This is a genomic window from Shinella sp. HZN7, assembly GCF_001652565.1.
Taxonomy (GTDB): Bacteria; Pseudomonadota; Alphaproteobacteria; order Rhizobiales; family Rhizobiaceae; genus Shinella; species Shinella granuli.
In genome coordinates, this window is sequence record NZ_CP015736.1 from 339,154 (window position 1) to 396,824 (window position 57,671).

At 64.5% G+C, this 57,671-nt stretch carries 50 protein-coding genes (1 of these 50 running past the window's edge); 37 read left to right on the plus strand and 13 right to left on the minus strand.

Annotated elements, in window-relative coordinates; genetic code table 11:
- The first annotated feature begins 55 nt into the window (after positions 1-55).
- From shn_RS01670 to shn_RS01765, 20 genes are all read left to right on the plus strand, one after another.
- Entirely contained in the window at positions 56-1,018 is a 963-nt protein-coding gene (locus tag shn_RS01670) for a flagellin (protein WP_064328889.1), read from the plus strand.
- A gap of 313 nt (positions 1,019-1,331) precedes the next feature.
- Positions 1,332-1,985: a hypothetical protein gene (locus shn_RS01675; protein WP_064328890.1), complete on the plus strand. Its 654-nt coding sequence runs from the start codon at positions 1,332-1,334 to the stop codon at positions 1,983-1,985.
- On the plus strand, positions 1,982-3,196 hold the full coding sequence (locus tag shn_RS01680; RefSeq protein WP_064328891.1) for a MotB family protein: 1,215 nt from the start codon (positions 1,982-1,984) through the stop codon (positions 3,194-3,196). The genes shn_RS01675 and shn_RS01680 overlap by 4 nt, the downstream gene beginning before the upstream one ends.
- Positions 3,197-3,227: 31 nt before the next feature.
- Entirely contained in the window at positions 3,228-4,526 is a 1,299-nt protein-coding gene (gene motC / locus shn_RS01685; RefSeq protein WP_064332391.1) for a chemotaxis protein MotC, read from the plus strand.
- A complete protein-coding gene (locus shn_RS01690; RefSeq protein WP_145925846.1) occupies positions 4,523-5,944 on the plus strand; it encodes a flagellar hook-length control protein FliK in 1,422 nt (473 codons plus the stop codon). The genes motC and shn_RS01690 overlap by 4 nt, the downstream gene beginning before the upstream one ends.
- On the plus strand, positions 5,868-6,446 hold the full coding sequence (locus shn_RS01695) for a transglycosylase SLT domain-containing protein (protein WP_064328893.1): 579 nt from the start codon (positions 5,868-5,870) through the stop codon (positions 6,444-6,446). The genes shn_RS01690 and shn_RS01695 overlap by 77 nt, the downstream gene beginning before the upstream one ends.
- A 281-nt stretch (positions 6,447-6,727) precedes the next feature.
- Positions 6,728-7,402, plus strand: a complete 675-nt coding sequence (gene rem / locus shn_RS01700) for a transcriptional activator Rem (RefSeq protein ID WP_064328894.1) — start codon at positions 6,728-6,730, stop codon at positions 7,400-7,402.
- 100 nt (positions 7,403-7,502) lie between these two features.
- Positions 7,503-8,729 carry a flagellar hook protein FlgE gene (locus shn_RS01705; protein ID WP_064328895.1) on the plus strand — a complete coding sequence of 409 codons (1,227 nt, stop codon included), beginning with the start codon at positions 7,503-7,505 and terminating at the stop codon, positions 8,727-8,729.
- 44 nt (positions 8,730-8,773) lie between these two features.
- On the plus strand, positions 8,774-10,186 hold the full coding sequence (flgK, locus tag shn_RS01710) for a flagellar hook-associated protein FlgK (protein ID WP_064328896.1): 1,413 nt from the start codon (positions 8,774-8,776) through the stop codon (positions 10,184-10,186).
- Between the two features lie 3 nt (positions 10,187-10,189).
- Entirely contained in the window at positions 10,190-11,230 is a 1,041-nt protein-coding gene (locus tag shn_RS01715) for a flagellar hook-associated family protein (RefSeq protein ID WP_064328897.1), read from the plus strand.
- A 38-nt stretch (positions 11,231-11,268) separates the two neighbouring features.
- Positions 11,269-11,622 (plus strand): flagellar biosynthesis regulator FlaF, encoded by a 354-nt coding sequence (gene flaF / locus shn_RS01720; protein WP_064328898.1) that lies wholly within the window; start codon positions 11,269-11,271, stop codon positions 11,620-11,622.
- Positions 11,619-12,065, plus strand: coding sequence for a flagellar biosynthesis repressor FlbT (gene flbT / locus shn_RS01725; protein ID WP_024270944.1), 447 nt, complete (start codon positions 11,619-11,621; stop codon positions 12,063-12,065). The genes flaF and flbT overlap by 4 nt, the downstream gene beginning before the upstream one ends.
- Complete coding sequence (gene flgD / locus shn_RS01730; RefSeq protein WP_064328899.1) at positions 12,059-12,508, plus strand: flagellar hook assembly protein FlgD; 450 nt, start codon at positions 12,059-12,061, stop codon at positions 12,506-12,508. The genes flbT and flgD overlap by 7 nt, the downstream gene beginning before the upstream one ends.
- Positions 12,505-12,771, plus strand: a complete 267-nt coding sequence (fliQ, locus tag shn_RS01735) for a flagellar biosynthesis protein FliQ (RefSeq protein WP_064328900.1) — start codon at positions 12,505-12,507, stop codon at positions 12,769-12,771. Before flgD ends, fliQ begins: the two co-directional genes overlap by 4 nt.
- Before the next feature lie 200 nt (positions 12,772-12,971).
- Positions 12,972-15,059 carry a flagellar biosynthesis protein FlhA gene (gene flhA / locus shn_RS01740; RefSeq protein ID WP_064328901.1) on the plus strand — a complete coding sequence of 696 codons (2,088 nt, stop codon included), beginning with the start codon at positions 12,972-12,974 and terminating at the stop codon, positions 15,057-15,059.
- Positions 15,056-15,808: a flagellar biosynthetic protein FliR gene (gene fliR, locus shn_RS01745; protein ID WP_064328902.1), complete on the plus strand. Its 753-nt coding sequence runs from the start codon at positions 15,056-15,058 to the stop codon at positions 15,806-15,808. Before flhA ends, fliR begins: the two co-directional genes overlap by 4 nt.
- Positions 15,809-15,810: 2 nt before the next feature.
- Positions 15,811-16,209 (plus strand): hypothetical protein, encoded by a 399-nt coding sequence (locus shn_RS01750; RefSeq protein ID WP_064328903.1) that lies wholly within the window; start codon positions 15,811-15,813, stop codon positions 16,207-16,209.
- Between the two features lie 284 nt (positions 16,210-16,493).
- Complete coding sequence (locus shn_RS01755) at positions 16,494-17,051, plus strand: rod-binding protein (protein ID WP_064328904.1); 558 nt, start codon at positions 16,494-16,496, stop codon at positions 17,049-17,051.
- Positions 17,052-17,066: 15 nt separating this feature from the next.
- Positions 17,067-17,435 (plus strand): hypothetical protein, encoded by a 369-nt coding sequence (locus tag shn_RS01760; RefSeq protein WP_064328905.1) that lies wholly within the window; start codon positions 17,067-17,069, stop codon positions 17,433-17,435.
- A complete protein-coding gene (locus tag shn_RS01765) occupies positions 17,432-17,962 on the plus strand; it encodes a hypothetical protein (protein ID WP_064328906.1) in 531 nt (176 codons plus the stop codon). The genes shn_RS01760 and shn_RS01765 overlap by 4 nt, the downstream gene beginning before the upstream one ends.
- 42 nt (positions 17,963-18,004) lie before the next feature.
- Here the strand turns inward: shn_RS01765 and shn_RS01770 are convergent, their stop codons facing one another.
- On the minus strand, positions 18,005-18,808 hold the full coding sequence (locus shn_RS01770; protein WP_064328907.1) for a WecB/TagA/CpsF family glycosyltransferase: 804 nt from the start codon (positions 18,806-18,808) through the stop codon (positions 18,005-18,007).
- A 525-nt stretch (positions 18,809-19,333) separates the two neighbouring features.
- Here shn_RS01770 and folD point away from each other — a divergent pair.
- On the plus strand, positions 19,334-20,233 hold the full coding sequence (gene folD / locus shn_RS01775) for a bifunctional methylenetetrahydrofolate dehydrogenase/methenyltetrahydrofolate cyclohydrolase FolD (protein ID WP_064328908.1): 900 nt from the start codon (positions 19,334-19,336) through the stop codon (positions 20,231-20,233).
- 75 nt (positions 20,234-20,308) lie between these two features.
- Here folD and shn_RS01780 read toward each other — a convergent pair whose 3' ends face one another.
- The gene (locus shn_RS01780) at positions 20,309-21,337 is read right to left on the minus strand and encodes a substrate-binding domain-containing protein (RefSeq protein WP_064328909.1); all 1,029 of its coding nucleotides are present in this window, start codon (positions 21,335-21,337) and stop codon (positions 20,309-20,311) included.
- A gap of 329 nt (positions 21,338-21,666) precedes the next feature.
- Here shn_RS01780 and shn_RS01785 point away from each other — a divergent pair, with 329 nt between their 5' ends.
- From shn_RS01785 to shn_RS01810, 6 genes are all read left to right on the plus strand, one after another.
- A complete protein-coding gene (locus shn_RS01785) occupies positions 21,667-23,007 on the plus strand; it encodes an ABC transporter substrate-binding protein (protein ID WP_371328595.1) in 1,341 nt (446 codons plus the stop codon).
- 188 nt (positions 23,008-23,195) lie between these two features.
- Entirely contained in the window at positions 23,196-24,206 is a 1,011-nt protein-coding gene (locus tag shn_RS01790; RefSeq protein WP_064328910.1) for a carbohydrate ABC transporter permease, read from the plus strand.
- Between the two features lies 1 nt (position 24,207).
- Positions 24,208-25,353, plus strand: a complete 1,146-nt coding sequence (locus shn_RS01795; RefSeq protein WP_064328911.1) for a carbohydrate ABC transporter permease — start codon at positions 24,208-24,210, stop codon at positions 25,351-25,353.
- Between the two features lie 26 nt (positions 25,354-25,379).
- On the plus strand, positions 25,380-27,032 hold the full coding sequence (locus tag shn_RS01800; protein WP_064328912.1) for an alpha-glucosidase: 1,653 nt from the start codon (positions 25,380-25,382) through the stop codon (positions 27,030-27,032).
- Positions 27,033-27,053: 21 nt separating this feature from the next.
- The gene (locus tag shn_RS01805; RefSeq protein ID WP_064328913.1) at positions 27,054-28,145 is read left to right on the plus strand and encodes an ABC transporter ATP-binding protein; all 1,092 of its coding nucleotides are present in this window, start codon (positions 27,054-27,056) and stop codon (positions 28,143-28,145) included.
- Between the two features lie 106 nt (positions 28,146-28,251).
- Positions 28,252-28,665 (plus strand): hypothetical protein, encoded by a 414-nt coding sequence (locus tag shn_RS01810; protein WP_084437704.1) that lies wholly within the window; start codon positions 28,252-28,254, stop codon positions 28,663-28,665.
- A 178-nt stretch (positions 28,666-28,843) separates the two neighbouring features.
- Here the strand turns inward: shn_RS01810 and edd are convergent, their stop codons facing one another.
- The 5 genes from edd to shn_RS01835 all read right to left on the minus strand — a co-directional run bounded on the left by edd (position 28,844) and on the right by shn_RS01835 (position 35,881).
- The gene (edd, locus tag shn_RS01815; protein ID WP_064328915.1) at positions 28,844-30,664 is read right to left on the minus strand and encodes a phosphogluconate dehydratase; all 1,821 of its coding nucleotides are present in this window, start codon (positions 30,662-30,664) and stop codon (positions 28,844-28,846) included.
- 120 nt (positions 30,665-30,784) lie between these two features.
- Complete coding sequence (gene pgl, locus shn_RS01820; protein WP_064328916.1) at positions 30,785-31,483, minus strand: 6-phosphogluconolactonase; 699 nt, start codon at positions 31,481-31,483, stop codon at positions 30,785-30,787.
- A 9-nt stretch (positions 31,484-31,492) separates the two neighbouring features.
- Positions 31,493-32,965: a glucose-6-phosphate dehydrogenase gene (zwf, locus tag shn_RS01825; protein ID WP_064328917.1), complete on the minus strand. Its 1,473-nt coding sequence runs from the start codon at positions 32,963-32,965 to the stop codon at positions 31,493-31,495.
- Between the two features lie 96 nt (positions 32,966-33,061).
- Positions 33,062-34,345, minus strand: a complete 1,284-nt coding sequence (locus shn_RS01830) for an FAD-binding oxidoreductase (RefSeq protein WP_064328918.1) — start codon at positions 34,343-34,345, stop codon at positions 33,062-33,064.
- 96 nt (positions 34,346-34,441) lie between these two features.
- Positions 34,442-35,881 carry a glutamine synthetase family protein gene (locus shn_RS01835; RefSeq protein WP_084437706.1) on the minus strand — a complete coding sequence of 480 codons (1,440 nt, stop codon included), beginning with the start codon at positions 35,879-35,881 and terminating at the stop codon, positions 34,442-34,444.
- Positions 35,882-36,050: 169 nt separating this feature from the next.
- Here shn_RS01835 and shn_RS01840 point away from each other — a divergent pair, with 169 nt between their 5' ends.
- The 3 genes from shn_RS01840 to shn_RS01845 all read left to right on the plus strand — a co-directional run bounded on the left by shn_RS01840 (position 36,051) and on the right by shn_RS01845 (position 40,292).
- Complete coding sequence (locus shn_RS01840; protein ID WP_064328919.1) at positions 36,051-37,232, plus strand: NAD(P)/FAD-dependent oxidoreductase; 1,182 nt, start codon at positions 36,051-36,053, stop codon at positions 37,230-37,232.
- A 159-nt stretch (positions 37,233-37,391) separates the two neighbouring features.
- On the plus strand, positions 37,392-37,529 hold the full coding sequence (locus shn_RS36270; RefSeq protein WP_162853151.1) for a hypothetical protein: 138 nt from the start codon (positions 37,392-37,394) through the stop codon (positions 37,527-37,529).
- A gap of 240 nt (positions 37,530-37,769) precedes the next feature.
- Positions 37,770-40,292: a methyl-accepting chemotaxis protein gene (locus shn_RS01845; RefSeq protein ID WP_064328920.1), complete on the plus strand. Its 2,523-nt coding sequence runs from the start codon at positions 37,770-37,772 to the stop codon at positions 40,290-40,292.
- Positions 40,293-40,334: 42 nt separating this feature from the next.
- Here the strand turns inward: shn_RS01845 and shn_RS36275 are convergent, their stop codons facing one another.
- Complete coding sequence (locus shn_RS36275; RefSeq protein ID WP_168168886.1) at positions 40,335-40,481, minus strand: hypothetical protein; 147 nt, start codon at positions 40,479-40,481, stop codon at positions 40,335-40,337.
- A gap of 157 nt (positions 40,482-40,638) precedes the next feature.
- On the opposite strand from shn_RS36275, the gene shn_RS01850 reads away from it, so the two are divergent.
- Positions 40,639-41,511, plus strand: a complete 873-nt coding sequence (locus tag shn_RS01850) for a LysR family transcriptional regulator (RefSeq protein ID WP_064328921.1) — start codon at positions 40,639-40,641, stop codon at positions 41,509-41,511.
- A 54-nt stretch (positions 41,512-41,565) separates the two neighbouring features.
- On the opposite strand, the gene shn_RS01855 is transcribed toward shn_RS01850, so the two are convergent.
- Together shn_RS01855 and aceA are read right to left on the minus strand one after the other, a co-directional pair.
- The gene (locus shn_RS01855; RefSeq protein WP_023516665.1) at positions 41,566-41,805 is read right to left on the minus strand and encodes a hypothetical protein; all 240 of its coding nucleotides are present in this window, start codon (positions 41,803-41,805) and stop codon (positions 41,566-41,568) included.
- 102 nt (positions 41,806-41,907) lie between these two features.
- Positions 41,908-43,197 carry an isocitrate lyase gene (gene aceA / locus shn_RS01860; RefSeq protein WP_064328922.1) on the minus strand — a complete coding sequence of 430 codons (1,290 nt, stop codon included), beginning with the start codon at positions 43,195-43,197 and terminating at the stop codon, positions 41,908-41,910.
- A 219-nt stretch (positions 43,198-43,416) separates the two neighbouring features.
- Here aceA and shn_RS01865 point away from each other — a divergent pair, with 219 nt between their 5' ends.
- The 5 genes from shn_RS01865 to shn_RS01885 all read left to right on the plus strand — a co-directional run bounded on the left by shn_RS01865 (position 43,417) and on the right by shn_RS01885 (position 49,077).
- The gene (locus shn_RS01865; protein ID WP_064328923.1) at positions 43,417-44,838 is read left to right on the plus strand and encodes a short-chain fatty acyl-CoA regulator family protein; all 1,422 of its coding nucleotides are present in this window, start codon (positions 43,417-43,419) and stop codon (positions 44,836-44,838) included.
- Positions 44,839-45,007: 169 nt separating this feature from the next.
- Positions 45,008-46,117, plus strand: a complete 1,110-nt coding sequence (locus shn_RS01870; RefSeq protein WP_206362205.1) for a polyamine ABC transporter substrate-binding protein — start codon at positions 45,008-45,010, stop codon at positions 46,115-46,117.
- Positions 46,118-46,195: 78 nt separating this feature from the next.
- Entirely contained in the window at positions 46,196-47,338 is a 1,143-nt protein-coding gene (locus tag shn_RS01875; protein WP_064328925.1) for an ABC transporter ATP-binding protein, read from the plus strand.
- A gap of 4 nt (positions 47,339-47,342) precedes the next feature.
- Complete coding sequence (locus shn_RS01880) at positions 47,343-48,254, plus strand: ABC transporter permease subunit (RefSeq protein ID WP_064328926.1); 912 nt, start codon at positions 47,343-47,345, stop codon at positions 48,252-48,254.
- A 4-nt stretch (positions 48,255-48,258) separates the two neighbouring features.
- Positions 48,259-49,077, plus strand: coding sequence for an ABC transporter permease subunit (locus shn_RS01885; RefSeq protein ID WP_064328927.1), 819 nt, complete (start codon positions 48,259-48,261; stop codon positions 49,075-49,077).
- Positions 49,078-49,089: 12 nt separating this feature from the next.
- Here shn_RS01885 and shn_RS01890 read toward each other — a convergent pair whose 3' ends face one another.
- Positions 49,090-50,931: an AsmA-like C-terminal region-containing protein gene (locus shn_RS01890; RefSeq protein ID WP_064328928.1), complete on the minus strand. Its 1,842-nt coding sequence runs from the start codon at positions 50,929-50,931 to the stop codon at positions 49,090-49,092.
- A gap of 182 nt (positions 50,932-51,113) precedes the next feature.
- On the opposite strand from shn_RS01890, the gene shn_RS01895 reads away from it, so the two are divergent.
- On the plus strand, positions 51,114-53,066 hold the full coding sequence (locus tag shn_RS01895; protein ID WP_064328929.1) for an acetoacetate--CoA ligase: 1,953 nt from the start codon (positions 51,114-51,116) through the stop codon (positions 53,064-53,066).
- 246 nt (positions 53,067-53,312) lie between these two features.
- On the opposite strand, the gene shn_RS01900 is transcribed toward shn_RS01895, so the two are convergent.
- On the minus strand, positions 53,313-54,950 hold the full coding sequence (locus shn_RS01900) for an iron ABC transporter permease (protein ID WP_064328930.1): 1,638 nt from the start codon (positions 54,948-54,950) through the stop codon (positions 53,313-53,315).
- Between the two features lie 214 nt (positions 54,951-55,164).
- A protein-coding gene (locus shn_RS01905; protein WP_064328931.1) for a PAS domain-containing sensor histidine kinase crosses the window boundary here: on the minus strand, positions 55,165-57,671 show its 3' portion. 1,186 nt of this gene lie beyond the right edge of the window; the window shows 2,507 of its 3,693 coding nt (coding positions 1,187-3,693); its start codon lies beyond the right edge, outside the window; its stop codon occupies positions 55,165-55,167.

Consider the following 57,671-nt stretch of genomic DNA (forward strand, 5'->3'; position numbering starts at 1 on the left):
TCCCCGCCTCACTCCGGCATGTCCCCCGACAATTCCTTTTTCAGGGCAAGTGCCAATGACCAGCATATTGACCAACTCCGCCGCCATGGCGGCGCTGCAGACCCTTCGTTCCATCGACAACGGACTTGAAACCACGCAGGGGCGCGTCTCGTCCGGCATGCGCGTCGAGACCGCCGCCGACAATGCCGCCTACTGGTCGATCGCGACCACCATGCGCTCCGACAACCGCGCCATCTCGACCGTCGCCGACGCCCTCGGCCTCGGCGCGGCCAAGGTCGACACCGCCTACACGGCGCTCGAGAACGTCATCGAGGTGATGAGCGAGATCAAGGCGAAGCTGGTGGCCGCCCGCGAGCCGGGCGTCGACAAGAACAAGATCAACGACGAATTGAAGGAATTGAAGAACCAGCTCGTCTCGGCCGCCCAGTCGGCATCCTTCTCCGGCGAGAACTGGCTCTATAATTCCGGCGCGGACGCGCTCGGCGTCAAGTCCGTCGTTGCCTCCTTCGTGCGAACCGCAAGCGGCAACGTCAAGGTCGCCACGCTCGATTTCGACACCGCCAATTCCGTGCTGATCGATATCCAGGAGCCCGATCGCGGCTACCTCACCAGGGCCATCGACGCCGATGAACTGGTGGACGAGCCGACGGGCGTCGCCCGGGAATATTATCTGATCGCATCGAACCCGGTGACCAGTGGTGAGCCCATCGAGATCGACGGAAGTACGGACTATGAGGCTCTCGACGACATGATCAGCGTCGTCGACAACATCCTCAAGGACCTGACGAACGCCGCATCCACGCTCGGCGCCATCACCAGCCGCATCGAGATGCAGGAGAGCTTTGTCGCCAGCCTCAACGACGTGATCGACAAGGGCATCGGTCGTCTCGTCGATGCGGACATGAACGAGGAATCGACCCGCCTGAAGGCGCTGCAGACCCAGCAGCAGCTCGGCATCCAGTCGCTGTCGATCGCCAATTCGAGTGCCGAAAACATCCTCCAGCTCTTCCGTCAGTAAGGGCAGGCAGGTTCTCTTCCGCCCCGGCCGTTGGTCATCGGCCGAGGCGGGCGGTTGGGCCGCGTTATTTGCCCTGGCGCGGCCCAACACCTTTCATCTTCATCCTCGCACAAGTTTGACCCCCTAGGCTCGGTGGCACGATCAGGAAGATTGTGTGCCTTTCGCCTCACGGAAGGTGCGGTGTCCGAGGAGACGGGTCAGCGGTGGTGTCAGGTTCCAGTGTTTTCGAGAGCGAGCGTTGCAGCGGTCCGCGGGGTTCCCGCCGGACTTTTCATGCGTTCGTCCGGCACGCGGCGAAGCGGGAGGACGCGCGATGAGCGTGCAGCTCGCCCGTTACCTCAAGGATTTCGGCGCCCCCCCGCGCCCCAAGATACCTGCCTTCCAGCCGCCGTCCTTTGGCGAGGAGGGGGGCGGCGCTGCGGCCCAGGCCTTTGTCATGCCGCCGGCCGAACCGCCGGTGGACCTGGTTGCCGAGCGTGCCGAGGCCTTTGCGGATGGCAAGGCGGAGGCCGAGATGGAGCTTCGCAGCAAGCACGAGGCCGAGATCGCGGCCCTGAAGGAGGCGCACGAGGCCGAACTCGACAGCCTGAAGGCGCGCTACGAGAGGGACTATGCCAGCGCCCTTGCCGAGCGGTTTTCCACGTTGACGGGCGAGGTGGCCGAGCGTGTCGCTGCCGACACGGCCGAGGTTCTGGCACCGGTGATGAACGATGTGCTGGCGCGGGGCGCGGTTGCCGACCTTGCCCGCATGATCGCCGAGGGCCTGCAGGGCGACGAAGGCCTGACGATAACGGTGAAGGGGCCGGCAAACCTCTTCCAGCAACTGGAAACGCATTTCGACGAACCCGCGCCGGTCTTCCGGCATGTCGAGATGCAGGATGTCGATTTGACGGTGGAGTTCGGCGAAACCGTCCTGGTAACGCGGATGGCGGCCTGGGCTGACACCGTACGCAAGGTGCTTGCATGAGCGAAGGCGAAAATCACCACCACGGCAAGAACGAGATCATCATCGTCAAGCGCCATGGCGACCACGAGGGCGACCACCATTCGGCCGCCTGGAAGATCGCCTATGCCGACTTCATGACCGCGATGATGGCCTTCTTCCTCGTGATGTGGCTCGTCAATGCCGCCAACGAGAAGACCCAGGCCTCCGTCGCCTCCTATTTCAACCCGATCAAGCTGACCGACGACAAGCCGGCCGACAAGTCGGTGAAGAAGCCGGCCAACAGCGCCGAAGGCGAGGCGACGCAGGACAAGTCCAAGGAACAGGGCCAGCAGCAGGCGAGCGGCAACGGCGCGGAAAGCGGCAAGGACGAGAAGACGACGGCCGGAGAGGAAGCGAAGTATTCCGAGGCCAACTTCTTCGAGAATCCCTATTCCGTGCTGTCGGAAATCGCGCAGGAAGTCGGCCAGCAGGCAAATGTCAGCGCCAAGGGCGAGGGCGGCGCGGCGACCTCCGGTCCGGCGACCGGCGCCAATGGCGGCGAAGCCTATCGCGATCCGTTCGATCCCGATTTCTGGACCCAGCAGGTCGATATCTCGCAGGCGACGGACGCCGGCAGCGAGAGCCAGCAGATGGCGGTCGCCAGCGACGACACCGTGAAGGAGGCTCTCGCCAGGGAAGAGGCGGAAAAGGCCGCGGCCGCGAAGGCCGAAGCGGAAAAGGTCGTCGCCGAAGCCGCCAAGGCGAGGGAAGACGAGAAGAAATCCGCCGAGGAAAAGAAGGCGGACGAATTGAAGAAGCAGTTGGCCGATGAGATCGGCACGCTCGGCAAGCTGGCCGAGGGACTGAGCGTGACGCCGGCCGAAGGCGGCCTGCTCGTCAGCCTCACCGACCAGCTCGACACGCCGATGTTCAATGTCGGCTCGGCCGTGCCCAAGCGCGAAATGGTGCTGGCGATGGAGAAGATCGGCAAGGTCCTCGAGGGCCGGCCGGGCGCCATCGCCATCCGCGGCCATACCGACGCCCGTCCCTTTGCCGGCGGCAAGAACGACAACTGGAAGCTTTCCATGGATCGTGCGCAGAGCGCCTATTACATGCTGGTGCGCGGCGGCCTGGAGGAAAAGCGCGTGAGCCAGGTGACCGGCTTTGCCGATCGTCGCCTGAAGGTTCCCGCCGATCCGATGGCGGATGCCAACCGCCGCATCGAAATCCTCATCCAGGCCGAGGGCAGCTGACGCCATGGGCTTCTTGCGGCGCTCTCTCCTGATGGGAACGGTCTTGTGCACGGTGCTTTCCGCCGTCGCGCCCGCGCGTGCCGAAGACCTCGACAATCTTGCGCCCTACAAGATGATCCGCTCGCTGCAATATGTGCAGGACACGGTGGCGCTTGGCGACCATTCGGCGATGGAGATGCAGCGCTTCCTGCTGAGCACCATCGACGAGCGGCTGCGCACCGGAGAATCCGTGCTCTTCGACGACCCGCGCAATGTGGACGCCGCGCTCGTCTACGCGATGAGCGGCGGCAATCCCGAGACGCTGGAAGTGCTGATCAGGAAGGATGTCGAGGGGCATTTCGATTCCCGCCTGACCGATGCCCTGCGCAGCTATCTCAGCGGCCGCGGCACGCAGAGCGTCAAGTCGCTCGCGGAGATCTTCCCGGAATACAAGCGTTCGCGCGTCGGCCCCTATCTCGCGCTCGTCTCGGCCAATTCGGTCATGCGCAAGGATCCTGCGCTGGCACTCACCTATTTCGACTGGGCACGGCTCGTCGCCCCCGGCACGATCGTCGAGGAGGCGGCGCTGCGCCGCTCGATCTACATCGCCAGCGAGGCCGGCTGGATCGACAAGAGCATGACCTATGCCAACCGCTATGCGCGGCGCTACCTGCGGTCGCCCTATGCCAGCCAGTTCGCGGATCTCTTCGTGAAGCTGGCGGTCGATCATTTCGAGGCGATCAAGGAAGACGACATTCTGGAGATACTCTCCTTCATGGACGTGCCGCGTCAGCGCGAGGTCTATCTGCGCATGGCGCGCCTTGCGGCGATCTCGGGCAAGAACAAGCTCGCCTCGCTTGCCGCCGAACGCGCCCAGGTGCTGTCCGGTGACGGGGAGAGCGTGCCGAAGGTGCTGGCGGACCTCTATTCGGGCCTGGCCTCCGTCCCTTCCGGGGACGTGGCGGCGGCGATGGAATCGATCATCGCCATCCCCGACGACAAGCTCTCGGCCAAGGACCGCGCCCTGAAGGCGGCGGCCCGCGCGGTGGCGGAGGAAGTGCTGCGTGAACCGGTGGTGCCCGTGGCGGCGGAGGCGGATCTTGCCAAGCCCGTGCGGCAGGCCGAGGACGCCTCCCATGACGGATTGAGCGAGGCGGAACTCGCCGATCGGGCGATGGATCCGCGGGCGGGCGTCGAAGAGACGCCGGTCGCCTCGGTCGTCGAGCCGGCAGAGGAAAAGAAAGAGCAGCCAGAAAGCGCGGGCATCGACCCCGCCTTCGATACATTCGTTTCGGGCGGGAGGTCCAAGCTCGACGAAATCGACGCGCTCTTGAAAGGAGAAGGCAGTTGAGCACCATCGGTAGCGGGGTTTTGGGCGTCGTGCAGGGGCAGGCGCCAGGAAAGGGCAAGGCTGGTCACGGCCAGGCCGCCGGCGCTTCGGAAGAGGGCGGCTTTGCCACTGCCATCGCCAGTCTTTCCGGACGGGAGGGTGACGGCGGGCGCAAGGGCGCGCGATTGTCGATTTCCGGCGCGGCCGTCCGTGGCGAGCACGACAGGGGAGAAACTGACCAGGCGCGCGTGAAGCTCGGGCGCCGCGATGGAGCGGCGCTGACCGAAGCCGCGGGCAAGCCCGGCGTGGATGCCTCCGAAGCGGACGACCGGCCTTTTGACGAAAAGGCGGCGCTCCTGCCGGAGGCTGCAGGCCGGCCGGGCCGCAGGACGCAGGGCGAGGTGCGCGACGGCAAGTCTGCCACGCTCCGTGGCGAAGATACGGACGTGGACGAGGACGCCACGGTGGCGGCCGACGCGACGCAGGAGACTGCGCCGAAAGCCGGGTCCGATGTCGGCAATCTTCTGGAAATGCTGGCCGCGCCGAATGCAATGCCGCTGGATGCGGCCGCGAAGGCCGGTATGCCGGGCACGGTGCCGGACGGGAAGGCGCAGGCCGGCGGCAAGGGAACGGTGAGGGTCGAGGCCCGTGCCGATGCCGCGGCCAAGGCCGATGGCACCCATGTGACGGATGCCATGCATGCCGGCGACGTGCCGCAGTCGGATGCCGACCAGCTCTTCCGGCTGATCCGCGCCGACGGCAAGGGGCGGGATCTCGACATGAGCCTGTCCGACAAGGGCGATCGCGCGACCTTCCGCGATGCCAATCCGACCGGCCCGAAGGGCGAGACGGTGACCGTGGTCGATGCGCGCCGCTATATCGGCCTTGCGCAGACCGGCAATGCGGCGGCCGTGACGACGGCGATCACGCAGGACCCGCAATGGGCGGCCTCGCTCAGCGCCACCGGCGGGCTCAGCCATGCGGAGACGGCGGCCACCGGCAAGGTCGTCAACACGCTGAAGATCCAGATGCACCCGATCGAGCTCGGCCTCGTGACGGCAACGCTGCGCCTGCACGGCGACGATCTCGTCGTCTCGCTGCAGGTTGAGACGGGCGAGGCCTATCGCCAGCTCATCGACGACCGGGACGCCATCGTGCGCGCGCTGCGCGGACAGGGTTTTGCCGTGGATCAGGTCAGCGTCCAGCTCGCACCGGCCGACAGGGGCGCGAATGCGCAGCAGGGCGACAGCCAGGGCCAGCAGCAGCAGTTCTCCGGCCAGCCGCAGGCCCGCGAGGGTGGCAATGGCCGCCAGGGCGGCAGTGGAGAGGGCACAGGCAATTTCGCACGCGAGGGAGCACCCCATGAAGGCACCACGTCGGACAACGCTCCTGGCCTTGCTGGCGGCCAGCCTCAGCGCTCTGGCGGCGTCTATCTCTGACGCCCAGGCCTCCGTCGGGGCGTGCGAGCGGGAAATCCTCGCGGCGGCCGCAAAATACGATGTTCCTGCCGGCATCCTCTACTCCGTCGGTCTCACCGAGACCGGCCGGAAGGGCTCGCTGCAGCCCTATGCCATGAACATCGAGGGCAAGGCCTTCTTCGGCCGCGACCGACAGGATGCCCTCCAGGCATTCGAAGCGGCGCGGGCGCGCGGCGCCAAGCTGATCGACCTCGGCTGCATGCAGATCAACCACCACTTCCACGGCGACCAGTTTTCCTCGCCTGCGGAGATGTTCGACCCGCGCAAGAATGTCGAATATGCGGCAGCATTCCTGGCGCGGCTGCACGCCCGGCACGAGACCTGGACGATGGCCGTCGCGCGCTATCATGCCGGTCCCAACAATGACCCCGCGCAGAAGCGTTATGTCTGCCGGGTGATCGCGAACCTGGTGGCGACAGGCTATGGAAGCTGGACGGCGAACGCGAAACAGTTCTGCCGGTAATTCTATTAAAAGTTGAGTTTTTGGGCTTGCGGCGGCCTGTGCCGTAATGTGGCAAGAATGCGCCCTGTTTTGGGATGGCAAGGCAGCTCGTTAACCTTTGTTAACTTTTCCACCGTAAAATTGTGGCAAAATCCGATGAGGCCTACTATATATAGACCAAATCGGCACGCAATTCTTAATCAACTGTTAATTCCACCCAGTCACTTCCTCTAGTTGCCGGTGATTCGCCCGATTCGTACCACTGCCTTAACGAGGCACCACACTGATTCGGAGGCGGACGAATGATCGTAGTGGTTGATGAGCGCGAGCTCGTTAAAGACGGCTATACTTCTCTTTTTGGTCGCGAGGGCGTGCCCTCGACGGGGTTCGATCCCCGTGAATTCGGCGAGTGGGTGAATACCGCTGCCGATTCGGACATCGATGCGGTCGAGGCGTTCCTGATCGGCCAGGGCCAGCTCTCCATGGAGCTGCCGCGTGCGATCCGTGATCGCTCGCAGGCCCCGGTTATCGCGGTCAGCGACACGCCCTCCCTGGAAACCACCCTTGCGCTCTTCGACAGCGGCGTCGACGACGTCGTGCGCAAGCCGGTGCATCCCCGTGAAATCCTGGCCCGTGCGGCGGCCATCCGGCGGCGCCTGAAGGCGCTGGCCAACCACACCGATATCGGTCCGATCCGCGTCTTCTCCGATGGCCGCGATCCGGAAATCACCGGCGAAGTCTTCCCCTTGCCGCGCCGCGAGCGCCGCATCCTCGAATATTTGGTCGCCAACCGCGGCCGCCGGCTTTCCAAGACCCAGATCTTCAACGCGATCTACGGCATCTTCGACGAGGACGTCGAGGAGAACGTGGTCGAAAGCCACATCAGCAAGCTGCGCAAGAAGCTGCGCAAGAAGCTCGGTTTCGACCCGATCGATTCCAAGCGCTTCCTTGGCTACTGCATCGACTGGCAGGGCTGACATGACATTGCTGGCTGGCGGGGAAGGCGGACCCCGGCAGCCAGCTTCACGCAAGGCCCGTCCCATAGGGTCCTGGTGACGAGACGAACGGGGAAATGACATGAGCCTCTACGGTACGATGAGAACGGGTGTTTCCGGCATGAATGCGCAGGCGAACCGCCTGAGCACGGTTGCCGACAACATCGCCAACGCGAACACGACGGGCTACAAGAAGGCCTCGACCCAGTTCTCCTCCCTTATCCTGCCCTCCACCGGCGGCGCCTACAATTCCGGCGGCGTCAACACGAGCGTGCGTTATTCCATCTCCGCACAGGGCACCTTCACCTACACGACCTCGGCGACCGACCTTGCCATCAACGGCAAGGGCTTCTTCATCGTCCAGGGTTCGGACGGTGTCGAATACATGACGCGTGCCGGCGCCTTCACGCCGATGAACGACGGCACGCTGCGCAACTCCTCCGGCTTCACGCTGATGGGTTATCCCTATTCTTCCACGGAAGATCCGACGATCGTCATCAACGGCTTTGCCGGCCTTGAGCAGATCAACCTCTCATCCGGCGAACTGAACGTGAAGGCGTCCGAAAAGGGCTATCTGCACACCAACCTGCCGTCGAATGCGGAGGATCCGTTCTCCAAGACCACCTCGCTCGTCGCCTATGACAGCCTCGGCAACACCCGTAAGCTCGACTTCAAATACTCTACCACGGCCACGCCGAACGAATGGAGCCTGGAAGTCAGCTATACCGACCCGGCCACCGGCACGGTTACGCCGCTCCTGGCGCCGACGACCCTCACCTTCGATACGGACGGCAAGCTTGTCTCGCCGACGGACATCACCCTGGACGGCCCGACGCCGATCGGCGGCGGTATCCTCAATCCGCTCGAAATCTCGATCGGCGGCGCGGGCGGCGGCAGCACGCAGCTTGCCGCGGACTTTGCGGCCAAGGGCGACATCGACGGCATCGGCCCGAGCGGCGTTGCCGGCTACGAGATCAGCGACGACGGCATCGTCTACCTCAAATACGAGAACGGCGACCTTGCGCCGAAATACCGTATCGCCATGGCGAACGTGCAGAGCCCCGACAACCTCAAGCCGCTGCCGGGCAACGTCTACGCGCAGAGCAGCGATTCGGGCGTCGTCGTCATGGGCTACGCCGGTAACGGGGGCTACGGCACCATCATCTCCGGCGCGCTGGAAGACTCCAACGTCGACATCGCCGAGGAACTGACGAGCATGATCGAGTCGCAGCGCAACTACACGGCCAACTCGAAGGTCTTCCAGACCGGTTCCGAGCTGATGGAAGTCCTCGTCAATCTGAAGAGATAAGCCGGCATGACGCCGCGCATGCATTCGAGAGTTAGGTAGATCCGATGTCGCTTTCAGCAGCAATGAAGACTGCTCAGTCCAGCTTCTCCAACGTAGGCCTGCAATCGGCCGTCGCGTCGAAGAACATTGCCAATGCAAGCAACCCGAACTACGCACGCCGCGCGGCGATCCTCGCCACGGCCTCCTCCGGTGCCACCGTGGTGGAAACGCAGCGGGCCCAGAACGAGGCACTGCTGAAGCAGAACCTGCTCTCGATCTCCAAGTCGAGCGGCCAGGATACGCTTCTGGCCGGTCTCACGCAGATGAAGATGATGATGGGTGGCGAGGACTATGAACTCGCCCCCTCCACCTATCTGGCGAAACTGCGCGACAATCTCCAGACCTTTGCCGACAAGCCGAGCGAAGTCTCGCTCGCCGAAACGGTGGTGTCGGATGCGATCGACGTCGCAAACTCGCTGAACAGCACCTCGAACGCCCTGCAGAAGTTGCGGGCCGAGGCAGACGCCGACATCAACACGGCGGTGGTGGAACTCAACCGCCTGCTCAAAGAATTCAAGACCTACAACGACAAGGTCCGCCAGGGAACGGCCGCCGGCACCGACGTCAACGACGCGCTCGACCAGCGCGACAAACTGCTGACGGGCATTTCCGCAATCATCGGTGTCACCACGGTCAACCGTACGAACAACGACCTTGCGCTCTATACCAGCGACGGCACGGTCCTGTTCGAGACGGTGCCGCGCACCGTGAGTTTCCAGCCGTCGACCACCTTCACGGCGGCCGTCGACGGCAACCAGGTCCTTATCGATGGCGTGCCGGTCCAGGCAGGCGCCGGTGGCAACACCAGCGCGCAAGGATCGATCCCCGCCCTCCTGCAGGTCCGCGACTACGTAGCGCCGATCTTCCAGAAGCAGCTCGACGAAATCGCCCGTGGCGTGATCGAGGTGTTTTCCGAAGGCGGGATGGAAGGGCTCTTCATCAGCAACGGCCTGCCCGCCGTCACGGATCCGGGTCTGGCCGCGGTCATCAAGGTCAATCCCGACGTCATCTCCAGCGAGGGCGGCAACCCCACGAAGCTGCGGGACGGCATCAATGCCGTCTACAACACGGACAACAATGCCAGCTTCTCCGAACTTCTGAACGGCTATGCGGCCGCCTTCGAGGCGCCGATGCCCTTCGATCCGGATGCGTCCATCGAAACGACGACGACGATCCTGTCCTTCTCGACCAGCTCGGTCGGCTGGCTGGAAGAGATCCGCAGCGCCGCGACGACGGCCGGCGGGGACAAGGCTGCGCTGCTCGGTCGCACCCAGGAAGCCCTTCTCAATGTGACGGCCGTCAGCCTCGACGAGGAATTGGCCCTGCTTCTCGATCTCGAGCAGTCCTACAAGGCCTCGGCCAAACTCGTGGCGGCGGTCGATGAGATGATCGCCGCTCTCCTCCAGGCGGCGGGGTAAGTTATGAAGACTTCTTTCGTTTCCAACATGTCCCTTCAAAATGCGATGCGGCTCACCGTGGCCAGCGCGCAGAAGGAGATGCTGCAGCTCCAGGAAGAAACGGTCACCGGCCGTCACGCCGATGTCGGCGCCGTGCTGGGCGCCAAGACCGCACGCACGCTGAACCTGCACCGCGATCTCCAGCGCATGGAATCGCTGAAGAGCACCAACGCGCTCACGACGCAGCGCCTTGCCGCCTCGCAGGAGGCGCTCAGCCTGATGTCGACGGCGGCGAACGATGCGATGGGCGTGCTGATCGCACTCTCCGGCATCACCTCGCAGGACCAGCTCAACCTTGCCAAGGAAAACCTCGGCAACGCGCTTTCCACCTTCACCTCGGCGGCCAACACCTCGTTCAGCGGCGAATATCTCTTCGCCGGCATCAATACCGACGTGATGCCGCTGAAGGATTACCTGCAGGACCCGGCTTCGGACGCGAAGACCGCCTTTGATGGCCTTTATGCGACCCATTTCAGCGCAATCGCCGACGAAGACATCACGCCAGCGCAAATGCAGGCGTTCATGGACGATCTCGAAGACAGTTTCATGGGCCCCAATTGGCAGGGCGATTGGTCGAACGCATCCGACGAAAACATGCAGAGCCGGATCAGTGCCGCCGAGACGGTGCAGAGTTCTACCAATACCAATGTAGACGGCATGCGCTATATGGCGCTCGGCCTCGTGCTGGGGCAGGAATTGCTGGCGCGCGGCATCAGCGAGCAGACCCGCAAGGCCGTCAGCGACGCGGCGATCGACTATATGGGCCGCGCGATCTCCGGCATCGACGGCGAGCGTTCGAAGCTCGGCATTTCCGAAGCCCGCGTCAGCCAGGCCAATGCCTCGCTCAATGCCCAGGTCGCCATCCTGAGCACCAGCATCAAGGACATGGAAGGCATCGATACCTACGAGGCGGCGACGCGCGTCACCACGCTCGAATCGCAGCTTTCGCTTGCCTACACGCTCACGTCGAGGATCCAGAACCTGAGCCTGCTGAATTACCTCTGATGAACCAGAGGGTACGGACACACATGAAGGATGTCTGAATGTACCAGTTTTCATATGCCGAGATCATGGAGGAAGGCGTCGCCGTCTCGAAAGATCGGGAACGGCAGGTCCTCGATCGGTCGATTGCGCTCCTGAAAGCGGCAATGGCCAGCGATGGCGGCAACCAGGGCCGGGAGGCCATCGAGGCGATCTACTTCACGCGCCGCGTCTGGATCCGCTTCATCGAAGATCTCGGAGATCCGGAGAACCAGCTCGAGGCCGAGCTTCGGGCCAACCTTATCTCGATCGCCATCTGGATACTCAAGGAAATCGAGAAGATCCGCAAACGCGAATCCTCGAACTTCCAGGGCATCATCGACATCACCACCATCATCAAGGATGGCATCAAATGAAAAGTACACTGCGTATATCGCTGAAATCCGGTGAGCGCATCTTCGTCAACGGCGCAGTCCTGAGGGTCGATCGCAAGGTCGCGATCGAGTTCCTCAACGATGTCACGTTCCTTCTGGAAAACCACGTCCTGCAGCCGGAACAGGCGACAACGCCGCTTCGCCAGCTCTATTTCATCGCGCAGATGTCGCTGATCAACCCGGAAGGCGCCGAGCAGTCGATCGCCATGTTCCGCAAGTCGGTCATCATGCTGCTTTCCTGCTTCAAGAACGAGGAAGTGCTGGCTGAACTCAAGCGCGTCGATGCGCTCGTCACGCAGGGCCGCGCCTTCGAAGCGCTGAAGGCGATCCGCGCGCTCTACCCGATCGAGGATCGCATCCTCAACAACCAGGAAATGGCACCGGCCACGATCGAACAGATCCGCAGGGAGATTGCACCATGGTAACGCCCGTCGGCGCCGCATCGGCGGCAGACAAGCCCTATGTGCCGACCGTCACCGGCGCCGAATCCGGCACGGACGAACGCTCGGCGACCATCAACTACGAGAGCTTCCTGAAGCTGCTCGTGGCGCAGATGAAGAACCAGGATCCGACCGAGCCGATGGACGCGACCCAGCAGATGGCGCAGCTTGCGACCTTCTCCCAGGTCGAGCAGACCATCAAGACGAACAAGAACCTGGAAAGCCTGCTGCAGCGCACCTCGCTGCAGGAAGCCAACTCCGTCATCGGCCGCACCGTCACCAGCGAGGACGGCAAGATTTCTGGCGTGGTCACGGAAGTCACGCTATACAATGACGGCATCGTCGCGACGCTTGATTCGGGCAAGACCCTCGTCATCGGCCCCGGCGTGAAGGTCAGCGAAACCAAGGCGAGTGAGCCCGAAACGTGAATGAGGCAGACGCCCTCGACATAGCGCAGGCTGCCATCTGGACGGTGGTCGTGGCCTCCGGCCCGGCCGTGCTTGCGGCCATGATCGTCGGCGTCAGCATCGCCTTCCTGCAGGCGCTGACACAGGTGCAGGAAATGACCCTCACCTTCGTGCCGAAAATCCTGGCGATCTTCGTGACGATCGCCATCTCTGCCCCCTTCATCGGCTCGCAGATCTCCATTTTCACCAACATCGTCTTCTCCCGGATCGAGAGCGGCTTCTAGTTCCAGGCTTGGAGCGTGGATGCTCGGCTCAAGGCCGAGCATGACGGAGGGCAGACGAAGCCGTGGTCAATGCGCCGCGCTGCGACATGTGCACCTCCCTCTGCCACCCTCGCGCAAGCTTCGCCCTGTAGGTCATGAGGTGAAATGGGCGACGCGTGTGACGCGCCGCCGCCTCTCATGACGAGACGGGACGCATTCAGATGGCGCAAGTACCGGCAATAAACCTTCCGAAGGTCAGCCCCAGCGGGCGCGATATCGCGTTCGCCGTCGGCATCCTGACGATCCTGTCCATCCTCTTCCTGCCGATACCGGTCTTCATGATCGACATCGGCCTGGCGTTTTCCATCGCCTTCTCGGTGCTGATCCTGATGGTGGCGCTGTGGATCCAGCGCCCGCTCGATTTCTCGTCCTTCCCGACCGTGCTGCTGATCGCGACGATGATCCGCCTGGCGCTCAACATCGCGACGACGCGCGTCATCCTTTCCCACGGCAACGAGGGACACGATGCGGCGGGCGGCGTGATCGCCGGCTTTGCCAGCCTCGTCATGTCCGGTGACTTCGTCATCGGTCTCATCGTCTTCATGATCCTCATCGTGGTGAACTTCATCGTCATCACCAAGGGTGCGACACGTATCGCCGAAGTCGGCGCGCGCTTCACCCTCGATGCCATCCCCGGCAAGCAGATGTCGATCGACGCCGACCTTTCCGCCGGCCTGATCGACGAGAAGCAGGCGCAACTGCGCCGCCGCGAGCTGGAAGAGGAAAGCTCCTTCTTCGGCTCGATGGACGGTGCGTCGAAATTCGTGCGCGGCGATGCCATCGCGGGCCTGCTGATCACCGCCATCAACGTCTTCGGCGGCATCGTCATCGGCTATTTCCGCCACGGCATGGAGCTCGGCGAAGCCGCCGACGTCTTCGTCAAGTTGTCGGTCGGCGACGGCCTCGTCTCGCAGATCCCGGCCCTCATCGTCTCGCTGGCTGCCGGCCTCATCGTCTCGCGCGGCGGCACCGCCGGCTCCACCGACCAGGCCGTCGTCAACCAGCTCTCCGGCTATCCGCGCGCGCTCTTCGTCGCCGCGGGCCTGATGATGCTGCTCGCCGTCATACCGGGCCTGCCCTTCTTCCCCTTCATGGTGCTCGGCAGCGTCATGGCCTTCGGCGCCTGGATCATCCCGCGCCGCATCGCCGAGGAAAACCGCGTCAAGCGCGAGCAGGAGGCCCAGCAGGTCCAGCAAAGCCGCGACCAGGAGAAGGATTCGGTCAAGTCGGTGCTGAAGACCGCGGAAATCGAACTCCTGCTCGGCAAGCAGGTCTCCACGCGCCTTCTCGGCGCGCACCAGGAACTCGCCTTCCGCGTCGGCAAGATGCGCAAGAAATTCGCCGGGCAGTACGGCTTCGTCGTGCCGGAAATCAAGGTGTCGGACGACATCTCCATCCCCGACAAGTCCTACCAGATCCGCATCCACGGCACGACGATCGCCTCCAACATCGTGCGCGTCGGTGAGGTGCTCGTCGTCACCGGCGGCGGGCGCAAGCCGAGCGTGCCGGGCGACGATATCCGCGAACCCGCCTTCGGCATGCCGGCCGTCTCGATCCTCGAAACCTTTGCGGACGACCTGCGCCGCGAGGGCTTCCACCCGATCGACAACGTCTCGGTGGTTCTCACGCACCTTTCCGAAGTCATCCGCAACAACCTGCCGCAGCTCCTGTCCTACAAGGACGTCAAGGTGCTCATCGAGCGCCTCGATCCGGAATACCGGAAGCTGGCCGACGAGATCTGCTCGTCGCACATGTCCTATTCCGGCCTCCAGGCCGTGCTGAAGCTGCTGCTCGCCGAGCGTGTCTCGATCCGCAACCTGCATCTCATCCTGGAAGCGGTCGCCGAACTCGCCCCGCATGTGCGCAAGACCGAGCAGATCGTCGAGCATGTGCGCATCCGCATGTCGCAGCAGATCTGCGGCGACCTCGCGGAGAACGGCGTGCTGCCGGTGCTGCGCCTCGGCAACAAGTGGGACATGGTCTTCCATCAGGCGCTCAAGCGCGACACCAAGGGCGAAATCGTCGAGTTCGACATCGATCCGCGCCAGCTCGAGGAGTTTTCCGAGCAGGCGACCCGGGTTATCCGCGAATTTCTCGATCGCGGCACGCCCTTTGTACTGGTCACCTCGCCCGAATCCCGCTCTTATGTGCGCATGATCATCGAGCGCCTCTTCGCCACATTGCCGGTTCTCTCGCATGTCGAGCTCGCCAAGGGCATCGAGATCAAGATCCTCGGCTCCATTTCATGATCACCGACCCGCAGGGCATGGTGCTGGCGCTGTTTGCCGCCTTCTGCCGTGTCGGCGGGTGCTTCATGCTGCTGCCGGGCTTTTCCTCCGCGCGCCTCACCGTCCAGATCCGCCTGTTCCTGGCGGTGGCGGTTTCCATGGCGGTGCTGCCGATCCTGTGGGACACGATCTATCCCCGCACGTCGGGCTCGCTCGACAACTACCTCCTGCTGATCGTCTTCGAGACCCTGACCGGCGCCGTCATCGGTCTCATCGCCCGCTATTATGTGCTCGGCCTGCAATTTGCCGGCACGGTGCTGACGATGATGATGGGCTTCAACGCGCCGCCGACGCCGGATGTCCTGGAAGACACGGCGGAGAACCAGCTGACGAACCTGCTCTCCTATGCCGGCCTGATGGTGCTCTTCATGCTGGATTTCCATCATGTCGTGATGCGGGCACTGGTGGAATCCTACAACGTCATGCCGATCGGCGCCGGCTTCAATCCGCAGAGCGCGCTGATCACGCTCACCGACACGCTGAGCCAGACCTTCATGATCATGCTGAGGCTCGCGAGCCCCTTCATCCTCTACGGCATGGTCTTCAACGTCGCCATCGGCCTCGTCAACAAGCTGGCGCCGCAGATCCCGATCTATTTCGTCTCGCTGCCCTTCATCATCACGGGGGGGCTGCTCCTGCTGTATTTCGGCGTCTCCTCGCTGCTCGAGATCTTTGCGGCCGGCTTCACCCCGGTCTTCCGGGGGGAATGACGATGGCGCAGAACCGCTCGGACAAGCTGAAGCGCCTCGTCAGCGTGCAGCGTCATCTGGAGAAGATGGCGGAGATCGACCTTGCCAATACCACGCGCCAGCGCGAGGAGGTGTCCGAGACGATGGAGATTGTCGCCGGCGCGATCAACTCGCTGGATCCGATCCACCGCAGTTTTTCGCGGCACTATTCCGGCCAGTACAGCAAATTGCAGCAGCAGGACCAGATGCTGGCCAATGTGCAGCAGATGCACGAGATGCGCGTGGTGCGCGAGCGCACCAAGGGCGACCGCATGGAAGAGCATCGCAAGGAGGCCCGCAACGCCGAGGAACGCGAGGCGGCCGACAATTCGATCTACGATCTGATCGACCAGCACATCGCCTACAAGGGCGATGACGACTAGAGTTTTGCGTCCGGAATAAGCCGCTGTAACGAAAGGCGATTTACCGCGGCCTTATCAAGCTTGCGTCAAAATGGATTTACCCTGCATCGCCGTCACGGCTTCGTCATCCGCCACCAGCCTCCCGTAAGGTTGAGCAGCGATAGTCGCATCAGGACGATGACGAGGTTTGTCGAAGCAGCCGCAAGCGCGGTGCGGAGGGATCCGATGTCCTGAACGGTCAGAAGCCGGCGAACCGCCATGAGGACGGGGTCGGCTGACGAGAATCACCTGAAAGGCTCAAGGACGTGGCAATTTCTCCCCCCAGCGACCTGGTGCTCGATGTCGTGCGCGCTGCCGACCCGGCCCAGGTTCAGGAAGCCCAAGCCAGGCTGAAATCGAACAAGGCCGCCTTCGAGGCGACGAGCCTTGCCGAGGCCGGCGCCGGCTTCCAGGCCACCGTCGGCAGCATTCTCAACCGGGATTCGGTCGGCGCCCAGTCGGCGCAGGGCGTTTCCGCCGTCGGCGGCAAGGTCGTGCCGGAGCATCTGCGCAAGTTCGAATCCATGGTGCTGCAGAACTTCGTGAAATCGATGATGCCGACCGAGAGCGAAGAGATCTACGGCAAGGGCACGGCCGGCGAGATGTGGCGCGGCATGATGGCCGACCAGCTCGGCGAGGCGCTCGCCAAGGGCGGCGGCATCGGCATCGCCGAGAGCCTCGCCAAGAGCAGCGGTATCGGCGCGGCCTCGCCCGAGAAGGACAGGAATACCGACCGGATCGCAGCCGGCATGGTGCAGGCCCTGCAGCGGCAAGCCTTTGCCGACCTGACGCCGGGCATCAAGGAACACGAGACGAAGATCTAAGCGGAGAACAACAAAATGGAACAGGCAAGCAACGAATTGCGGATCCGCACCGTCCTCGGCCGGCTCGAAACGATCATCGACAATGAGAACGACAATATCGGCCATGATCCCGATTTCGATCTTCCGACCTCGAACGCCCACAAGAGCCGATGCCTCTATGAACTGGCGATGCTGACGCGCGACGTGCGTCCGGACGAGGTGCCGCAGACCTTCTCCGGCCAGCTCGGCCGCGTGCGCGAGAAGCTCGCCATCAACGCCCAGCGCGTCTCCGCCCATCTGGAGGCCGTGCGCGAGGTCGTGACCATCCTGAAGAATGCCGTGCAGGACCTCGAGGCTGACGGCACCTATTCGCAGGAACAGTTCCGCCTGGGTTACGGCACATGATCAAGCTCATCGGCACCGGCGTCTGGATCGTCCTCATCACGCTCGGCTCGGTCTATTTCTCGCTGAAGATGGCCTCGGCTCCCAAGGTCGACACGGCGGCGGCCGAGCGCGAGGCGGCGCTGGAATTCGTCAGCGGATACACGACGACGGTGCCCGTGATCGGGGAGGGCGGCGTCAACGGCTACCTGCTCACCCGGCTCGCCTACAAGGCGAACAAGGACCTGGCGGCCAAGCAGACCGTTCCCCTGCCGCAGATGATCACCGACGAGCTCTATACGCTGCTGGTCGGCAAGAAGATGATCGACGTGGCGACGGTCGGCAGCTTCGACGTCGATGCCTTCCGCGGCATCGTCAAGGAAGGGCTGAACCGCCGTTTCGGAGCAGAGGTGATCGCCGAGGTCTATGTCGAGCAGATCGACTACATCACCACCGCCTCGGTGCAGGACCCCGCGCCCAAGCGCGGCCAGACCCTCATCAAGGGCGAGGTCCCGGCCGGCCAGCCGGCCGAGAAAAGCGGCGGGCACTAGAGCAAGTCCAGCAAGAGCGTGAAGCAGGTTTGGCCGGCCGCCTCAGAGCGAGCCGGCCTTTGCCGTATTGGCGCCGTCCCGCGCCATCATCGAGCCGGACAGCCTGTAGCGCAGCACATGGTAGGCAAAGGCGATCTGGGCCTTGCGCTGGGGCAGGCGCGACGGCTCCTTCACCAGCCGGTAGAGCCAGCCGAGCCGGAACCGGCGGATCGTCTCGGGCATCGGGGGCGTGCTGCCGGCGAGCGCGTCGAACAGCGGGCCAAGGCTGAGCACCAGCCGGGCATGGCCGGGCCCGACATGCCTGTCGATCCATTTCTCCTGCGCCGGGCTGCCCATGGAAACGAGCAGGATATCGACATCGGCCGCCCGCACCTGCTCCATGATCGCGTCCGACTGGCCCTCATCGAAATGGCCGTCGGCGATGGGCAGGAATTCGTGCCATGGCGTATGCTGGCGAAGAGTGTCCGCAGCGCGCAGCAGCGTTTCGGATTGCGCGCCGATCAGCGCGACGCGCATCGGCTTTGCGATATAGGTAAGGAGCGCCGGAACGAAGGCGATGCTCGTAAGGTTCGCCGGGAATCTACGGCCGTGGAACACCATGGAGGCGATGTCGACGCCGTCGCCATCCGGCAGGACGATCTGGCGTTCCAGCACGGCGCGGTATTCGGGATCGCGCATCATCAGATTGGCATTGCCGGCATTGATGAAGGCGATGACGCTCTGGCCGAACGGCATGGTCGCCACCTCCTCGGCGAAGGCAAAGGCGTCCGCCCAGCCGAGATCGCAGACCGGCAGGCCGAGAATGTCGCGCTGCGAGGCGGTGATGTTGCCGGACACGAGGTTCATGGCGAGGGTCCTTTCGAAACGGCCGCAGGCGGGCAGTGGCCGGCCCTCAAGGTCGTCATGACCTCGAAGGCGGCGTGTTCGACAGGATCCGTGGGATAGGGCGTCATGCTGCTCCCGCAAGGCTGCTATTGCTGCCTGCCGATTTAGCAAGTTCCCCTGAAAGGCCGTTTAAGGATTTCCCGAAAAGGCGGCGGACCGTATTCATCCATCGCTAACGATGATGGTTTTTCTCTGGAAATGCTTTTTAGAAACAATGATTTGCGGTTCAGTTTCCAGTTTCTCCAGGTCAAAGGAAGCCTGCAACCTGCATCAAAAAAGGACTTCCTGCCTGATGATGAGCGGTTCCGTCATGCCGCCGCCATGCCTTTCATCGCTGACAGGAAAAGACACATTCGCGGGCCGGATCCGCGCTTTCCGGCAGGATGCGCTTGAAATTATGCGTTTTGGACAGCATAGGGCGTTAAGAGGCCATCCCGCCGCGCGGGCGCCCCACTAGAGTGGGGCACTTCATTCAGGGAGAGAAATGTGACCACCATTATCGATGGGAAGCAGGTTGCCGCTTCCGTGATTGACACCGTGAAGTCCGCCGCTGCCGCCCTGGAGAAGGATGCCGGCGTGAAGCCCGGCCTTGCCGTCATCATCGTCGGCGACGATCCCGCCAGCCACGCCTATGTCTCCTCCAAGAGCCGCATGGCCAAGGAATGCGGCTTCACCTCCATCCAGCACACGCTGCCCGAGGAGACCACGCAGGAAGAGCTGGCCCGCCTCGTCGAGACGCTGAATGCCGACGAGACCATCCATGGCATCCTCGTCCAGCTTCCGCTCCCCAAGCATCTGAAGTCCGAGCCGATCATCCAGTCGATCCGGCCGGAAAAGGACGTCGACGGACTGCATGTCGTCAATGCCGGCAAGGTGGCGACGGGCGATCTCGACGGCGGCCTCGTTTCCTGCACGCCGGCCGGTGCCATGGTCTTCGTGCGTCGCACGCATGGCGATGATCTCTCCGGCCTCAATGCCGTGGTGATCGGCCGCTCGAACCTCTTCGGCAAGCCGATGTCCGCCCTGCTGCTGGCCGCGAACGCGACGGTGACGACCGCCCATTCGCGCACCAAGGACCTCGCCGGCGTCTGCCGCAACGCCGATATCCTCGTCGCCGCCGTCGGCCGCCCGGAAATGGTGAAAGCCGACTGGGTGAAGCCGGGCGCGACCGTCATCGACGTCGGCATCAACCGCATCGCCGCGCCGGAAAAGGGCGAGGGCAAGTCCCGCCTCGTCGGCGACGTCGCCTTCGACGAAGCCGCCAAGGTCGCCGGCGTCATCACTCCGGTTCCCGGCGGCGTCGGCCCGATGACCATCGCCATGCTGATGGCCAATACCGTCATCGCCGCCTATCGCAAGGCCGGCAGGACCCCGCCGAAGTTCTGAACGCCCAGCGGCGTTTCGCGGCAGGCGCCCCCGCAGTCGAGCTGATTTATAATGGCGTCCCCGAAGGGCGCCGTTTCATTTCCCCGCCGGTGCCGGTCCGGTCGAGGCGCGCACGATGAGGTCCGCCTTCCAGAGCTCCTGCTGCGGCAAGGTTTCGAGCGTCAGGATGTCGGCGATGAGGCGGCGGGCGATGCGCTGGCCGGCGGCGCGCAGCGACGAGCGGGTCGTCGTCAGCGGCACCATGAAATTCTCCGGTTTCAGCATGGGCAGCACGTCGTCATGGGCGATGAGCGAGATGTCCGTGCCGAGTTTCAGCCCTGCCTGGTTGATCGCCCGGACGGCGCCGAGCGCCAGGACCGTGCTGGAGCACAGGACCGCGGTCGGCGGCGTCTCGAGCTGGAGGAAGCGCTCCATGGCGCGAAACCCGTGTTCGTCGGTCATCTGCGAATGCTGCACGCAGTCCTCGCGCAGCGTGAGGCCGTGCTCGGCCAGGGCCTGCACGGTGCCCTTCTTGCGACGGATCGAGAAGGCGAGGTAGTCCGGCCCGTTGATCAGCGCGAAATGCCGGTGGCCGAGCTGCGCGAGCAGCCGCGCGGCATCGTAGAAGGCACCGGTATTGTCGATGTCGAGATAGGGATAGTCCGTCGGCACGCCGATCGACCGGCCGTGCACGACGAAGGGCGTCTTCAGGGTCTTCATCATGGCAATGCGCGGATCCTTCTCGCGCATATAGGCGAGGAACAGCGCATCCACATTGCCGCTCGCCACCAGCCGCCGGCAGGTCGCGACCTCCTCTTCCGGGTGGCTCGGATTGATGACGAAATGAAAGTCGTGCTTGACCGCCTCGTCGCCGAGGCCGGCGAGGAACTCGCCGAAATGCACGTCGGATTCGATGCCGTCGGCCGTCGGCATGACGAGGCCGATCGAGCCCGCCCGGCCGGTCGCCAGCCGCTGCGCCGCGCGGTTCGGCCGGTAGCCGGTCTCCCGGACGGCATCCAGCACGCGCTGGCGCGTCTCGGCATTGACCTCCGGGTAACCATTCAACGCTCTGCTCACGGTTGTCTGGGAGAGGCCCAGCAACTGCGATAATTGCTTGAGATTCACATGCTTGGCTTTCTTGAAACATTCGAAGCGCTTTGGATGTCTTCTCTCCTCATTCCCTGGATATGTCCCAAAGCGTTTCGGCATCTAACATCAGCAAATCATTTAGGAAAAGCGTATTTGGCCTTTTTGCGCCGCAAAACTACGCTGCACTGCGTTAAATCCGGCGTTTTTATCGGCAAAGCCTTGAGGGGTACTTGACGAGGCTCGGGGGGAAATGGGATGAAAGGAAATCCAAAGCGCTTTGAATTTTGGGGTATTTTAGAGGATGCCTGCCCCGGGAGAGGGCGGGTTTGCTATGGGAGGCAAATCTCGTGAAAAAGACATTGCTGATGACGGCCGCGCTCGCTCTTTTGATGGCGGGCGGCGCTGCTGCGGCCGACTTGAAATTCCAGCCGGGCGAGGATGCCAAGTTCAACTGGCAGAGTTTCGAGGATTTCAAGAAGGGCCACGACCTCAAGGGCCAGACGCTGACCATTTTCGGCCCCTGGCGCGGTGAGGACGAGGCGCTGTTCAAGGTCGTCTATGCCTATTTCACCGAGGCGACGGGCGTCGAGATCAAATATTCCTCTTCCGAGAACTACGAGCAGCAGATCGTCATCGACACCCAGGCCGGCAGCCCGCCTGACGTCGCCATCCTGCCGCAGCCGGGCCTGATCGCCGACCTTGCCTCCAAGGGCCACCTGACCCCGCTCGGCGACGAGACCAAGCAGTGGCTGCTCGACAACTATGCCGCCGGCCAGTCCTGGGTCGACCTTTCGACCTACAAGGACAAGGACGGCAATGCCGCGCTTTTTGCCTTCCCCTACAAGATCGACGTGAAGTCCCTCGTCTGGTACGTGCCGGAGAACTTCGAGGACGCCGGCTATGAAGTGCCGAAGACCATGGAGGACCTCAAGGCGCTGACCGAGCAGATCGTCGCCGACGGCGGCACGCCCTGGTGCATCGGCCTCGGCTCGGGCGGCGCCACCGGCTGGCCGGCGACCGACTGGGTGGAAGACCTGATGCTGCGCACGGCTTCGCCGGAAACCTACGACAAGTGGGTGACGAACGAGATCCCCTTCACCGATGCCTCGGTGGTCGGCGCGCTCGATGAATTCGGCTGGTTCGCCAAGAACGACAAGTTCGTAGACGGCGGCGCGGCGGCGGTCGCCTCCACCGACTTCCGCGACAGCCCGAAGGGCCTCTTCGCCTCGCCGCCGAAGTGCTACCTGCACCACCAGGCCTCGTTCATCCCGTCCTTCTTCCCGGAAGGTACGGTGGTCGGCGAGGATGCGGACTTCTTCTACATGCCGCCCTATGCCAGCAAGCCGGAGCTCGGCAACCCGGTGCTCGGCGCCGGCACGCTCGCCATGATCACCAGGGACACGCCGGCCGCGCGCGCCTTCATCGAGTTCCTGAAGACGCCGATCGCCCATGAGGTCTGGATGGCGCAGACCAGCTTCCTGACGCCCTACAAGAGCGCCAACAAGGAAGCCTATGCCAATGCGCCGATGAAGAAGCAGGGCGAGATCCTGCTCGATTCGACGACCTTCCGCTTCGACGGCTCGGACCTGATGCCGGGCAAGATCGGAGCGGGCGCGTTCTGGACCGGCATGGTCGATTTCGTCGGCGGCAAGTCCGCGGCCGATGTCGCCGGCAGCGTCCAGAAGGCCTGGGACGCCATCAAGTAACATCCCGGCGAACCGGCCGGCAGCCGCCGGCCGGTTTTCCCGAGCATGCGAAAGTGCAGCCGGACCATGCGGTGATGAAGCCGCGTGAGCGGTCGGCGCCGCGTCAGAAGACGGCAGGCAAGCGACTGAAGCCGCAGTGCTGCGCGAGAAAAAGCCGTAGGGGACGTTTCCCAGGGGGAGGGACTGCCATGCAGCAATTGTTATTCGCCATCTTCACGATGGTCGGGGGCGTTCTCGCCTGCGTCGTCTATTTCTTCGGAACGAATTTCCTGCTCGACAAGATGTTCCCCTCCAAGGGGCTGACGGGCGCGCAGGCCTCGAAGAACCTGCGCATCACCAATGCCATCCGACCCTGGCTGTTCATGGCGCCCGCGCTCTTCGCGCTCGCGGTCTATCTCGTCTATCCCGTCTTCGAATCCGTCCGGCTTTCCTTCCACAACCGCTCCGGCCAGCAGTTCGTCGGCTTCAGCAATTTCGCCTGGATGATCAATGACGGCGAGTTCCGTCAGTCGATCTTCAACAATTTCCTCTGGCTGCTCGTCGTGCCGGCCCTCTCCACCTTCTTCGGCCTGATCGTCGCCGCGCTGACCGACCGCATCTGGTGGGGCAATATCGCAAAGACGCTGATCTTCATGCCGATGGCGATCTCCTTCGTCGGCGCCGCCGTCATCTGGAAATTCGTCTACGACTACCGCGCCGAAGGCTCCGAGCAGATCGGTATCCTCAACGCCGTCGTCGTCGCTTTCGGCGGCACGCCCGAGGCGTGGATGACCATTCCTTTCTGGAACAATTTCTTCCTGATGGTCATCCTGATCTGGATCCAGACGGGTTTTGCGATGGTCATCCTCTCGGCCGCGCTGCGCGGCATTCCGGAGGAGACGATCGAGGCGGCCGTCATCGACGGCGCCAACGGCTTCCAGATCTTCTTCAAGATCATGGTGCCGCAGATCTGGGGCACGATCGCCGTTGTCTGGACGACGATCACCATCCTGGTGCTGAAGGTCTTCGACATCGTGCTCGCGATGACGAACGGGCAATGGCAGACGCAGGTCCTGGCGAACCTGATGTTCGACTGGATGTTCCGCGGCGGGGGCGATTTCGGGCGCGGCGCGTCCATCGCCGTCGTCATCATGATCCTCGTCATCCCGATCATGGTCTGGAACATCCGCAACGCCACCAAGGAAATGGAAGGCCACTGAGATGATCGCCTCGTCCCGTTCGCCGCTTGTCTTCGTCGTCCACCTTTCCGTCCTCCTGCTCGTCGCGCTCTGGACGCTGCCGACCGCCGGTCTCCTCATCTCCTCGCTGCGCGACAAGGACCAGCTCGCCGTTTCCGGCTGGTGGACGGCGCTCTCCACCTCCTCGCAGAACCTCACCGGCCGCGCCGCTTCGCCGGAGACACAGGTCGAGCGCGACGGCAAGTTCGTCATCGCGGGCAGGCTGATCGAAGAGGGCGATACAAAGGTCTCGGCCTTCGGCTTCCGCCCCTTGCAGCCGACCGCCTTCGAAGCGGGCGCCGAGGCCGATATCGGCGACGGCCAGACGCTGACCGTCAGGGAGGACGGCAGCTACGAGATCGTCTCGCCGACGAAGATGGAAGGCACCCGCGGCCAGCGCATCTTCTACACCGCCTCCGTGCCGCCGCGCTTCACGCTCGACAATTATCGAGAAGTGCTGAATGCCGAGGGCATCGGCGCCTCCTTCATCAATTCGCTGACGGTGGCGATCCCCGCCACCATCATCCCGATCCTCGTCGCCGCCTTCTGCGCCTATGCGCTTGCCTGGATGCCCTTCCCGGGGCGGGCGATCCTGATCGCCGTCATCGTCGGCCTGCTCGTCGTGCCCTTGCAGATGTCGCTGATCCCGCTGCTCCGGCTCTACAATGGCGTCGGCGCCTTCTTCGGCGTGCCGGCAAAGACCTATGTCGGCATCTGGCTCGCCCATATGGGCTTCGGCCTGCCGCTGGCGGTCTATCTCCTGCGCAACTACATGGCCGGCCTGCCGCGCGAGATCATGGAATCGGCCCGCGTCGACGGCGCGTCCGATTTCGATATCTTCGTCAAGATCATCCTGCCGCTGTCCTTCCCGGCGCTCGCCTCCTTCGCCATCTTCCAGTTCCTGTGGACCTGGAACGACCTGCTCGTCGCCATGGTCTTCCTCGGCGCGGGCAATGAGGAGCTGGTGCTGACCGGGCGCCTTGTGAACCTCCTGGGCTCGCGCGGCGGCAACTGGGAAATCCTCACGGCCTCCGCCTTCATCACCATCGTCGTACCCCTGATCGTCTTCTTCAGCCTGCAGCGCTATCTCGTGCGCGGCCTGCTGGCGGGCTCGGTCAAGGGCGGGTGACGGCTTTCGAAAACAGGACAAACAGCATGACGATGTCGGATTCCACCCTCCTCGTACCGGACAAGGACTGGTGGCGCGGGGCGGTGATCTACCAGATCTATCCGCGCTCCTACCAGGACACCAACGGCGACGGGATCGGCGATTTGCGCGGCATCACCGAGCGCCTTGCCCATGTCGCCTCCCTCGGCGTGGATGCGATCTGGATCTCGCCCTTCTTCACCTCGCCGATGAAGGATTTCGGCTACGACGTCTCGGACTACCAGGACGTCGACCCGATCTTCGGCGTGCTCGCCGATTTCGACGCGCTGATCGCCGAGGCCCATCGCCTCAACATCCGCGTGATGATCGATCTCGTGCTGTCGCATACCTCCGACAAGCACCCCTGGTTCATCGAAAGCCGCTCCCGGCGCACCAATCCGCGGGCCGACTGGTATGTCTGGGCCGATTCCAAGCCGGATGGCACGCCGCCCAACAACTGGCTGTCGATCTTCGGCGGCTCGGCCTGGCAATGGGATCCGACCCGCCTGCAATATTACATGCACAACTTCCTGACCTCGCAGCCGGACCTCAACCTGCACAATCCGGAAGTGCAGGACGCGCTGCTTTCGGTCGCCCGCTTCTGGCTGGAGCGCGGCGTCGATGGCTTCCGCCTCGACACGATCAACTTCTACTTCCACGACAAGGAGCTTCGCGACAACCCGTCGCTCGCCCCCGAACGCCGCAATGCGCAGACCGCGCCGGCCGTGAACCCCTACAACTACCAGGAACATCTCTACGACAAGAACCAGCCGGAGAACCTGGAATTCCTGAAGCGCTTCCGCGCGCTGATGGAGGAGTTCCCCGCGATTGCCGCCGTCGGCGAGGTGGGCGACAGCCAGCGCGGCCTTGAAATCGCCGGCGAATACACGTCCGGCGGCGACAAGATGCACATGTGCTACGCCTTCGAGTTCCTGGCGCCCGATCCGCTGACGCCGGCCTTCGTCGCGGAGACCCAGCTTGCGCTGGAGAAAGCCGCGCCCGAGGGCTGGGTCTGCTGGGCCTTCTCCAACCATGACGTCATGCGCCATATCAGCCGCTGGGGCGGTGCCGTCACCGATCACGAGGCCCATGCCAAGCTGCTGGCGAGCCTCCTCATGTCGTTGCGCGGCTCGGTCTGCATCTACCAGGGCGAGGAACTGGCGCTGCCGGAGGCCGAGCTTGCCTATGAGGACCTGCAGGACCCCTACGGCATCCAGTTCTGGCCGGATTTCAAGGGCCGCGACGGCTGCCGCACGCCGATGGTCTGGGACAGCGGCCAGCCGACGGGCGGCTTCAGTGAGGGAAGACCCTGGCTTCCGGTTCCGGCCGTGCATCTGGAGCGCGCCGTCGATGTGCAGGAGGGCGACGCGGCCTCGGTGCTTGCGCACTACCGGCGCTTCCTTGCCTTCCGCAAGCAGCACGCGGCGTTGGTGAAGGGTGAGATCGCGTTTCAGTCGGCCGAGGGCGCGATCCTTTCCTTCGTGCGCACGCACGGCAACGAAAAGGTCTTCTGCGCCTTCAACATGAGCCCGATCGCGCGTCTTGCGGACCTGCCGGCCGGCACCCTGGAGGCGCTGGAGGGCCACGGATTTGAAAGCATGATGCACGCGGAAAGTATCGAACTTCCGGCATGGAGCGGGTTCTTCGCCCGTTTCGTCTGAAGAATTAGAGGGGAGAGAGACATGACAGGGCTGGTACTCAAGGATATCCGCAAGTCCTACGGCGCAGTGGACGTGATCCACGGCATCGATCTCGATATCAAGCAGGGCGAGTTCATCGTCTTCGTCGGCCCGTCCGGCTGCGGCAAGTCGACCCTGCTGCGCATGATCGCCGGGCTGGAGGAGATCACCGGCGGCGACATGACGATCGACGGCGAGCGCGTCAACGACGTGCCGCCCTCCAAGCGCGGCATCGCCATGGTGTTCCAGTCCTATGCGCTCTATCCCCACATGACCGTCTTCGACAACATGGCCTTCGGCATGCGCATCGCCGGCGAAAGCAAGGAGGAGATCGACCGGCGCGTGCGCTCGGCCGCCGATATCCTCCAGCTCACCAAATATCTCGACCGCCTGCCCAAGGCGCTCTCCGGCGGCCAGCGCCAGCGCGTCGCCATCGGCCGCGCCATCTGCCGCAACCCGAAGGTCTTCCTGTTCGACGAGCCGCTGTCCAACCTCGACGCGGCGCTGCGCGTCGCCACCCGCATCGAGATCGCCAAGCTCAACGAGCAGATGGCCGACACGACGATGATCTACGTGACGCACGACCAGGTCGAGGCGATGACGCTCGCCGACCGCATCGTCGTGCTCTCGGCCGGCCATATCGAGCAGGTCGGCCCGCCGCTGGAGCTCTATGAGCGCCCGGCGAACCTCTTCGTCGCCCGCTTCATCGGCTCGCCGGCCATGAACATCATCCCCGCGAAGATCACCTCGGCGGGTGCCTCTACGGCGCTGGAGCTGACGGGCGGGCGCATTTCCAGTGTCGATATCCCGACGGCGGCCTCCGAGGTCGGCAAGACGGCGAGCTTCGGCGTGCGGCCGGAGGACCTCCAGATCACGACGGGCGAGGATTTCCTGTTCGAGGGCACGGTGTCGATCGTCGAGGCGCTCGGCGAGGTGACGCTGCTCTATATCGAGGGCCTCGTGCAGGGCGAGCCGATCATCGCCAAGATCCCCGGCATCCTCGACGTCAAGCGCGGCGACCGGGTGCGGTTTACCGCGGACAAGGCGAAGCTGCATCTCTTCGATGCCGACGGCAAGAGCTACCGCGCGTCCTGAGCGGGAGGGGAGGCGGCAGGATTTAGCCCTGCCGCTCAACCCGATGTTAAGCGTTGTTCCCCTAGGCTTTTGCCGAAAGCAGACAGTGCCGGGGGGCAACAGGCCGATGGGTATTCAGGGATCCGTACCGCGTAACAATTACCTGAACAAGGAAGAGTCCTTCATGTACGATCGGGAGAAGAGCTTCCCGATGGAGGACACCTGCAACGAGGCGCGCATCGAGTTCACCGAGAATGGCGGCCTCGTCAATCTCGTCTCCCGCCGTTGCCTCATCACTAAATTGTCGCGCAGTGGCGCCATCATCACGATGACGACGAAATTCCAGCTACCGCGCAATTTCTACCTCGACATTGTCAGCGCCCGCCTGCCGATGATCGGCTGCCTGACGCAGCGCGTCTATACCAATGACATCGTCGAAGCCCGCTTCCTGCGCCTGCTCTCCGACAAGGACCTGCAGCGCATCTTCGTCTATTCGACGCACCGCAACCATCAGGGCCGGACGCTGGATATCTATAGCTGAGGCGTGAAGAGGCGCGCGCAGCGGCCCCCTTGTCGACGACCGCCCAGCGCCCACTTTCGTCATCCTCGGGCTTGACCCGAGGATCCAACGGTACGCGGAGCATGGATGGTCGGGTCAAGCCCGACCATGACGGAGGAGGGGTTTGCGAGCTTCAGGATATGAAGGACGCAGGGCACCCTCACGCAAACAACACGCTCGCCCCATGATCGGCCGGCCCCGCGATGGCCCGGAAGGGCGCGAACAGTTCCCGGCCCATGCCGAATTCGTTGCCGGAAAGATCGGCCGTCGCCTGCGGGCGCGCGGCGAACTCGGCGGCGTTCACCAGCACCTCGATCGTGCCGTGGGTGGCATCGAGGCGGATGATGTCGCCGTTGCGGATGCGGCCGATCGGGCCGTTGTCGACCGCCTCGGGCGTGACATGGATGGCGGCCGGCACCTTGCCCGACGCGCCGGACATGCGCCCGTCCGTGAGAAGCGCCACGCGCTGGCCGCGGTCCTGCAGGATGCCGAGCACGGTGGTCAGCTTGTGCAGCTCCGGCATGCCGTTCGCCTTCGGGCCCTGGAAGCGCACGACGGCGATGAAATCGCCCGTCAGTTCGCCGGCCTTGAAGGCGGCGTTGAGTTCGAGCTGGTCGTGGAACACCTTTGCCGGCGCCTCGATGACATGGCGCTCGGGCTTGACCGCCGAGATCTTGATGACGGCACTGCCGATATTGCCGGTCAGCATCTTCAGGCCGCCGGTCGGCTGGAAGGGCGCCTCGATGCTGGCGAGCACCTTCGGGTCGTGGCTGACCTTCGGGGCCTTGTCCCGCACCACTGCGCCATCGGCGCCGAGCTTCGGATCGATCGTATAGGCCTGCAGGCCCTGGCCGTAGACGGTGCGCACGTCATCGTGCAGCATGCCGGTCTTCAGGAGTTCCTGGATGAGGAAGCCCATGCCGCCGGCGGCGTGGAAATGGTTCACGTCGGCAAGGCCGTTCGGATAGACGCGGGCGAGCAGCGGCACGACGTCGGACAGGTCGGAAATGTCCTTCCAGGTCAAGAGGATGCCGGCGGCGCGCGCCATGGCGATGAGGTGCAGCGTGTGGTTGGTCGAGCCGCCCGTGGCGTGCAGGCCGACGACGCCGTTGACGATGGAGCGTTCGTCGATCATCTCGCCGGCCGGGGTGAACTCGTTGCCCTGCGCGGTGATGGCGAGCGCGCGCTTCGCCGCCTCCTTGGTGAGAGCGTCGCGCAGCGGCGTGCCGGGATTGATGAAGGAGGCGCCGGGCATGTGGAAGCCCATGATCTCCATCAGCATCTGGTTGGAATTGGCGGTGCCGTAGAAGGTGCAGGTGCCGGGGCCGTGATAGGACTTGGATTCGGCCTCCAGCAGTTCCGCCCGGCCGGCCTTGCCTTCCGCAAAGAGCTGGCGCACGCGGGCCTTCTCGTCGTTCGGCAGGCCCGAGGTCATGGGACCTGCGGGAATGAAGACGGCGGGCAGGTGGCCGAAGGTGAGGGCCGCGATGGTCAGGCCCGGCACGATCTTGTCGCAGACACCGAGATAGACGACCGAATCGAACATGTTGTGCGACAGGCCGATGCCGGCCGCCATGGCGATGAGGTCGCGCGAGAAGAGCGACAGCTCCATGCCCGGCTGGCCCTGGGTGACGCCGTCGCACATGGCGGGCACGCCGCCGGCGACCTGCGCCACGCCGCCCGCCTCCCGCGCGGCCTCGCGGATCAGCGCCGGATAGGTCTCGAAGGGCTGGTGGGCCGAGAGCATGTCGTTGTAGGAGGTGATGATGCCGAGGTTCGGGACGCGGTCGCCGGCGAGCGCGTCCTTCTCGGCGGGGGAACAGACGGCGAAGCCGTGCGCGAGGTTGCCGCAGGAGAGCACCGAACGATGCACGCCCTTGGAGATGGCGGCGCGCACGCGCTCGAGATAGGGCAGGCGATGCGGCTTCGAGCGTTCGACGATGCGGGCTGTAATGGCTTCGATGCGTTTGTCGGCGGACATGGGAGCTATCCTGACCTCTCTCGATTGCATTTTGGCACGGGCCGGCGCGCGGGAAAGCTGCGCTGTCCGCTGTTCATCGGCGTCGTACGCCGGGCGGAGCCGGCCGTGGCCGGCAGGCGCTCAGGGCGCCCAGTAGATATCGACCGGCGCCGCGGCGCGGCGCAGGATGGCGCGGATCGGCATGTCGGTTTCCGGTCCTTCGCCTTCCGCCGCGGCCAGCACGTCCTTCTTGCCCTGGCCCTCGATATGCAGCACCAGGAGGCGGGCATCCTGGAGGCTGGCGAAGGTGAAGGTGAGGCGGGTCTCGCCGGCGCCTTCCGCCTCCATGGTGATCACGCCGCGCGGCGTTTCGGGCGAAATCGCCTCGGCCAGCCGGCTGCCGCCGGGGAAGAACGAGGCGGTGTGGCCGTCCGTTCCCATGCCGAGGATGACGACGTCGAAGGGATGGCCGAGCGCTTCGGCATCCGCCGAAACGATCCTCGCCGCCTCTTCCGCGCTGCCGGCGTCGCGATAGAGCGGCAGGAAGTGCGCTGCCTTCGCCTTGCCCTGGAGCAGGTTGTCGGCGACGAGCAGGTGGTTTGAGCGCGGATTGTCCGCGGGCACGAACCGCTCGTCGACGAGGGTGATCGTCACCTTGCTCCAGTCGATGTCGCGGCTCGACAATGCCTTGAAGAAGGCCTTTGGCGTCGAGCCGCCGGAGACCGCGATGCTGGCGCGGCCCCGCGTGGTGACGGCGTCCACCAGTGCGCCGGAGATCCGGTCCGCCAGTCCCTCGGCCAATGCCGCGCCATTCTCGAATTCATGCAAATGCGCGCTCATCGGACTTCCTTATGCCTCATGCCAGGTACGGCCGTCGCGCTCGATGAGGGCGATGGATTGGCTCGGCCCCCAGGTGCCGGCAGTATAACCCTGCACTTGCTGGCCGGTGGCTTCCCAGGCCTTCAGGATCGGATCGACCCAGTGCCAGGCGGCTTCCACCTCGTCGCGGCGCATGAAGAGCGTCTGGTTGTTCCGCACGACATCGAGCAGCAGCCGCTCATAGGCATCGGCGTTGCGGGCGTCGAAGGCTTCGGCGAAGCTCATGTCGAGCGAGACATTGCGCAGGCGCATGCCGCCCGGGCCGGGATCCTTGATCATCAGCGACTGCTTGACGCCTTCATCCGGCTGGAGGCGGATGATGAGCTGGTTGGCCTCGATGCGGCCGGCCGTGGGATCGAAGATGGAGTGCGGGATCGACTTGAAGGTGATGACGATCTCCGACATGCGCGCAGCAAGCCGCTTGCCCGTGCGGATGTAGAAGGGCACGCCCGCCCAGCGCCAGTTGCCGATCTCGGCCTTGATGCCGACGAAGGTCTCCGTGTTGGAGACACCGCCTTCCAGCTCCTCGAGATAGCCCTTGACCGGGCCGCCGGCCGAGGCGCCGGCGCGGTACTGGCCGCGCACGGTGAGGCGCTCGACATTGTACTGGTCGATCGGCTTGAGGGCGCGCAGCACCTTCAGCTTCTCGTCGCGCACGGCTTCCGCGTCCATGGAGGAGGGCACTTCCATGGCGACGAGGCAGAGCAACTGGAGAATGTGGTTCTGCACCATGTCGCGCAGCGCGCCCGCCTTGTCGTAGTAGCCCGCGCGGCTTTCAAGCCCCACGGCTTCGGCGACGGTGATCTGCACATGGTCGATATGGGCGGAGTTCCACAGCGGCTCGTAGAGCGCGTTGGCAAAGCGCAGCGCCATCAGGTTCTGCACCGTCTCCTTGCCGAGATAGTGGTCGATGCGGAAGATCTGCTCTTCGCGGAAGACCTTGCCGATCGTGTTGTTCAGCTCGTTGGCGGAGGCAAGGTCGCGGCCGATCGGCTTTTCGACGACGATGCGGGTCTGCTTGGTGATGAGCTTGTGGTCGCGGATCTTTTCCGAGATGTCGCCGAAGATGGCGGGCGCGACGGCCAGATAGAAGGCGCGCACGCGCTCCTTGCCCTCGTCGAGAAGCTCCTTCAGCTTGTCCCAGCCCTGGTCGGACTTGGCGTCGACGGCGACATAGAACAGCCGGTCGCAGAAGGTCTTCACCTGCTCGTCGTCGAATTCGCCGGGCTTCAGGTGCTCCCTCAGCGCATCGACGGCGAACTTGCGGTATTCCGCATCCGTATAGGCGGTGCGCGACGCGCCGATGATGCGCGTCGGGTCGGAAAGCTGGCCGGCGAGCTGCCGGTGGTAGAGGGCCGGAAGGAGCTTGCGTTCCGCAAGATCGCCGGTTCCGCCGAAGACGACATAGTCGAAGGGCTCAACGGGAATGATCTGGCTGCTCATCGGATATCTCGATCTCGTTCTGTTGCTTGGTGTTATAATCTAATCGATTTAAAAACACCAGAGTGCAACGCAACAAAATCGGTGCTTCCGACTCGATCAGAGCTTGTCGCGTAGCGCGTACCACGTCATGGCGAGGAACAGAAGCGGCGAGCGGAACCGGGCACCACCGGGGAAGGCCGGGATTTTCAGAGCCTTCAGGTGGTCGAGTTCCGCGCTGCCGCCGGTCACTTCCTCGGCATAGAGCTTGCCGCAATAGTTTGACAGCATGACGCCGTGGCCGGAATAGCCGCCGATCGAAGTGATGCCGGGCATGACCTCGCGCACATAGGGCTTGCGCGGCATGGTGATGCCGACGGAGCCGCCCCAGGCATGGGTCAGCTCAATGCCCCTCAGCTCCGGATAGACCTCCTCGATCTGCCGGCGGATGGGCGGCGTCATGTCGTCGAGATTTTCCGAATAGGCCTCCCGGCCGCCGAAAAGCAGGCGGCCGTCGCGGGTCTTGCGGAAGTAGCGTACGACGAAGCGCGTGTCGGCGATCGCCTCGCCGCCGGGAATGATCGACGGGAACTTGTCGAGCGGCACGGTCGCGCCGATGAAGGAGCGGATCGGCATGACATGCGCGGCCGTCTTCGGCTCCAGGTTGCCGATATGGGCGTTGCAGCAGATCAGTGCCCTGTCGGCGCGGATCGTGCCCTTCGCGGTGGTGATGACAGCCTTGCCGCCCGTCCGTTCGATCTTCAGGGCAGGGGTCTTCTCGTGCAGGCCGGCGCCGGCGGCCCTGGCCGCGCGGGCGATGCCGACGAGAAGTTTCAGCGGGTGGATATGGCCGGTGCCGGTATCGCGCATGCCGAAGAAGAAGCGCTTTGAGCCGACGCGTTCCTCGGTCTCCGCCCGGTCCATGTAGCTCAGGTGCGTGTAGCCGAAGCGGGTCGCGGCGATCTCGATATGGTCGCGGAATTCCTTCTCGTAGCTTGCCTTGTGGCTGACATTGAGCTGGCCCGGAACATAGTCGATGTCGAGGGCCTGGCTTTCGGCGAAATCGTGGATGTGCCGCTTGGCGTTCTCCGCAAGGTCGAACAGCGCCTTGGCGCGTTCGAAGCCGAGCTCGGCTTCCAGGCTCTCCGCCTCGGCGCGCTGGCCGGTGCCGAGCTGGCCGCCGTTGCGGCCCGACGCGCCGTCTCCGAAGCGGTGTGCCTCGATGAGCGTGACGCTGACGCCCTTCTTCGCAAGATTGTAGGCGGCCTGCAGGCCGGTGAAACCGCCGCCGACGATGGCGACATCGGTGTCGACCGAGCCGTCGAGCGGGGCATATTCGGGACGTTCGCCGACGCTGGCCTCATACCAGGAGATGCCGGGAGAAATCGGGCTTTGCCAGGGCATTGCACACACTCATGTTCGAGAGGGTGGGGCGGCGCGCCGGGACGCCGGCCGCTCTGAGACTCGGATCTTGTCGGGCGGCCCGGACCGCCGGGCCGCTCAGACGTTGAGCAGCAGGAATTCGCGTTCCCAGGGGCTGATCACCTGCATGAAGGTCTCGAACTCGCCACGCTTCACACCGGCATAGAGGCCGATGAACTCCGCGCTCAGCACCTCGGCCAGCGCCGGGTCGGATTCGAGCAGCGACACGGCTTCGAGAAGCCCGCGTGGCAGGTCGATCGATCCTTCGTTGGCGGTGTCCTCCGTCGGCGCCGTCGGCTCCAGCTCGTTCATGATGCCGAGCAGGCCGCAGCCGAGCGAGGCCGCCAGCGCCAGATACGGATTGGCGTCCGATCCCGGCAGACGGTTCTCGATGCGCCGTGCGGCCGCGTCCGACACCGGCACGCGGAAGGCCGTCGTGCGGTTGTCGTAGCCCCAGGCATTGTTGACCGGCGCCGACATGTCCGGCGTCAGGCGCCGGTAGGAGTTCACATAAGGCGCCATCATGACGAGCGTCTTCGGCACATAGGCCTGCATGCCGCCGATGAAGTGGAAGAACTCCTTCGACGCCGAACCGTCAGGGTTGGAGAAGACGTTTCTCCCCGTCTCGATCTCCACCACCGACTGGTGGATGTGCATCGCCGACCCCGCCTGGCCCTGCATGGGCTTGGCCATGAAGGTGGCATAGATGCCGTGCTTCAGCGCCGCCTCGCGGATCGTGCGCTTGAACAGGAACACCTGGTCGGCAAGCTCGATCGGATCGCCATGGCGCAGGTTGATCTCAAGCTGCGCCGGCCCCTCCTCGTGGATCAGGGTGTCGATCTCGAGCCCCTGCTTTTCGGAGAAGTGGTAGATGTCGTCGATCAGCTCGTCGAACTCGTTGATCCCCGCGATGGAATAGCCCTGGCCGCCCTGGATGGAGCGGCCGGACCGGCCCTTCGGCGGATGCAGCGGATAGTCGGGGTCGTCGTTGACGGCGACGAGATAGAACTCGATCTCGGGCGCCACGACGGGCTTCCAGCCGCGGTCGCGATACATCTGCACGATGTTCTTCAGGACGTTGCGCGGCGTGTAGGGCACATTCTCGCCGGTCGAGCCGACAATGTCGCAGATGACCTGCGCGGTCGGGTCCGTCTCCCACGGCACGACGGACAGCGTCGAAAGGTCGGGCAGCAGCTTCAGGTCGCTGTCGCGCGGCTCATAGCGGAAATTGCCGGTCTCCTCCGGATAGTCGCCGGAAATCGTGTGGCGATAGAGGGCGGAGGGCAAGGCGAGCGACGTGTTGGAGGTGAACTTCGACGACGGCATCATTTTCCCGCGCGGAACCCCTGCGAGGTCCGGCGTGATGCATTCGATGTCTTCGATGCCGCGGGCGCGAAGCCAGTCTGCGGCGTCCTTCCAGGTCTTTACCCCGCGCGGCACGCTGATGGCGGGAGGGATTTTGGTAGAGCGTGCGGCTTTTTCGATTGTGGGGGTAACGACTTTCTTTTTGGACGGCATGAGACACCGGGTTTGATTGACGATAAAGCCATCATAGACGGAGTTTATTCCTTGGCTAGCTCCCCCCGGGGGGTAGAAAACGCGAATTTTTCAAGAAAATCTGTTTTTCCCGCCCCGATTGACTTTCGGCCGCGATGGCGGAAAGGAGAGGCAAACAAGGATCGCATACGTGGCAGAACGGCGGGACGTCGTCATCATCGGGGCAGGCGCGGCAGGCATGATGTGCGCCATCGAGGCGGGCAGGCGCGGGCGCCGCGTGCTCGTCGTCGACCATGCGCACGCACCCGGCGAGAAGATCCGCATCTCCGGCGGCGGGCGCTGCAACTTCACCAACATCCATGCCGGGCCAAAGAACTTCCTCTCGGCCAATCCGCATTTCTGCAAGTCGGCGCTCGCCCGCTATACGCCGCGCGATTTCCTTGATCTCGTCGAGCGCCACCGCATCCCCTGGCACGAGAAGACGCTGGGCCAGCTCTTCTGCGACAACTCGGCGAAGGACATCATCGCCATGCTGCTCGCCGAGATGAAGGCGGCGGGTGCGGAGCTCAGGCTGTCCACGCCGATCGGTGCCGTCGAGCACGACGGCCGGGCGTTCCGCGTTGTGACGGAGCACGGCACGGTCGAGGCTTCCTCGCTGGTCATCGCCACGGGCGGCAAGTCGATCCCCAAGATGGGGGCAACCGGGTTCGCCTATCGCATCGCCGAACAATTCGGGCTTACCGTCACCGAAACCCGCGCCGGCCTCGTGCCCCTGACGCTCGATCCTGCGACCCTCGCCGCCCACGAGGGCCTGCCGGGCGTGGCGGTCGATGTCGTCGCCCGCCATGGCAAGACGGAATTCCGCGAGGCGGCGCTCTTCACCCACCGGGGTCTCAGCGGCCCGGCCATCCTGCAGATCTCGTCCTATTGGCGGGAAGGAGAGGAGATCGCGCTCACCCTCTGCCCCGACGTGGACTTCGCCGCGGCCATTGCGGCGGCGCGGCGGGAAAACGGCCGGCAGGCGGTGCAGACCGTGCTTGCCGAGCACATGCCGAAGAAACTCGCCCAGCTCCTCGTCACCGAGCTCGGCATCGACGGGCCGCTTGCCGAACAATCGGGCCGCCGCATCGAGGCGCTTCTCCAGCGCCTCAGGGATTGGCGCCTGCGCCCGCCGGGCTCCGAAGGCTACCGGACCGCGGAGGTTACGCTCGGCGGCGTCGACACCGCCGCGCTCGATTCCCGCAGCATGGCCGCCAAGGCGGTGCCGGGGCTTTATTTCATCGGCGAGGCGGTGGACGTCACGGGCTGGCTCGGCGGCTACAATTTCCAATGGGCCTGGGCATCGGGCCATGCCGCGGGCGGGCACGCCTGACTTCGCGAGGCGGTCTTTACCGTCTTTTAAGACCTCGGGGCGGATGCTCTTGCAATGTCGGCGTTTCCGGCCTTCCACCGTGGTGGCGGAGACAACATGATGTGGGCCGGCTGGCCGGATCATCCGGGTGTCTGTTTTCGCGTAACGGAGTATCGCCCAATGCCTGCAAGACGCCGCCCCGCCCGTGCCATTGCCGTCGCCGCCGCTTTGGAAAGCCGTCGCCGCCTCGTTCTCATCGGCATTCACTGCTCGCTTGCCGCCGGTCTCGTGCTTGCCCTCGCCATTGCCGCGCTCTGACCACCGATTGTCATAAATCGGTTTAAATGGTGATGGAATTTTAAAGATTGCCGTCGATCATCCGCCGCATAGGGTTCCGGATGCCGCGTCCCCATGACGGATGTCGACGCGGCTGGCAATGACTGCTCCCCCGGATACGCGGCATTGCGGCCGCATGAAGTCGGTAATCCGGCGTCCGAATCCTGGGGAGGCCTCGAAAGGAGGCAGGGGTGGAGCACGCCGACAACGGATGTTCCGCCAATGTTCATTGACAAGATTCTCGCCCGCTTCAAGATCCAGACGAAGGTTCTGGTCTTCATCCTGCCCTTCGTGCTCAGCATCTGCGCCGTGGGCTTCACCGGGCTCTATGCCTCCGGCCTGCTGCAGGGCCGCATGGAGATTTCCAACAGCGTCCTCCAGTCGCTGAGCGGCTTCAAGGACGTCTATGCCGGCATGAACCGGTTCCTGCAGAACACCAGCGAAGAGAGCCGCGATGCCGTGCATGAGCGCCTGAAGGCGCAGGATGCGGTTCTCCAGGCGACGATCGATGGCCTTGCGCCCGACGCCGACAAGTCCAAGCTGGTGGACGCGCAGGCGCAGACCAAGGATATCGAGGCCCGCATGGACGGGCTCTGGTCGCTTTATGTCAGCGAGAACGGCCTGCATGAGACCATGGCCAAGAACCTCAACTACCTCTCCAGCGAGCAGGTGAAGATCCTCGACGAGGCGACGAAGCTGCAGCGCACGGTGCGGCAGAACGAGAATGCCGCAAAGAGCATGCTGCGTGAGGCCGAGCGCCTGACCAATGCCAGCAAGTTCTTCGGCGACCTCCTCTCCGAATTCAGCCGCGGGGCAACGCCCGACGATCAGCTGAAGGTCATCAAGGAGCGCTATCCCTTCATTTCCAAGACCGAGCGCTCGATCGCGATGATCCTGCCGAAGAACCAGAAGGTCGTCTCGATCACCATCCGCAATACGATCGACGAGCTGGGCGGCCTGCTCTCCTCGTCGGATCCGGCGAGCGTCACGGTGCCGGAAATCGCGCGCCGGGTGAACCGCTTCCGCCAGGTCACCATCCAGCTCCAGGGCGCCGCATCGGAAAAGATGCGCGAGGCGACCCGCATCTTCAGCGAACTCGACGAACCGATCATCAAGTCCGAGGCGGTATTGTCGGCCACGCGCAAGCTGGTGTCCTCGATCGACGACATCGAGGTCGCCGCCGTCCGGTTCCTCGGCCAGACGTCGGAGCAGAACCGCGTCAAGCTGCTCGGCAACCTGTCCATCCTGCGCATCGACATGAAGGCGCTGAGCGGCAGCGCGAGCGACCTTCCCTTCTTCGACGCGGTCGACGATGCACTGCGCCCGGTGCTCGATCGCATCGATGCGGACAGCGCCGCGCTGGTGAAGATCAGCACCGAGCGGACCGCCGATTTCGAGGCCGCCGGCCAGTCCATCGACACGATCTGGAACCTTCTCAGCCAGTTCGCCGAAGAGCAGAAGACCAGCGCCGGCACCGAGCGTGAAAAGGCCAACCAGGTCTCGATCCTCGCGACCGTCGCGGGCGCTGCGATCGCCGTCCTCGCCGGCATCGCGCTGGTGCTGACGCTGAAGGGGCCGATCAGCCAGATCACCGGCGCCATGCGCCGCTTGGCGGACGGTTTCCTCGACACCGGCATCACCGGCGAAGGCCGCGCCGACGAGATCGGCGACATGGCGCGCGCGCTCGGCGTCTTCAAGGAGAACGCCCTGTCGAAGATCCGCGTGGAGGCCGAAAGCGAGCAGCAGCGCAACGCGGCGGAAGCCGAACGCGCCCGCAACGACGCCGAAAAGCAGGCCTTCGACCGCGAGATCGACTTTGCCGTCAGCGCGCTGGCCGCCGGTCTCGAACGCCTGGCGCAGGGCGACCTGTCGCGCCAGATCGACACGCCGTTCTCCGGCCGCCTGGAACAGCTTCGCCAGGACTTCAACGTCTCGCTGACGCGCCTCCAGGACACGCTCGGCCAGATCCGCAACAATGCGCTGTCGATCCAGCGCAGCGGCGCGGAGATGCTGCAATCGGGCGATGCGCTGGCCAAGCGCACCGAATCCCAGGCGTCCTCGCTGGAGGAAACGGCCGCCGCCGTCGAGCAGATCACCGCGACCGTGCGCTCCTCCGCCGAGCGGGCGCATGAGGCGAACATCGTCGTCGGCACGACCAAGCGCAGCGCCGACAGCTCCGCCGCCGTCGTCAGCAATGCGATTGCCGCCATGGGCCGCATCGAGGCCGCCTCGCGCCAGATCGAGCAGATCATCGAGGTGATCGACGACATCGCCTTCCAGACCAACCTGCTTGCCCTCAATGCCGGCATCGAGGCCGCCCGCGCGGGCGAGGCCGGCAAGGGCTTTGCGGTCGTCGCGCAGGAAGTGCGCGAGCTTGCCCAGCGCTCGGCCAGCGCCGCCCGCGAGATCAAGGGCCTCATCGAGAAATCGACGAGCGAGGTCAGCGCCGGTTCCCACCTCGTGCAGGAGACGGGCGCGGTGCTCGCCGCGATCAGCCAGCAGATCGTCACCGTCAGCCAGCATGTGGACATGATGGCGACGGCGAGCCGCGACCAGGCGGCGGCGCTCCAGGAGGTCAATGGCTCCGTCAACCAGATGGACCAGATGACCCAGCAGAACGCCTCGATGGTCGACGTCACCACGGCGGCGAGCCGCAAGCTGGCGAACGAGGCCGACACGCTGATGATGCTCGTCGAGCAGTTCCGCCTGGAAGCGGACGAGCAGGCGATCTACCGCGCGGCGTGAGGCCGGCCCACCAAGCGAAAGGCCCGGCTTTGCCGGGCCTTTTCATTTCCGCAGACCCAGGGCTCTTGCAAGGCGATGGAGCCGGGTGCGGACCGGCGTGGTATCGAGCAGGTGCTCGAATTCGTGTTTTCGGCGCGCGCTCTTCCGGGAAAGCTCCAGGAGCACGACAAGTCCGAACAGGTCCGACATCTCTGCCTCCTTTCAAAGGGCAACGGCAAGCCGCGGCGCCGAAGGCGCGTCGGGCTTTCGATTGGGGAAGGGCGCTGTCCGCGCCGTGTTTCTAGAGGCAGATTACCGTTCAGATTTTCATTCACGAACGGCAAATTCCGCACTATGTTTTTCATTCATGAAAGACATGTCCTGGGAAGCCTATCGCATCTTTCTTGATGTCGCCCGGCAGGGCGGGCTCACTGGAGCCGCGCAGGTATCCGGCCTCAGCCCCGCGACGGTGGGCCGGCGCGTGCTGCAACTGGAGGGGGCGATTGGCCGGCCGCTCTTTTTGCGCAGCCAGACCGGCTACAGGCTCACGGGCGACGGACAGGCGTTGTTCGGCCAGCTTCTCGCCATGGAAGCGGTCGTGCGCGGCGTCGAGAGCTGGCGGCAGGAGGGACAGGGCGCGAGCGTCGTGCGGCTGATGGCCGGCACCTGGGTAACCTGGCTGATCTGCGAGAACTTTTCGGCCATCTGCACCGAGCGCGATCCCTTCCGCCTCGACCTCTCCGTCTCCGAGCGCCGCGCGACACTCGCGCACCGCGAGGTGGATGTCGGCATCCGCGCCATCCAGCCATCGGAACCGACCCTGATCAGCCGGCTCGCAGGCGAGGTCGCCTATGCGGCCTATCGGCGGAAAAATTCCGGGGAGGCACTCGCCGGCCGGTGGCTGGCCGTGTCACAGGAGGATGCGGTCTCCGCCTATCTGCGCTGGCCGCACGAACGGGCGGAGGGCACGATCGCCGTTCTCGTCAGCCGGCCGCGCTCGCTGCTCGACCTCGTGCGCGCCGGGGCGGGCCTTGCCGTGCTTCCCTGCTTCGTCGGCGATCTCGATCCGGAGCTGGAGCGGGCGGGAGAGGAGATCCGCGCCCTGCGGCATCCTCAATGGATCGTCGCAAACAGCGAGGACCGGCACCGGCGCGACATCCGCATCGTCTGCGACCGCCTGTTCCGGCTGCTCAAGAGCCATGCCGATCTTTTCGCCGGCAAGCGGCCAAGCCGCATATGAAATCCCCGGCGCGCAGGGCGCGCCGGGGATCTTTGCCTCGACGGGATTTGCCTGTCAGCCGCGACCCTGCGTGACGATCACGGGGATCAGCAGGTCGCCCCAGTTGCCCTCGCCGCCGTGGTGGCGGGCGGAGCGGACGAGCTCCACGGAGACCCCGGCCTCGACCGCCTTCATGACGGACTGGTTGAGGCGGTGCAGGTCGTTGGCGACCATGCGGATCATGGCCTGCTGGTCGGGGGTCATGGCGGAAGCCTGTTCTTCCGCGCGTTCCTTGACTCGGGTCTGGACTGTCATGGCATTTCTCCTCTTATTTGAGCATTTTGCAGGCAGGGCGGTGCGCCTGCCGTCGCAGGAATGCGGCTCTATCGGGGGTTCTTGAACGGTTGACGGGTCGGGTTACTCGGCGGCCGGGCGGAACTGTTCGTGCTCGGTCGATTCATGCATGGCGGTCGTCGAGGACTGGCCGCCGGTGATGGCCATGGACACGGCGTCGAAGTAGCCGGTGCCGACTTCGCGCTGGTGCTTGGTGGCGGTGTAGCCGTTGACCTCGGCGGCGAATTCCGCTTCCTGCAGCTCGGAATAGGCGGCCATCTGGCGCTCCTTGTAGCCGCGGGCGAGTTCGAACATGCCGTAGTTCAGCTGGTGGAAGCCGGCGAGCGTGATGAACTGGAACTTGTAGCCCATCGCACCCAGTTCGCGCTGGAACTTGGCGATCGTCGCGTCGTCCAGGTTCTTCTTCCAGTTGAACGACGGCGAGCAATTGTAGGCGAGCAGCTTGCCCGGATGCGCCTTGTGCACGGCCTCGGCGAATTTTCGCGCCTGTTCGAGGTCCGGCTTGCCGGTTTCCATCCAGATCAGGTCGCAATGCGGGGCATAGGAGATGGCGCGGGCAATGCAGGGTTCGATGCCGTTCTTGACCTGGTAGAAGCCTTCGACCGTACGACCCTTGTCCTGATCGACGAAGGGCTGGTCGCGCTCGTCGATGTCGGAGGTCAGCAGCTTTGCGGCCTCGGCGTCGGTGCGGGCGATGATCAGCGTCGGCACGCCCATGACGTCGGCGGCAAGGCGCGCGGCGTTGAGGTTGCGGATATGGGCCGCGGTCGGGATCAGGACCTTGCCGCCGAGATGGCCGCACTTCTTTTCAGATGCGAGCTGGTCCTCGAAGTGAACGCCGGCCGCACCGGCCTCGATGAAGGCCTTCATGATCTCGAAGGCGTTGAGCGGGCCGCCGAAGCCGGCTTCCGCGTCGGCGACGATCGGGGCGAACCAGGTGTCGACCGAAAGGCCCTTGCCTTCCGCGGTCTCGATCTGGTCGGCACGCTGCAGCGTGCGGTTGATGCGCTTGGCCAGTTCCGGCGCGGCGTTTGCCGGATAGAGCGACTGGTCGGGATACATGGCCGAGGCCGTATTGGCGTCGGCGGCGACCTGCCAGCCGGAGAGATAGATCGCCTTCAGGCCGGCGCGGACCATCTGCATGGCCTGATTGCCCGAGAGCGCGCCGAGCGCGTTGACGAAGTCCTCCTCGTGGATGAGCTTCCACAGCCGGTTCGCACCGTTTTCAGCCAGCGTGTGGCGGATCTGGACCGAGCCGCGCAGCTTCTCGACCGTCTCGGCCGTATAGGGGCGCTCGATGCCGTCGAACCGGCCTTGCGGCGCGCTCGGGACGAGGTTGTAAAAATCAGTCATAATATCCTCCGGTGCGATGTCTCGGGATCGGGCTTGGCTTCATTTACTGCCCGATTTCATGTGACAGTATTTACATCGCATCGCACAATCGGGCGAGAGAAAACCGGAAAATCAGCGAGATAATCGGGTAATGATGTCTTGTCTTTGACAATTCAGCTCTGTAAAAAAGTAAAAATTGTAAATCTTCTGATCGCGGCGTCATTGTAAAGGATTTGACATATGGCGGAGAACAAGATTTTTGCCGGCCCGAAGGTCCGGCGCATCCGCAACGCGCTCGGCCTCACCCAGACGGCGATGGCCGAGGGCCTGTCGATCTCGCCGTCCTATCTCAACCTCATCGAGCGCAACCAGCGGCCGCTGACGGTGCAGCTCCTCCTGCGCCTCGCCTCCGTCTACAAGGTGGACCTCGACGAGCTGCAGGGCGAGAGTGCCGGCAATGCCCGCCAGCTGCGCGAGGTCTTCGCCGATCCGCTGCTTGCGGGAGAGCTTCCGGGCGACCACGAGCTGGTGGAAATCGCCGATGCCGCACCCAATGTGGCGAGCGGCATCCTGAAGCTCTATCGCGCCTATCGCGAGCAGGCCGCCCGCCTCACCGACCTTGCCGACCTGCTCGCCCGCGAGGGCCACGCGACGACGCTGTCGGGCACGCTGCTGCCGATGGACGAGGTGCGCGACAAGCTGGAGGGCCGCCCGAATTATTTCGACGCCATCGACGAGGCGGCGGAACGGTTCCATGCGGCGCTGGCGCCGGGCGACGACCTTGCCGCCGCACTGAAGTCCTGGCTGCGCAAGGAGCATGGCGTCGTCGTGCGCCTGCTGCCCGTCCACACCATGCCGAACCTGCGCCGCCGCTTCGACCGCCACTCCATGCGGCTCTTCCTGTCGGAGCGCCTGTCGCCCTTCGACCAGTTGCGCGAGATCGCCATGGAGACGGTGCAGCTTGCCCTCCAGGACGAGATCTTCGCCGAGCTCGACCGGCTCGCCTTCTCGACGGCGGAGGCGAAGCGCATCGCCCGCTTCGAGCTGGCGCGCTATGCCGCCCATGCGCTGATGATGCCCTACGAGGCCTTCCATTCGACGGCCCAGCGCGTGCGCTACGATATCGACGTGCTGCGTTCCCGCTTCGGCGTCTCCTACGAGCAGGCGGCGAACCGGCTGACCATGCTGCAGCGGCCGGGCAGGACGGGCGTGCCCTTCTTCATGCTGGAGATCGACAATGCCGGCAACCGCTTCCGCCGGGCCGGTGCGCAGGGTTTCCCGCAGGCGCGCTTCGGCGGAAGCTGTCCCAAGCTCGGCGTCCACTCCGCCTTTTCGCAGCCGGGGCAGATCCTCGTCGACCGCGTGGAAATGCCCGACGGCGCCACATTCCTGGCGATCTCGCGCACGCTGGAGGGGCCGCAGGGCGTCTTTGCCGAGCGTGTGCGCCGCACGGCACTGCTCATCGGCTGCGATGCCGCCCATGCGGAAGAGACGGTCTATGGCGAGGCGGTGCGGCGGGAAGGGGCGGTGGCGGTGGCGGTGGGAACGGCCTGCCGGCTCTGCGAGCGCCAGGGCTGTCTTGCACGCGCCGAACCGCCCGTCACGCGCCCCCTCGGGCTCGACGAAATGGTCGCCGGCCTCAGCCTTTTCGACTTCCAGTGACTTTTCGCTTGATTTCCATCGCCGTTAGGGCTTCAAATCTGATAGGAATGGGAACAATGTGATATCAAAATTCGCCCTATGTTTGCGTAGAATGCCGCTTGTCGCCTCTTGAAAAACATCCATAATCGGCGACTGTTCTTCATACGAACTCATAGGCCCGAGAGAAAAACTGGGAGATAAATCAATGATAAGACGTACTCTTTTGGCGACTGCCGCCACGCTTGCGCTGTTTGGCGCGGGCGGCGCGCTCGCACAGGAAAAAGTCGTTAACGTCTACAACTGGTCGGACTATATCGATAGTTCGATCATCGACGATTTCACCAAGGAAACCGGCATCAAGGTCGTCTACGACGTCTATGACTCGAACGAGATCCTGGAAACGAAGCTGCTCGCCGGCGGCACGGGCTACGATGTGGTGGTGCCCACCAACACCTTCCTGCAGCGCCAGATCGCGGCGGGGGTCTATCAGAAGCTCGACAAGTCGAAGCTGCCGAACCTGAAGAACATGTGGGACATGGTGAGCGAACGCATGCAGCCGTTCGATCCCGGCAACGAATATTCGGTCAACTACATGTGGGGCACGATCGGCATCGGCTACAACAAGGCCAAGCTGAAGGAAGCCCTCGGCACCGACGAGATCGACAGCTGGCAGGTGGTCTTCGACCCGCAATATGCCGAAAAGCTCAAGGACTGCGGCATCAACTTCCTCGATTCGCCGACCGACATGATCCCCGTCGTGCTGGCCTATCTCGGGGCGAATCCCGACAGCCATGACCCGGCCGATCTCGCCAAGGCGGAGGAGGCGCTGCTGAAGGTGCGGCCTTTCGTGCGCAAGTTCCACTCCTCCGAATTCATCAACGGCCTTGCCAACGGCGATATCTGCGTTGCGGTCGGCTGGTCGGGTGATATCTTCCAGGCCAGCGACCGTGCCGAGGAAGCCGGCAACGGCGTCGAGGTCGGATACGTCATCCCGAAGGAAGGCACGCAGATGTGGTTCGACCAGATGGCGATCCCGGCCGACGCACCGCATGTCGAGGAAGCGCACGCCTTCCTCGACTACATCATGCGTCCCGACGTCATCGCGAAGGCTTCGGACTATGTCCACTACGCGAACGGCAACAAGGCCTCGCAGGAAGCCCTCGATCCCGAGATCCTGAACGACCCGGCGATTTACCCGGATGAGGCGACGCTGGCCAAGCTCTTCACCAACACGACGCTGGATGCGAAGACGCAGCGCCTGTTCACACGGACCTGGACCAAGATCGTGACCGGTCAGTAACCGGCCAGAACGAATTGCCCGGAAGCCTCTTCCGGGCAATTTCATTTGTGCTGCCAAGAAAAGAGATGGGGACAGGCAATGAAATCTCTCGGCAATATCCGTCGTTCCTTCGCACCGTGGACGGATCCGGACGCAAAGCCATTCATCACGTTCCGCAATGTCACGAAAAGGTTCGGCGATTTCACTGCCGTCGATGATCTCACCCTCAACATCTATCACCGCGAATTCTTTGCCCTGCTCGGCGCGTCCGGCTGCGGCAAGTCCACGCTCCTGCGCATGCTCGCCGGCTTCGAGCGGCCGACCTCGGGCGAAATCATCCTCGACGGCCAGGACATTGCCGGCATCCCGCCCTACAAGCGGCCGGTCAACATGATGTTCCAGTCCTACGCGCTCTTCCCGCACATGACGGTGGAGAGCAATATCGGCTTCGGCCTCCGGCAGGACGGCATGCCGAAGACCGAGATCGCCGAGCGCGTCGCCCAGATGCTGAAGCTGGTGAAGCTGGAAAAGTTCGCCAAGCGCAAGCCGCACCAGCTCTCCGGCGGCCAGCGCCAGCGCGTGGCGCTTGCCCGTTCGCTCGCCAAGCGCCCCAAGGTGCTGCTGCTCGACGAGCCGCTCGGCGCGCTCGACAAGAAGCTGCGCGAGGAAACCCAGTTCGAGCTGATGGACCTGCAGCAGGAACTCGGCCTCACCTTCGTCGTCGTCACGCACGACCAGGAGGAGGCGATGACCATGGCCGACCGCATCGCCGTGATGAGCCACGGCAAGGTCATCCAGGTCGCCACGCCGGCGGAAATCTACGAAGCGCCGAATTCCCGCTTCGTCGCCGACTTCATCGGCGATGTGAACATTCTCGACGGCAAGGTCTCGGCGAGCGGCAACGGCAAGATCGAGCTTGCCGTCAACGAGGGCTTCACCATCCGCACCGCGACCGGCCACGCCCCCGCGGCGGGCAGCGCGGCAGGCTTCGCCATCCGCCCGGAAAAGCTGAAGGTCACGCGCGCCGCACCCGTGGACGCTTCCGTCAATGCGGCCGAGGGCGAGATCTGGGATATCGGCTATCTCGGCGACATGACGGTCTTCTACGTCAAGCTCGGCAGCGGCAAGGTGGTGAAGGCCTCCATGCTGAACGCCCAGCGCGAGGTGGAGGATCCGATCTCCTATGACGAGAAGGTCTGGGTCTCCTTCGGCGAAACGGCCGGCGTCGTGCTGAAGGATTGACCCGATGACCAAGCTCGGCTCCGCCATCTTCAGCCGCCTCGTCATCATCCTTCCCTATGCCTGGCTGCTGTTCTTCTTCCTCGTTCCCTTCTTCATCGTCTTCCGCATCTCGCTTTCCACCACCGCGATCGCCCAGCCGCCCTATGAGCCGGTCTTCGCGCTGGCGGACGGTCTTTCCGGCATCGTCGCGAAGATCGGCCAGTTCAGCCTCGCCAATTACGTCTGGCTCACCGAGGATGCGCTCTATCTCAACGCCTACCTGTCGAGCCTCTGGATCGCGGGTGTCTCGACCTTCATCACGCTCCTGATCGGCTATCCGATCGCCTACGGCATGGCGCAGGCGCCGCGCACGCTGAGGCCCACGCTGCTGATGCTGGTCATCCTGCCGTTCTGGACGAGCTTCCTCATCCGCGTCTATGCCTGGATCGCCATCCTGAAGCCGGAGGGCCTGCTCAACCAGTTCCTCATCGGCATCGGCGTCATCGATACGCCGCTGGTCATCATGAACACCAACTGGGCGATCTATATCGGCATCGTCTATTCCTACCTGCCCTTCATGGTGCTGCCGCTCTATTCGGCGCTGGAGAAGATGGACAACACGCTGATCGAGGCGGCGCAGGATCTCGGCTGCCCGCAGATATCGGCCTTCTGGAAGATAACCTTCCCGCTCTCCATTCCGGGCGTCGTGGCGGGCTGCATGCTCGTCTTCATCCCTGCTGTCGGCGAGTTCGTCATCCCGGACCTCCTCGGCGGGTCGCAGACGCTGATGATCGGCAAGACGCTGTGGAACGAGTTCAACGCGAACCGCGACTGGCCCGTCTCGGCCGCCGTCGCCACCATCCTGCTCCTCATCCTGGTCGTACCCATCGTGTTCTTCCAGAATGCGCAGGCCAAGGCCGAAGAGCAGGGGAGGTAAGCCCATGAACAGCTGGTCCCGTTTCAACATCGTCTCGGTCGTTCTCGGCTTCGCCTTCCTCTATCTGCCGATCGTGCTCCTGGTCATCTTCTCGTTCAACGAATCGAAGCTGGTCACCGTCTGGGCTGGTTTTTCGACCAAGTGGTACGTCTCGCTCTTCAACAACCAGGGCCTGATGGATGCCGCCTGGGTGACGATCCGCGTGGCGCTGCTCTCGGCGACCATCGCGACGGTCCTCGGCACGATGGCGGCGCTGGCGCTGACGCGCTACACGCGCTTCCGCGGCCGGCTGCTCTTTTCCGGCATGGTCTATGCCCCGCTCGTCATGCCCGAGGTCATCACCGGCCTGTCGCTGCTGCTGCTCTTCGTCGCCATCGGCTTCGACCGCGGTTTCGTCACGGTGACGCTGGCGCACATCACCTTCTCGATGTGCTTCGTGACGGTGGTGGTGCAGTCGCGCCTGCTCTCCTTCGACCGTTCGGTCGAGGAGGCGGCGATGGACCTCGGCGCGACGCCGGTGAAGACCTTCTTCGAGGTGACGCTGCCGATCATCGCACCGGCCGTGCTGTCCGGCTGGATGCTGGCGCTGACGCTCTCGCTCGACGACCTCGTCATCGCGAGCTTCACCTCCGGACCGGGTGCCACGACGCTGCCGATGAAGATCTACAGCCAGGTACGCCTCGGCGTGACGCCGGAGATCAACGCGGCCTGCACGCTGCTCATCGGCCTCGTCGCCGTCGGTGTCGTCATCGCCTCGATCCTGACGAAGCGCCGCGAGGTCCAGCGCCTGCGCGACGAGCAGGCGGCCTTTGCCGGCCGATGATAGTCGCGCGGACTACTGGCGGGGCTGCTGCCCCATCAGGATGGAGATCGGCGAGATCACCGGCTCCGGCCACGAGCCGCCGACGAAGAAGCTGATCGCCGGCGTGACGACAGCGGCGGCATCGGCCTGCGGCCGGTCGGCGAGCGTGCCGGCCAGCGCCACGCTGCCGCTGCGATAGGGGATCATGCCCGACAGCGTCAGCAGCTTCTCGTTGCCCTCGACCTGCGCCTTCGTCAGTTCGGCAAGGCCCCGGTCGAGCTTGGCCTCCACATCGGCCCGCACGAAATCGAACGATCCGTCCGACGCCTCGGAAAAGTTGAAGAAGGCGTTTTTCCCCGCCCGTTCCTCGAAGGCCCGGCGGTTGAAATGGGTGAGCGTGCCCGGCCCCATGGCCAGCCGGAACTGGCCGGACATGTCGGAGGCCGTGGTCGCCCAGAGCGGCCGGTCTGTCGACAGTTCGAAATCCGCCGAGCCGCGCCCCGCCGGCAGCGGTCCGGGCAGGGCGAGCGTGTTGACGATCGCGCCGATATCCACATTGCTCAGCGACATCTGCAGCCGCCCGCCGCCGCGAAAGCCCTGTTCGGTGAGTGCGATGCGCCCGGTCATGCGGCCATCCATGAACTGGCTGTCGCCGATGTCGAAGGACGCGCGGCCGTTCTCGATGCGTATGCCGGCGGCAAGGTCCTGCAGGGAGAAGGGTGCAAAATCCGCGCTTTTGGCGGAAAGCCTGAGGTCCATGCCGAACTGGTGGATGAAGGCGGTGTCGATGCCGCCCGCCGCCTGGTCGGCGCCCGGAAGCGGCGAGAAGGCGGACAGGAAGGCGCGAAGGTCGATCCGGTCGAAGGCCAGCGTGCCGCCCACCTGCGGCAGACCGTCCGGCGGCATGTTGACGTCGAGCACGCCGGTCGCCTGCGCATTGTCGAGGGTCAGCTTCAGGTTTTCCAGCTTGGCCGTATAGCCGGCCGTCGTCACCTTCGCCTCGGCATTGATGTGGCCGAGATTGCCGACGGAGGGGATGTCCTTGCCCTGCCAGGCGAGGAGATGGCCGAGCGAGGGCGTCGACAGCGTCATGTTGCCGGCGACGAAGGCGTTGGCCGAAAGATTGGCGATGCCCTCGAAGTTCACCGTCGTCGGATCGGCGGCAAGGTTGGTGCGCACGGTGGCATTGTGCCCGGCCAGGAGGGCGAGCGGCTGGTTGCAGTCGAAGGTCCAGCGGCTCATCTCGCCGTTGACGATGCCGGAGAGCGCGAGGTCGAGCGGCCGCCGCAGGGCGGGCCAGTCGATGTTGCCGTTGATATCCGAAATGCGGAAGGGCGCGGCCCCGTCGTCCTGCGCGACCTCGATGACGCCATCGACCACGTTGATCGTGCCGATGCGCTCCTCCGGCAGTTCCGGTATCGCCTGGCCTTCGGGGGCCGACTTGGTTGCATCGATCGCCTGCATGAGCCAGCCACTGTGGCGCCAGTTGAAGACGCCGTCGGCATCCCAGCCGACGCGGATCGTCGGCCGCATGAGATCGAAATCGCTGAAGACCGGCTTGCCGCGCACCGCGCCGAAGAGGTCGAAGCTGGCCGAGATGGCCTCGATATGCGCAAGCTCGCTCCTGTCGGTCAGTGTGACGATCCGGACATTGCCGAGCGTCACCTGCGGATAGGGCCAGAAGGCGAACTCCGCCGCCTGGCCGATCTCGACATCGGCGCCGGTCCAGGCCTCGAGCGTCCTTTCGATTTCCCGGCTCACCGTCTCGGTCTGGATGAGGAAGGGAAAGCCGATGCGCACGGCGGCAAACAGCACCAGAACGACAAGGATTCCCCGCACGAGATGCCGCGACTGGATGAAACGGGAAAGGGTCATTCGGGTGCGGGTCCTCTACCGGCAGCGTGCACATCATTTCAAGCGAACGGGGATAGGCGCTTGGGCAGAAGAAATCAAATGTCGCCATGGCGGAATTGCGTTCGGCGACGGCGCGAACGGGCATTCGCCACTTTATACTGCGGCGCAACATGCTATACGAAGGCCATGGAGTGGAGGAAAGCATGACGTCAGAAATGCCCTTGTGGAAACCTTCGGCGGATATCCTGGCAAACAGCCCGATGGCCCTGTTCATGAAAGCCGGCAGCCGCATCGCCGGGCGTGACCTGAAATCCTACGATGATCTGCATGCCTGGTCGGTGGAGGACCGCGCAGCGTTCTGGACCGCGGTCTGGGACGATGGCGAGGTCATCGGCGAAAAGGGCGGCGTGGCGCTCGAAAACGGCGAGCGCATGCTGGAAGCCCGCTTCTTCCCCGAGGGCCGGCTGAACTTTGCGGAAAACCTCCTGAAGAAGACCGGCTCGGACGATGCCATCGTCTTCCGCGGCGAGGACAAGGTGTCCTACCGCTGGTCCTGGGATGCGCTTGGCGACCGCGTCTCGAAGCTCCAGCAGGCCTTTGCCGCCATGGGCATCGGCGAGGGCGACCGCGTCGCCGCCATGATGCCGAACATGCCGGAAACCGTCGCCTGCATGCTCGCTGCAGCCTCGCTCGGCGCCATCTGGTCCTCCTGCTCGCCCGATTTCGGTGAACAGGGCGTGCTCGACCGCTTCGGCCAGATCGAGCCGAAACTGTTCATCGCCTGCGATGCCTACTGGTATGCGGGCAAGCTGCAGGACGTCTCCGCCAAGGTGAAGGCCGTCGCCGAAAAGCTGGGTGCCCCCGTCGTGGTGGTGCATTATGCCGGCGATGCGGAGGCGCTCGCCAGTGCCCTGCCGGATGGCCGCACGCTCGATGCGCTGATGGCGTCCTATGAGGTCAAGCCCCTCACCTTCGCGCAACTGCCGTTCCGCCATCCCCTCTATATTCTCTTCTCGTCGGGCACGACGGGGGTGCCGAAATGCATCGTGCATTCGGCCGGCGGCACGCTGCTGCAGCACCTGAAAGAGCATCGCCTGCATTGCGGCCTCGTCGAAGGCGAGCGGCTGTTCTACTTCACCACCTGCGGCTGGATGATGTGGAACTGGCTGGTCTCCGGCCTTGCGGTCGGCACGACGCTCTGCCTGTTCGACGGCTCGCCCTTCCATCCCGACGGCAACGTGCTGTTCGACTATGCGCAAGCCGAGAAATTCGCCGTTTTCGGCACGTCGGCCAAATATATCGACGCCGTGCGCAAGGGCGGCTTCACGCCGCGGACGACGCATGACCTCTCCAGCCTCCGCCTCTTGACCTCCACCGGCTCGCCGCTCTCGCCCGAAGGTTTCTCCTTCGTCTACGAGGGCATCAAGCCGGACGTGCAGCTCGCCTCCATTTCCGGCGGCACGGATATCGTCTCCTGCTTCGTGCTCGGCATTCCGCTGCGACCCGTCTGGCGCGGTGAGATCCAGGGCCCCGGCCTCGGCCTTGCCATGGACGTCTGGGACGAGGACGGCCATCCGGTGCGCGGCGAAAAGGGTGAGCTGGTCTGCACCAGGGCCTTCCCCTCCATGCCGGTCATGTTCTGGAACGACCCGGACGGCGCAAAGTATCGCGCCGCCTATTTCGAGCGCTTCGACAACATCTGGTGCCATGGCGACTTTGCCGAGTGGACCAGCCATGACGGCATCATCATCCACGGCCGCTCGGATGCGACGCTGAACCCCGGCGGCGTGCGCATCGGCACGGCGGAGATCTACAACCAGGTCGAGCAGCTGGAAGAGGTCGTCGAGGCTCTCTGCATCGGTCAGGACTGGGACGACGACGTGCGTGTCGTGCTCTTCGTGCGCCTCGCCCCTGGCAAGGTGCTGGACGAGGCGCTGGAAAAGACGATCCGCACGAAGATCCGCACCGGCGCCTCGCCGCGCCATGTGCCGGCGAAGATCATCGAGGTCGCCGACATCCCGCGCACCAAGTCGGGCAAGATCGTCGAGCTTGCCGTGCGTGAGGTGGTGCACGGACGGCCCGTCAAGAACAAGGAAGCACTCGCCAATCCGGAAGCGTTGGAGCTCTTCGCCGGCCTGGAGGCGCTGAAATCGTGAGCGCTGCCGGCGTTAACGGTTGCCAGCGTCGGCATTAACCAAGTTTTCGAAGTTGTGAACGAAAGGTTTGTGCCGGAACCGGTCAGGTAAGGATTTGTTAAGCCGGAATGGCGCAAGGTCGTGCCAACTTGAGCGCGCCCGATGACGGGCGTTCCGGTCGCACCCGACCCCGATGGCATGAAGCCGTTCACCACGCTTTTGTTGGACAGCATTCAACTATCGGGGCGGCTTATGCCGCCCTCTTTTTTATTGTCCGCCCTTCCGGTCGAGCGATCGCGAAACGAGGAAGACGGGAATGAGCCCGACCGCGACGATGATGATGGCGGGCACGCCGGCATCCTCCACCTTCGCCCGCGACGCATCCTCGTAGACCAGGGTCGCCAGCGTGTTGAAGTTGAACGGGCGCAGCATGATCGTCGCCGACAGTTCCTTCATGGTCTCGATGAAGACGAGCAGCGCCGCCGTCAGCGTCGCCGGCCGCATCATGGGCAGGAGCACGCTCCAGAGCGTCTGGCTGCTGGTGCGCCCCAGCGTGCGCGCCGCCATGTCGAGATGCGGCGAAAGCTTGTGGAAGCCGGCATCGATCGTGCCTTCCGCCATGGTGAGGAAACGCACCGTGCAGGCATAGATGATGGCAAAGCCGGTGCCGGAGAGCAGCAGCCCGGTCGAGATGCCGAACTGCGCGCGCAGGAACGCATCGACCGCATTGTCGAAATTGGCGAGCGGAATCAGAACGCCCATGGCCAGCACGGTGCCCGGCACGCCATAGCCGAAGGAGGCGAAGCGGCCGGCGGCGGCATTCAGCCGCGAGCGCGTGGTGCGCGCGGCATAGGCGAGCAGGAAGGCGAGCAGCACCGCGACGAACGCCGTCGAGCCCGAGACGAGAACGCTGTGCCAGAGCGCGGAAAGAAGGCGGGTGGAGGCGAACTGCTCCAGCCGGCGGGCGGCATAGCCGCCGAGCACGAAGACCGGAATGGCAAAACCGATGACCGGCGGCAGGAGGCAGGCAAGGCTTGCGGCCCATTTCCTCCAGCCGGCGAGTTTCAGGCGCACGGAATCGTGCACGGCCGCCGTCGTCTTCTGGCTGGAAAAGCGCTGCCGGCGGCGCGCGGCGCGCTCCACCATCATCAGGCAGATGACGAAGATCAGCATGACGCAGGCGATCTGCGCCGCACCCGCCAGGCTGCCGCGGTTGAGCCAGGTATCGAAGATCGAGAAGGTGAGCGTCTGCACGCCGAGATATTCCACTGCGCCGATATCGTTCAGCGTCTCCATGGCGACCAGCGTCAGCCCCACCATGATCGCCGGCCGCGCCATGGGGATCTGGATCCTCGCGAAGACCTTCAGCGGCCCCGCACCGAGCGTGCGCGCCACATCGGCCGCCGCACGGCCCTGCATCAGGAACATCGAGCGGGCGGAGAGGTAGATATAGGGGTAGAGCACGCTGGACAGCACCAGCATCGCCCCGCCCGTGGTGCGCACCTCGGGAAACCAGTAGTCGCGGCTCGTCTGGAAGCCGAAGAGCGCGCGATAGGCCGTCTGCACCGGGCCGGTGAAGGAGAAGAATTCCGCGAACGCATAGGCGCCGAGATAGGCGGGAATGGCGAGCGGCAGCACCAGCAGGCCGGAGAGCAGGCGGCGTCCGGGGAACTCGCAGCTCGCCACCAGCCAGGCCGTGACGACACCGACGATCGCCGTGATCGTGGCGACGCCGGAAAGCAGGATCAGCGTGCGCAGCGTGGCGCGCGGAATGACATTGCTGACAAGGTGCGGCCAATTGTCGGTGCCGCCCGTCACGGCGATGACGACGATGGCGATCGCCGGCATCAGCACGATGGCGGCTGCCAGCACGGCGGCGGCCGACAGAAGTGGATGGCGTCGCATGCCGGACCTGCGGGCGAGCACCTGCCCGGGTAGGCTTTCGGAAGATACCTGCAAGGCGTTCACCTCGGGAAAAGGGGTCCTTCGGCAGGCAGGCGCCCCGAGCGGTTGCCCGTCACCCGCTTCACGCGGGGACCTCGCTGGGGAGGCGGCGGGAGCCGGGTGAGGGGGCCGTCAATGCGCCTTGCCCTCGTCCCCCCGCTCTAATCCAATCGGCTCAATCTGCCAACACGCGCGGCGAGGGAAAGATCACTTCGACCAGCGTGCCCTCGTTCGGCGTGGAGCTGATGGCGAAGTTTGCCCGGTTGGCATCGACCATCGCCTTGGTCAGCGGCAGGCCGAGGCCGGTGCCGTCACCACGCTTGCGCGCGCCCGTCGTCACCTGCCGGAACGGTTTCATCGCCTGTTCCAGTTCGCTGCGCGTCATGCCGACGCCGGTGTCGCGGATACGCAGCACGACGCTGCCGTTCGCCTCATAGGCCGTCGACACGACGATCTGCCCGCCCGACGGGGTGAAACGGATGGCGTTCGACAGGATGTTGAGCGCGATCTGTTTGATCGAGCGCAGGTCGGCGACGATCTGCGGCACATTGGCCGAAAGGGAGGTGCGGATGATGACGCGCTGGGCATTCGCCTGCGGCTGCACCAGCGAGACCGCCTCGGCTATCGTCTCGTTGAGGCCGACGGCGGTGAATTCCAGCTCCATCTCGCCCGCCTCGATCTTCGAAATGTCGAGCAGGTCGTTGACGATATCGAGCACATGGCGGCCGGAGCGGCCGATGTCGTTGGCATATTCGATATAGCGCGGATGGCCGATCGGTCCGAAGCGCTCCGTCGCCATCATGTCGGAAAAGCCGATGATGGCATTGAGCGGCGTGCGAATCTCATGGCTGACGCGGGCGAGGAAATCGCTCTTGTGGGCATTCGCCGTCTCGGCGGCCCGCTTGGCGTTGCGCAGCTCCTCTTCCGTGCGCTTCCACTGGGTGATGTCGCGGATGACCGCGCAGTAGCCGGCGGAGGAGGAAAGGCGGCCCATGGTCATGAAGAGCGGGATGAAGCCGCCGGCCGCCTCGCGACCGATGACCTCGCGCCCGTCGTTGAGCACGCTCGCGACGCCGTGGCCGGCAAGGCCGGCGAGATAGTCGAGCACCGCCTTCTGGCTTTCATGGGCGAACAGCATGGCGAAGGGCCGGCCGCGCGTCTCATCCTCGTCGTAGTTGAAGAGGGCGCTGGCCGAGCGGTTCATCGAGCGGATGTCGCCATCCTGTCCGACGACGACGACGCCGTCGGTCGCCGTTTCGAGGATCGAGCGCAACTCGCTGACCTCGATACGCAGCGCGGCGGCGGCCGTCTGGTCGGCATTGCGTTCCTCGGCCTCCGCCGCCGGGGCAGGCGCCGTCTCGACCAGCGAGAGCGCCGGCTTGGTGTGCAGCGGCGTCAGCGCCAGCATCAGCGCCGTGCCATCCTCCCAGCGGATCGACTGCAGGCGGGCGTGCACGGCGCTCGTGCTCTCGCCATCGGCATGGCGCAGCGCCATGGTGCCGTCGCCGTCCTCGGCATCCTCGTCGGGGCCGGCCAGGAGGATATCGAGCCCGCCCGAGGCCTCGAGGTCCTCGATACTGGCATAGCCCGTCAGGCGGAAGAATTCCGGATTGGCATGGATGAGCCGGTCGCCGACATGCACCAGCAGCGCGACGGGCAGCACGTCGACGACGGCGGCGGTCAGGCCGTAATCCATCTGCCGGCGCGGCGGGGCGATGGCGGTGCGCGCCTCGGCCTGTGCCTCGCTCAGGAGATCGTCGGCATGCGGGCCGATTTCGAGGCCGGGCACTTCCGCGTCGGTTTCCTCGGCGACAGGCGTGGCGCCGGTAGCCTCGTCGCCCTCCGACGTTTCCGGCCGGGCGTCGTGGATCGTTTCGTCCGGCTGTTCGCCGCCCGCCGCCGTTTCCATGACCTCGGCCGACGGCTGGTCCTCCGGTTTGCGCTTGCCGAAGGTCTCGCCGAGCTGGCGGGCGATCTCGCGGAAGGCGGCCTGCTCGCCGGTCGAAAGGCCGTCGAAAAGACCGCCGCGATTGCGCCGGGTTTCGAGCTGCACGATCTTGTCGGATTGCCGGCGGGCCGGGGTCTCGACGAGGCGCAGCGCCGGGCGCTCGCCGCGGAAGACATCCTGCTCGTCGTCGTCGGGCACCGCCTGTGTGTTCTCGCCATCGGCGGCGTCGGCTCCTGCCTCCTCCGTTTCGGCGGCCTCCTGCGTTACCGGGGCCGGCTCTTCCGCACGAACCGCCTCGTCCGGCATGCCGGAGGCAGCATCTGCCATGTCCGCGGCGCCTGCTAGAGCGTCCTCCGCCATGTCGGGCGTATCGCCCAGCTCCTCCGCCGCGCTCTCCAGGAGCGTGCCGGCTTCTTCGGCGAAGACCTCCTCCATCTCCACGGACGGATCTTCAGCAGCGCTGGCGAGCGCCAGGCCGCGGGCGTGCGGATCGGGGGCAGCATCGGCGATGCGCACGATGCCGAAGCCACGGAACCCGTCGAATTCCCGGTTGCGCGAATAGGTCGGCAGGGCCGCGAGATCGACGGGCACGACGAGGTTGGTGCCTTCGGCCGGCCACAGGATCGTCTTGCCGGACCAGGTATCGCGGCGGCGCAGGAGGTCGCCGATCTTGCCTTCGGGGTCGAGGTCGAAGCGTGCGGCGACGTCGGAGAAGCGCTCGCCGGCGATCCCGG

Bases quoted from the DNA above. Each gene is read 5' to 3' on its own strand.
- shn_RS01670 (WP_064328889.1), top strand. From the start codon at position 56: ATGACCAGCATATTGACCAACTCCGCCGCCATGGCGGCGCTGCAGACC.
- shn_RS01675 (WP_064328890.1), top strand. From the start codon at position 1,332: ATGAGCGTGCAGCTCGCCCGTTACCTCAAGGATTTCGGCGCCCCCCCG.
- shn_RS01680 (WP_064328891.1), top strand. From the start codon at position 1,982: ATGAGCGAAGGCGAAAATCACCACCACGGCAAGAACGAGATCATCATC.
- motC (WP_064332391.1), top strand. From the start codon at position 3,228: ATGGGAACGGTCTTGTGCACGGTGCTTTCCGCCGTCGCGCCCGCGCGT.
- shn_RS01695 (WP_064328893.1), top strand. From the start codon at position 5,868: ATGAAGGCACCACGTCGGACAACGCTCCTGGCCTTGCTGGCGGCCAGC.
- rem (WP_064328894.1), top strand. From the start codon at position 6,728: ATGATCGTAGTGGTTGATGAGCGCGAGCTCGTTAAAGACGGCTATACT.
- shn_RS01705 (WP_064328895.1), top strand. From the start codon at position 7,503: ATGAGCCTCTACGGTACGATGAGAACGGGTGTTTCCGGCATGAATGCG.
- flgK (WP_064328896.1), top strand. From the start codon at position 8,774: ATGTCGCTTTCAGCAGCAATGAAGACTGCTCAGTCCAGCTTCTCCAAC.
- shn_RS01715 (WP_064328897.1), top strand. From the start codon at position 10,190: ATGAAGACTTCTTTCGTTTCCAACATGTCCCTTCAAAATGCGATGCGG.
- flaF (WP_064328898.1), top strand. From the start codon at position 11,269: ATGTACCAGTTTTCATATGCCGAGATCATGGAGGAAGGCGTCGCCGTC.
- flbT (WP_024270944.1), top strand. From the start codon at position 11,619: ATGAAAAGTACACTGCGTATATCGCTGAAATCCGGTGAGCGCATCTTC.
- flgD (WP_064328899.1), top strand. From the start codon at position 12,059: ATGGTAACGCCCGTCGGCGCCGCATCGGCGGCAGACAAGCCCTATGTG.
- flhA (WP_064328901.1), top strand. From the start codon at position 12,972: ATGGCGCAAGTACCGGCAATAAACCTTCCGAAGGTCAGCCCCAGCGGG.
- fliR (WP_064328902.1), top strand. From the start codon at position 15,056: ATGATCACCGACCCGCAGGGCATGGTGCTGGCGCTGTTTGCCGCCTTC.
- shn_RS01750 (WP_064328903.1), top strand. From the start codon at position 15,811: ATGGCGCAGAACCGCTCGGACAAGCTGAAGCGCCTCGTCAGCGTGCAG.
- shn_RS01760 (WP_064328905.1), top strand. From the start codon at position 17,067: ATGGAACAGGCAAGCAACGAATTGCGGATCCGCACCGTCCTCGGCCGG.
- shn_RS01765 (WP_064328906.1), top strand. From the start codon at position 17,432: ATGATCAAGCTCATCGGCACCGGCGTCTGGATCGTCCTCATCACGCTC.
- shn_RS01770 (WP_064328907.1), bottom strand. From the start codon at position 18,808: ATGAACCTCGTGTCCGGCAACATCACCGCCTCGCAGCGCGACATTCTC.
- shn_RS01785 (WP_371328595.1), top strand. From the start codon at position 21,667: ATGACGGCCGCGCTCGCTCTTTTGATGGCGGGCGGCGCTGCTGCGGCC.
- shn_RS01790 (WP_064328910.1), top strand. From the start codon at position 23,196: ATGCAGCAATTGTTATTCGCCATCTTCACGATGGTCGGGGGCGTTCTC.
- shn_RS01795 (WP_064328911.1), top strand. From the start codon at position 24,208: ATGATCGCCTCGTCCCGTTCGCCGCTTGTCTTCGTCGTCCACCTTTCC.
- shn_RS01800 (WP_064328912.1), top strand. From the start codon at position 25,380: ATGACGATGTCGGATTCCACCCTCCTCGTACCGGACAAGGACTGGTGG.
- shn_RS01805 (WP_064328913.1), top strand. From the start codon at position 27,054: ATGACAGGGCTGGTACTCAAGGATATCCGCAAGTCCTACGGCGCAGTG.
- shn_RS01810 (WP_084437704.1), top strand. From the start codon at position 28,252: ATGGGTATTCAGGGATCCGTACCGCGTAACAATTACCTGAACAAGGAA.
- edd (WP_064328915.1), bottom strand. From the start codon at position 30,664: ATGTCCGCCGACAAACGCATCGAAGCCATTACAGCCCGCATCGTCGAA.
- pgl (WP_064328916.1), bottom strand. From the start codon at position 31,483: ATGAGCGCGCATTTGCATGAATTCGAGAATGGCGCGGCATTGGCCGAG.
- zwf (WP_064328917.1), bottom strand. From the start codon at position 32,965: ATGAGCAGCCAGATCATTCCCGTTGAGCCCTTCGACTATGTCGTCTTC.
- shn_RS01830 (WP_064328918.1), bottom strand. From the start codon at position 34,345: ATGCCCTGGCAAAGCCCGATTTCTCCCGGCATCTCCTGGTATGAGGCC.
- shn_RS01835 (WP_084437706.1), bottom strand. From the start codon at position 35,881: ATGCCGTCCAAAAAGAAAGTCGTTACCCCCACAATCGAAAAAGCCGCA.
- shn_RS36270 (WP_162853151.1), top strand. From the start codon at position 37,392: ATGCCTGCAAGACGCCGCCCCGCCCGTGCCATTGCCGTCGCCGCCGCT.
- shn_RS01845 (WP_064328920.1), top strand. From the start codon at position 37,770: ATGTTCATTGACAAGATTCTCGCCCGCTTCAAGATCCAGACGAAGGTT.
- shn_RS36275 (WP_168168886.1), bottom strand. From the start codon at position 40,481: ATGTCGGACCTGTTCGGACTTGTCGTGCTCCTGGAGCTTTCCCGGAAG.
- shn_RS01850 (WP_064328921.1), top strand. From the start codon at position 40,639: ATGAAAGACATGTCCTGGGAAGCCTATCGCATCTTTCTTGATGTCGCC.
- shn_RS01855 (WP_023516665.1), bottom strand. From the start codon at position 41,805: ATGACAGTCCAGACCCGAGTCAAGGAACGCGCGGAAGAACAGGCTTCC.
- aceA (WP_064328922.1), bottom strand. From the start codon at position 43,197: ATGACTGATTTTTACAACCTCGTCCCGAGCGCGCCGCAAGGCCGGTTC.
- shn_RS01865 (WP_064328923.1), top strand. From the start codon at position 43,417: ATGGCGGAGAACAAGATTTTTGCCGGCCCGAAGGTCCGGCGCATCCGC.
- shn_RS01875 (WP_064328925.1), top strand. From the start codon at position 46,196: ATGAAATCTCTCGGCAATATCCGTCGTTCCTTCGCACCGTGGACGGAT.
- shn_RS01880 (WP_064328926.1), top strand. From the start codon at position 47,343: ATGACCAAGCTCGGCTCCGCCATCTTCAGCCGCCTCGTCATCATCCTT.
- shn_RS01885 (WP_064328927.1), top strand. From the start codon at position 48,259: ATGAACAGCTGGTCCCGTTTCAACATCGTCTCGGTCGTTCTCGGCTTC.
- shn_RS01890 (WP_064328928.1), bottom strand. From the start codon at position 50,931: ATGACCCTTTCCCGTTTCATCCAGTCGCGGCATCTCGTGCGGGGAATC.
- shn_RS01895 (WP_064328929.1), top strand. From the start codon at position 51,114: ATGACGTCAGAAATGCCCTTGTGGAAACCTTCGGCGGATATCCTGGCA.
- shn_RS01900 (WP_064328930.1), bottom strand. From the start codon at position 54,950: ATGCGACGCCATCCACTTCTGTCGGCCGCCGCCGTGCTGGCAGCCGCC.